Below are 57,671 nucleotides of genomic sequence, written 5' to 3' on the forward strand. Positions count from 1 at the left end.
TCAGAGGGTCGCGTGTTCGAATCATGTAGTCGGCATCTTAGTAAGAAATTACTTGCGAACGTAGTTCAGTGGTAGAATACAACCTTGCCATGGTTGGGGTCGCGGGTTCGAATCCCGTCGTTCGCTTCAGTTTTAGCCGGGGTGGCGGAACTGGCAGACGCACAGGACTTAAAATCCTGCGAAGGGAAATCTTCGTACCGGTTCGAAACCGGTCCTCGGCATAATATAATAAATTAGTCTCTGTAGATACAGAGCTTTTTGTTTTGTATCAGTGCTGCTTGTATAACTGAGTTACTTCGTGAAATTTTGAAGGTTGTTTTGTTGATATCTATGCTTTTGAAATTGGTATCGCTTACTTATTTTTAAAGGGTTCTAGGGATTTCTTTATGTGTTTTTTTTGATTTTTGACTAGCAAATTATTTCACAAAATGTTATAATTATAGTGTAGTAAATTTAATCGGAGGATAATGAAATGGGAATCGTTTCAGCAGAAAAATTCGTAAAAGCCGCTCGTGACAATGGTTACGCTATTGGTGGTTTTAACACAAACAACCTTGAATGGACACAAGCTATCTTGCGTGCCGCAGAAGCAAAGAAAACACCAGTTTTGATCCAAACTTCAATGGGTGCTGCTAAATATATGGGTGGATACAAACTTTGTAAAGTGATGATTGAAACTCTTGTTGAGTCAATGGGAATCACTGTTCCTGTTGCAATTCACCTTGACCATGGGAACTTTGATGCTGCTATGGAATGTATCGAAGTGGGTTACTCTTCTTTGATGTTTGATGGTTCAGCTCTTGATATTGAAGAAAATCTTGAAAAAGCTGCGATTGTGATTGAAAAAGCTCATGCCAAAGGTATTTCTGTAGAATGTGAAGTTGGTACTATTGGTGGAGAAGAAGATGGTATCATTGGTGATGGCGAACTTGCTCCTGTTGATGATGCTGTTCGTATGGCTGCTCTTGGAGTTGATTTCTTGGCTGCTGGTATTGGAAATATCCACGGTCCTTACCCAGCTAACTGGAAAGGTCTTCACCTTGATCACCTTGAAAAATTGACTGCTGCTTTGCCAGGTGTGCCACTTGTACTTCACGGTGGATCAGGTATTCCTGATGATCAAATCCGTGCTGCTATTAAATTGGGTGTAGCTAAAGTTAATGTTAACACGGAATGTCAACTTGCTTTCTGTGCTGCAATGCGCGAACATGTTGGTGTATTTAATGCTAACGAAGCTGAATACATGAAGAAAAAACTTTTCGATCCACGTAAATTCTTGAAACCTGGCTTTGATGCTATCACTGCTTCAGTTGAAGAACGTATCGATGTTTTCGGTTCAGCAAACAAAGCTTAATTAATAATCAAAATATGATTAAATCAACGTTTGTCAGTACTGACAGACGTTTTTTGCTGTTTTGTGTGGTGGTGTTTTGCGATTTATTTTATTTTTTTTATTTTGTCAGTACTGACAGAAATATTTTTTAAGAGCTGGAGCTACTTTTTTTAAAAAATCAGTCCAAAGTCTCATTTTGTGAGGGGAAAGTTATGAGATAATAATCTTGTGAAGGACGAAAGTTCTTACATAAAAATGAATTTAAAAAAGCGATATTCGATGGAGGAATAAAATGGCTGATAAAAAAGATAGAATCATGGACTTAATGCGTCGTGGGATCATTTCTGAGGATGAGGCAGTTGAACTTCTTGAAAGAAAAGGATTCGATGAAAATTCTCAAGAAAATGAAGAAGAAAAACACACGGACAAAGGAAGTTTTAAATTCAATTTTCAAAATGATAAGAAAGAAAATGATGCGAAAAAAGATGGTTATGAATATCATGATGTTGATTTTTCAGACGCGATGAAGTACACGTTTGGTACACTTTTTGAAAAAGGAAAAGAAGTTTTCAAAGGTGTTGCTAAAACGGTAGATGATAATATTGATTTTGGGAATGGTTTTCCAAAAGTAAAATCAATTTCTAAAACGGTTGAAAAAGATTTGGAAGGTGATTTTTCTGAAATTAATGTTGAAATCAAAGCTGGGAAAATAACGGTTCAACCGGGTGATAATGCGCATGTTAAGGCTGAATATAAGATTTATGGGGCGGTAGAAAACGCTGATTTGGATGCGTATTTGGCAGAAAAAACGAAGTTAGAAGTTGAAGATGGTGTGCTTTACGTGACTGCTTCTGGTCGAATTTCGGCAAACGTGGCGCTTTATCTTCCAAAAAAAGTGTATGAAAAAGTTGCTCTCAATATGCTGAACGGCGAGACGACAGTTGATCAATTGGATGCAACAACACTTGAGATTAATCAACTCAACGGTGCTATTGAACTCAATAAAGGAAACAGTGAAAAAATCGCGATTTCTACTAAAAATGGGGATGTGAAAGTGCTAGATGGCAAGACCAATGAGCTTAATGTTGACGGCATCAATGGAAATCTGCGTGTGACGGCGGCATTTGAACGTGCGGATTTGAATCTGGTGAATGGGAATGTCCTTGTCACAGAAACGTTTGATGGTGCACGTCAATTAAATGTGAAAAATGTGAATGGCGACATTAAAGTTTCTGTTCCAGAGCATTTGGGACTTGTTGGACATGTGAGAACGATTTTTGGCGGCTACAAAACACGCTTGAATCTGGATAATCCTTTTGAAGCTGGAAGAAATGGTGCGGCGATTGTCAGAACGGGTGAGAACAGTTTAACTTTTGAACTGGAAACAAAATCTGGTACAATTTGGTTAAAAGACATTGAAAAAAATGATGAAGATTAAGTGACTCAAGACGATGAATTTGAAGTGACGATGAAAAGACAGGATAAAATGACTTCAAGAAAATTAACAAAATCAAATCAGAACATTTGGGTAACAGGTGTCATTGCGGGATTAGGTGAATATTTCGGTTGGGGGACTGGACGGATCACTGCGCTGCGAATTGTCTTTATTCTCGCGATTTTAGCGGGATATGGATTGCCTGTATTTGCTTATATTATCGCAAGTTTATGGATTCCAAAGAAAGGTTAAAAACAGAATTTTGAAGAAAGGATCGAAAAAATGAATTCAAGACAATTGACGAAATCGAGTAAAAATCGGATGGTAAGTGGTGTCATCGCGGGAATCTGTGAATATTTTGGCTGGAGTAGTGATGTGGTCACCATCTTGCGCATTTTATTCATCATTCTTGCATTCAGTAGCATGGGAGGATTGATTCCGCTCTACTTTGTAGCGAGTTGGATTATTCCAAGCGGGTATCATCGCCGCGGTTATGATGACACTCGTGATGAACGTGATTATCAGAGCCGTTGGGATGAAAAAGCAGCGCGTTTTGAAGAAAAAATGAACCGTAAAAAAGAGCGCTATGAAGAAAAAGCAAGTCGTTACGACAATTCGTGGTCACAGCGCAATTCGTGGGATGAGGTCCGTAGTGACGGACGTAAAATCAAAGATGCTGAACCTGTAAAAAAAGAAACAGAAGATGACTGGTCAGATTTTTAATCTGTCAGTACTGACAAAAATTATAATTAAATCAACCCGTGCGGTACCACGTTAAACTGCCACTCCTATATAATAATAATAAATACAAAAAAGATGGACCTCATGAGGTCCATTTTTTTAATGAGATTTCGCCACTAGATAAAATGCGCGTTGAGCCGTCAGATAAGCGAACCACCAATTCACATTGCGGTGTCAAATCTGTCGCATATCCGTCATAAGTGATGTGATTTTGTGTGAATTCGACGTGTTTTCCCAAAATAAACGAGTGCGATTTATAACAATCAAAATAAGAATCTTCTCTTAATAAGCGATCAAATTGATTCCAAATCTCTGCGATGAGAGCATTACGTGTGAGCGTTGGTTCCGTATCAAAAAGTGATGTGGCTTTGTCTTTGAGTGCGTAAGGAAATGAGGTGATGGAGAAATTCAGTCCAACACCAATAATGATTTGTGTTCTGTCAGTACTGACAGAAGCTTCTGTCAAAATTCCAGCCATCTTCTTTCCGTCTAAATAAATGTCATTGACCCATTTAATCATCGGTTTTTTTGTGGTTAATTTTTCAATCGCTAAAACGAGCGCTGCGCCCATCAAAATTGTGTACTGAGGGGTTTTGTCAGTACTGACAAAAAAATTTTCATCTTGAGAATGCGGCAGATGAAGGCAAAGACTCATATAAATGCCACTGCCATTAACCGCATAATACTGGCGTCCAAATCGTCCGTAGGGGCTGAGTTGATGATCTGCCAAATAAAGACAGCGGTCCTGATCCAGTATCTTTGCATCCTTTTGTGTGGATTCTGATGATGCAAAAACTTTTACATCAGACAAAAAATCACACGCCTCTAAAATTTTATTTTTTTCTAATTGATCATTCATAAAAACATTATATCAGAAAAATGAAAAAACGACGCAATCAAAAATAGTGTATCAAATGTGATACTCAAATCATAATTAATGGCGTTAACATTTGACAAATTATTTTCAGAAGCGTATAACAAAACTATAGAAGTTTATTTTTTTAACTCAATAAGAAATTTTTAAAAAGGAGACATAATGGTTTTTGAAAAAACTGTTTTGAATAAAGCACTTGCTAGCGCTTTTGATGAAACCATCGAAGTCACTTACTGGAGTGGCGAAACTGAAAAATACGGGTCAGGAGAAACCAAAGCTCATATTACATTCAATAAAAAATTTAGTTTGAGTGATCTTGCAGGTGAACCAACATTGGTGCTTGGAGAAGCCTACATGAATGGAGACATTGAAATTGAAGGAAGTTTGCAAGCACTAATTTCATCTGCTTATCGTCAAAAAGAATCATTTGTGATGGATCAAAGTGGACTAAAAGGTGCGATTGCAAAGCGTCTGATGGGAAGTCATGATAAAAAAACGAGTCGTGCAGACATTCACAGTCACTATGACATCGGAAATGATTTTTATAAAAAATGGTTAGATCCAACCATGACATATTCTTGTGCGTATTTTGAAAATGAAACAATGACGCTTCAAGAAGCGCAAATGGCAAAAATCCGTCACATTTTAAATAAATTGCACAGTACTCCTGGTGGACGGCTCTTAGATATCGGATGTGGCTGGGGGACATTATTGATCACTGCAGCTCAAGAATATGGACTCAGTGGTGTCGGAATCACGCTTTCAGATGAACAATATGCGTTTGCTACGCAACACATTCAATCCCTAGGTTTAGAAGATAAAATAAAAATTTATCTCATGGATTATCGTGATTTAAAAGAACCAGAATTTGATTATATCACGTCTGTTGGGATGTTTGAGCATGTCGGAAAAGAAAATTTAGAAGCTTATTTCCAAAAAGTAGCAGATTATCTTAAACCTAATGGACGTGCATTGATTCATGGCATCACAGGACAACATCAAGGCATGGGAATTGATCCGTTCATTGATAAGTACATTTTCCCAGGGGGATATATTCCAAACGTAGCAGAACAAATCACACATATCATGAGCGCAGGACTTCAGTTGGATGATCTTGAACCACTTCGTAGGCATTATCAAAAAACACTGGAGATTTGGTCTGAAAATTACGAGAAAGTGTTTGACGAAACCGTTGAAAGTATGGGGAGACCATTTGCGAGAATGTGGGATTTATATCTCCAAGCATGTGCGGCTGGTTTTGAATCTGGAAACATTGATGTGATTCAATTTTTGATCACAAAAGGTGCATCAGGACAGACATTACCAATGACGCGCGATTATATTTATAAAAAATAATAACAAATTCATTAAAAAAATGTTAAAATAAAAGAGTTACAAGTCCCGAAAGGCTTTAGATGCGCTGTGCATCCTAGAGGTGGTTCACATTTGAAAAAAGAACCGAAAAATCCTTGTAACCGAATCTGGTGATGACACCAAAATAGAAGTAGGGGGACATTAAATTGTCAAAAGAAAAACACTTATTCACTTCAGAATCCGTCTCTGAAGGCCATCCAGATAAAGTCGCAGATCAAATTTCTGACGCCATTTTGGATGCTATTGTTGCACAAGATCCAAACGCTCACGTGGCTTGTGAAACCGTCGTGTACACAGGAACCGTCAGCGTTTTTGGAGAAATTTCAACGAATGCTTATGTGGACATTGCAGGTGTTGTCCGTGATACGATCAAAAAAATTGGTTACACGGATAGTGAAAATGGATTTGATTACAAATCTGTCGGCGTGCACGTTTCACTTGTTGAACAATCTTCTGATATCGCTCAAGGGGTGAATGATGCACTTGAAGAACGTGGAAATTCAGATAAAGATCCATTGGATGCGATTGGAGCAGGGGATCAAGGGTTAATGTTTGGGTATGCTACCACAGAAACTGCGGAATATATGCCACTTGCCATTTCTCTTGCTCATCAATTGGTCAAAAAATTAGCTGATTTGCGTAAGTCTGGGGAAATTTCATATTTGCGTCCGGATGCAAAATCTCAAGTCACTGTTGAGTACGATGATTTTGGAAAAGCAAAACGGATTGATACAGTTGTTATCTCAACGCAACATGCAGCAACTGCAACTAATGAAGAAATCCATGATGATGTGATTAACAAAGTCATTAAAGCAGTAATTCCTGCAGAACTTTTGGATGATGAAACAAATTATTTGATTAATCCAACAGGACGTTTTGTCATTGGAGGTCCTCAAGGAGATTCTGGACTTACAGGACGTAAGATTATTGTGGATACATACGGCGGCTATGCGCCTCATGGAGGCGGTGCATTCTCAGGAAAAGATGCGACGAAAGTCGATCGTTCTGCGTCTTATGCCGCACGCTATGTTGCTAAAAATATTGTTGCTGCAGGACTGGCTGAGAAAGCTCAAATTCAGTTGTCTTATGCTATTGGGGTTGCCAAACCAACGTCCATTGCTATTGATACTTTTGGAACAAGCCAATACAGTGACGATGCACTCCTTGAAGCAATTCGGAAAGTATTTGACCTTCGCCCAGCTGGCATCATTAAAATGCTAGATTTGCTCCGCCCAATCTACGCTCAAACCGCAGCTTACGGGCACTTCGGACGGACAGATGTAGATTTGCCGTGGGAACACATTGATAAAGTAGAAGCGTTAAAAGCGCTGCTTGAAAAATAAGCGTCCTCGCCAAGCGTTGCTTGGTCTTTGCAGGCTTTGCCTGCTACGCTGTCCATTCTCGCTATTTTGCTAAAGCAAAAAGTCGAATGGCACTTCGGACGGACAGATGTAGATTTGCCGTGGGAACACATTGATAAAGTAGAAGCGTTAAAAGCGCTGCTTGAAAAATAAGAAAATTGCCTTTGGGCAATTTTTTTGTGAAAAAAATCTGAAAGCGGTAAAAAAGTCTTCGTTGATAAATGTTCATAAAAATGGTACAATGGTAAAGTATGTTGCTTTGCAATTTACATTAATTTTATAATCAAACTGGGCGAGCAATGATTTCATTGTTCGAGCTTTAAAGGAGAAGCATGAACACAAGTACCATTATTACTATTGTTCTTGCCATCTTAGTGATTGTATTGGTTGTCGCCTTTATTTTTTATGCTCAAAAAATCAAAAATGGAAAGCAAGATGCTGAAAGTTTGATTTTAGGTGCTGAAAATAAGGCAAATGAGATTACGGCAAACGCAACGCGTGATGCTGAGAATTTGAAACGTGAAGCAGAACTTTACAAAAGAGATGCAGAAAATTTTAAAAAGGAAGCGCGCTATTCGCTCAAAGAAGAAGAAGAAAAGCAGCGTCGTGATATCGAGAATGAATTTAAGCAAGAACGTAAGGAGTTAAAAGAAACAGAACAACGCCTCACTCAACGTGAGGAGGTCCTTGACCGTAAGGACGATACTTTAACTAAAAAAGAACGAAACTTAGATTCAAAAGAAGAAAATCTCGCTAAAAAAACTGATACTCTCAATAAGCGTGAGCAAGAATTACTGCATATTGAAGAAAAGAAGCATCAAGAATTAGAGCGCATCTCAAACTTATCAATGGATGAGGCAAAGGACATTATCTTGACGGAAACTCGTGATGGGTTGACAAAAGAAATGGCGCAAATGATTCGTCAAAGCGAGGAAAAAGCTACTGCTGAAGCAGACAAGAAGGCAAAAAATATTATTTCACTTGCCATTCAACGTGTGTCAAGCGATTCTGTCGCTGAACAGACAGTGTCTGTCGTCACTTTACCAGATGATAGCATGAAAGGTCGAATTATCGGGCGTGAAGGTCGAAATATCCGAACTTTTGAAGCGTTGACTGGGATTGATGTCATCATCGATGATACGCCAGAAGCGGTCGTATTATCAGGGTTTGATCCGATTCGTCGGGAAGTCGCTCGGATGACTTTGGAACAATTGGTTCAAGATGGTCGGATTCATCCTGCTCGGATTGAAGAGTTGGTTGAAAAAAATCGCAAAGCGATTGATCATAAAATCCGTGAATACGGTGAACAAGCTGCGTTTGAAGTTGGGGCGCATAATTTACACCCTGATTTGATGAAAATCATGGGGCGCTTGCATTTCCGGACGTCATATGGACAAAATGTCTTGGATCATTCGGTTGAAGTGGCAAATATCGCTGGGAATTTGGCGGCTGAGATGGGGGAAAATATTCATTTGGCAAAACGTGCTGGATTCTTACATGATATCGGAAAAGCTCTGGATCATGAAGTGGAAGGCAGTCACGTAGAAATCGGAACAGAACTTGCACGCAAGTACAAGGAAAATCCAATTGTAGTGAATACGATTGCTTCACATCACAATGATACAGAACCAAATTCAGTGATTGCAGTCTTAGTTGCTGCAGCAGATGCATTATCTGCCGCAAGACCTGGTGCACGTCGTGAATCTGTAGAAAATTACATCAAACGATTGAAGGATTTAGAAAATATTTCGACAAGCTTTGATGGCGTGGATACAGCTTTTGCACTGCAAGCTGGTCGCGAGGTGCGTGTGATGGTTAAGCCTGATCGTTTATCAGATGATAAGATGGCTGTGCTTGCACGTGACATTAAAAATCGTATTGAGAATGAAATGGATTATCCTGGTAATATCAAGGTTACAGTCATTCGAGAAACACGTGCGATTGATTATGCAAAATGATGAAAAAATGGGTGGTTCACTCATTTTTTTGTTAAAAAAAGTAAAGTGAAATATTTCAATTTGGTAACAAAGTATAGCTTTTGCTTTTTTTTTTTGCTAAAATGGGAAAATAAACATCTGAGGCATCGTCAGGTGAGGTGATTTAATCTTTTTTAGAGAGATATCGGAGGGAAAAATGCAAGAGCGTGGTTTATTAATTGTCTTTTCTGGGCCTTCTGGCGTTGGGAAAGGGACAGTTCGTGCCAAAATTTTTGAACAAGAAAATAATTTTAAATATTCTGTGTCGATGACGACACGCAAGCAACGACCTGGTGAGGTGGATGGAAAGGATTATTATTTCCGGACGCGTGAGGAGTTTGAAGAATTGATCCGTAAAGGTGAAATGCTTGAGTATGCAGAGTATGTTGGAAATTATTATGGTACACCGCTGACTTATGTGAATCAAACGTTGGATGAGGGAAAAGATATTTTTCTTGAGATAGAAGTTCAGGGCGCTTTGCAAGTCAAACAAAAAAAACCAGATGCTGTTTTTGTTTTCTTGACACCTCCAGATTTGGAACAATTGCGTGAACGGTTGGTTGGGCGTGGAACGGATAGTTCTGAGGTGATTGCCCATCGTTTGGAAAAAGCAAAAGAAGAAATTCGTTTGATGAGTGAATATGATTATGCTGTGGTCAATGATCAGGTTGACTTATCTGCGCAACGGGTGAAGATGATTATTGATGCGGAACATTTCCGTGTTGACCGTGTGATTGGACGGTATCGTAAGATGATTGATTCGCGCGATTTGTAAGTTGTCAGTACTGACAGAAATGATTTTTTCGCTACTGCGACGATTAAAATGTGAAAGAGGTAAATGATTATGATGTTAGAACCATCGATTGATAAGTTGTTAGAAAAAGTGGATTCAAAATACTCGCTTGTGATTTTAGAAGCGAAGCGGGCGCATGAATTGCATGAAGGAGAACGTGCAACTCAAAAGGAATATAAATCTGTTAAGAATACATTGCGTGCTTTAGAAGAAATCGCAAATGGAACAGTTACGATTCACCCAGCTCCTGAAGCGAAACGGCATACGTTGGTTGAACGGCGTGAATTGGAACATTTAGAAGCGCTGATGGCTGAAAAGAAAATTAAAGATCAAATCGCTCAAGAAGAAAAAGAAGAAGAAGAAAAGCAAAAAGGAAATCGTGCGAAAAAAACTTCTGTCGAAGTTGAAGTTGAAATCGAAGTTGAATCTGAAGTCGAATCTGAAACTGAAGAGGAAGAATAATCAAAATTGGCGCGCTCTGGCGTGCTTTTTGATAGAATAAAGTGACAAAAGGTAAGTGAGTGAGAGCTGATGAAAATTGCAAAAATTATTGTGGATATCCCGCTGATGCAGACGGATAAACCTTTTACTTATCAGATTCCAAAGGAGCTGTCAGCACTGACAGAAGTTGGGATGCGCGTCCATGTCCCATTTGGGGCGGGAAATCGCTTGGTTCAAGGCATCATTGTCGAGATTCTTGAACACCTCATCTCGTCCAAAGCGACGTCTGGACTGAAAAAAATAGCGGAGTTACTTGATGTGACGCCTGTACTGACAAAAGAACAATTGTGGCTGGCTGATGAGATGCGCCACCACGTTTTTTCTTATAAAATTTCTTGTTTGAAAGCCATGTTACCATCACTTTTGAATTCGAATTACGATAAATTATTTCAAGATGAAAAAGGGAATCAATGGTATTCTTCTAAACTTTCGGATGAAGAAAAACTTGAGTTTACAAAGCGTGCTGCGCGTCATGAACTTTCAGTGACTTATTTGGCGAAATCAAAAGAAAATCGTAAAGTTGAAAAATTTATTTCTGTATTGGATCATGAAAAATTAGCCTTATTTGAAGTCAAAAAAGCTGCGAAAAAACGAGACGAGTTTAAACGGTTTTTATTGCGTCATTTTGGTGAGAAAATTCCTGTAAAAAATTTAGCTTTTTCTCATGCTCAAGTAAAATTTTTTATAGATCAGGGATTGATTGAGATCAAAGAAGTGGAAATTTCGCGGACGCGTGCCTTATTTGATGCTGTCAGCGCTGACAAAGCTAAAAAACTGAATGAAGAGCAAAAAAAAGCATTTGATCAGATCATCTCAAGTGTTGAGCGTCCTTATTTACTTGAAGGAATTACAGGATCAGGAAAAACAGAGGTTTATTTGCACGTCATCGCACATTTTCTTGCGCTTGGAAAAACTGCGCTCTTATTGGTACCAGAAATCAGTTTGACGCCGCAAATGTCAGAGCGATTTATTGCGCGTTTTGGAGATCAAGTGGCCATCATGCACTCAGGATTATCCGATGGAGAAAAGTATGATGAGTGGCGAAAAATCAAAATGCAAAAAGCACGTGTTGTTGTGGGGGCACGATCAGCCATTTTTGCACCTGTGGATCAAATTGGCGTGATCATCATTGATGAGGAGCACGAAACAAGCTATAAACAAGATTCAAGTCCACGTTATCATGCAAGAGACATCGCGCTTTTACGGGCAAAATGGCATCATGCTGCGCTGGTTTTAGGCTCTGCGACGCCGAGTTTAGAGAGTCGTGCACGTGCAATGAAGGGAAATTATCAGCTGTTGCGTTTAAATCAACGTGCAAATGAGGCTGCAGTTTTACCTGAGGTGAAGATTGTGGACATGCGTTCACAGATTAATGATCAAGCGGCTAATTTTTCACAGCTTTTATTAGAAAAAATAAGAGAAAAATTAGCGCGCAATGAACAAGTCATTCTCATGCTTAATAAAAGAGGATACAGTTCATTTGTGATGTGTCGAGAATGTGGCTTTGTTGTGCAATGTCCGAATTGTGACATTTCACTGACCTTGCACATGGACACGCGAACGCTCAATTGTCACTATTGCGGGCATGTTCAAGGGATTCCTCAGCGGTGTCCAAATTGTCAGGCAAAAAAAATTCGTTATTATGGGTCAGGGACACAAAAGGTTCAAGAAGAATTAGAGCAGCTCATGCCAGAAGTTAAAATTTTGCGGATGGATGTTGATACAACACGTACAAAGCATGCACATGAGAAAATTCTAAAGAAATTTGGTGATGGTGAAGCGGACATTTTACTTGGCACTCAGATGATTGCAAAAGGATTAGATTTTCCTAATGTTACACTGGTAGGTGTCATAAATGCGGATACGGGATTAAATTTACCAGATTTTCGTGCAAGTGAGCGCAGCTTTGAGCTTTTGATGCAGGTTTCAGGACGTGCAGGGCGTGCAGAAAAAAAAGGAGAGGTTTTGATTCAGACCTTTAATCCAGAACATTATGCGATTAAATTGGCGAAAGAACAGAACTATGAACGATTTTATGAGGCGGAAATGAAATTTAGAAAAAATCTCTCATATCCCCCTTATTATTTCACAGTTCAGGTCATGATTTCTCATAAAGATGAATCGATTGCGATTCAAAAAGCGTATGAAATTGCGGATTTGATCAAGCGACAGTTGAGCGAAAAAGCAAAGATTTTAGGACCAACACCGCGACCGATTGCACGAACACACAATCTTTTTCACTATCAAATTTTGGTCAAATATCGATTTGAAACACAGTTAGAAGCGGCACTCAATGAGGTGCTCGAACTTACTCAACTCAAGGAAAATAAGGAGCTGCGGGTTATTATTGACAGTGAACCGCAAAATTTTATCTGATGAACATACGGATTTTTAAACACTATATTCGCTCTTGGCTGACAAAAGATCTGGATTTATTTCTGTCAGTACTGACAGAAAATGTCCAGATTACTGAATGTTACGGTGCTCAATATTTTGGGAAAAAAGAGTGCAAGAAGTGGTTTTCTCACTGGTTTTCATCGCTTGAAAATCAGGTGATTGCATGGGAAATACACACACAAGAATCATCAGGGGAGTATGGGTTTTTTACGTGGACGTTTGAGTGTGTTTATAACAATGAACACACGATTTTTGATGGCATTTCACGGGTCAAATTTAAGGGAGATCTGATTTGTGAGATTTATGAATTTGAGATGACACACAAAAAACAGCGCCCATATTCCCTCAAAAAAAAGAAACAATAGCCATTCACATGCTTCACCTGATGTTGTGGTGTGAATGTACGATGCAGCGCTTGGATTAAAGAAGAAGTCAGAAAAGTGGTGATCCATCACAAATTTTTCTTTTTGAGGATTCTGTCAGTACTGACAGAAAATAAAAATCTTTGCAAGGAAAAACACGTTGAAATAGGATTTCTCTGGTGACTTTTGGATGCTGATTGATCAGCTGTCACTCGTTCTTCTTTTGGTTTAAAAGTCATCAAAAAGCAAAAGCAAGGATTCAAGTTTTTGAAAATCACGCGTTTTTAGCTTTGGAAAGTCTGGTAAGAAAAAATCAGCAGCACATCGTAAAATTTTAAAAAAGGAACAAAAATGAAAAAAACAAAATTATTATTTATGGGAACTCCAGAATTTGCTGCAACAGTGCTAAGGGGCATCATTGCGCATGACGAGTATGAAATTCTTGCCGTAGTCACTCAGCCCGATCGCAAAGTTGGACGCAAACATGAGCTAAAAATGCCCCCGGTTAAGACTGTTGCACTTGAGTTTGGACTGCCCGTTTTTCAGCCAGAAAAACTCTCTCAATCAAAAGAACTTGAAGCGCTGCTTGAACTTGGTGCGGATGGCATTGTGACGAGCGCTTTTGGTCAATTTTTGCCCTCTCGTTTGCTGGATGCGGTTCAATTTGCAGTGAACACGCATGGAAGTCTGCTGCCCAAATATCGTGGCGGTGCACCCATTCAGTATGCGCTCAGAAATGGAGATGAGGTTGCAGGAGTGACGCTTATTGAGATGGTTAAAAAAATGGATGCTGGAGGAATGATTGCAAAAACGTCCATTCCAATTTTGGATGAGGATAATGCAGGATCATTATTTGAGAAATTAGCAATTGTCGCGCGTGATTTATTGCTCGAAAGTCTCCCACAGTATCTTTTGGGAAATCTAAAACCAGTCGCACAAGATGAAACAAAAGTGACGTTTAGTCCAAACATTTCACCTGAAGAAGAAAAAATAGATTGGACAAAATCTGCGCGTGAAATTTTTAATCACATCAGAAGTCTAGCGCCGCATCCTGTTGCGCACACGTTTTTAAATGGCGCACGGTTCAAAATCGAAGCAGTCGAAATCGTGGAAAAAAATACTGTCAGTACTGACAACATTCCAAAACCAGGCGAAATTGTTGAAAAAACAAAGAAACGGCTTCTTGTGGCTACAAAAAACGGCTTTGTGTCACTTAAAGTCGTCCAACCCCAAGGAAAACCACAAATGTCAATCGAGAGTTATCTCAATGGACTAGGACAAAAAGTCAAAGTAGGCGATTGTTTTGATCCCAAATAAATGTAAAAAAAGACAAAAATGTTAAGAAAATTCGCATCGCACAGCACACTCCCATTTTTTTTACTCCGTTTAAAAATGAGCTTTTATGGTACAATAATTTTATGAAAACAAATGCAAGACAACTGGCACTTGATGTGCTCAATGATATTTTTTCAAACGACGCTTACGCCAATCTCTCGCTGGATCATCACTTGAAAAAAAGTGACTTAAGTGTGCGAGATAAGAGTTTTGTTACGGCCTTAGTCTATGGTGTTGTTGCAAAAAAAGAACTTTTGGAGTGGTACAGCGCACCATTTCTAAAAAAAGCACCACAACCTTGGCTGCAAATGCTGCTAAATCTCACGCTCTATCAGATTCAATGGATGGACAAAGTTCCAACCTCAGCTGCGGTTGATGAGGCGGTGAAGCTCGCAAAAAATCACGATAAACACAATGGAGAGACTGCAGGAAAATTCATAAATGCAGTGCTTCGCAATTTTATGCGCTCAGAACATCGTTTTGAGCTTCCAAAAACTTGGGAAATCAAATATTCAATGCCAAAGCTCTTGCTGGATAAAATGGTGAAGCAGTTTGGTGGCAAAAGAACAGGAGAAATTCTTGAAAGTTTGGAGGAAAAAAGTCACGTGAGCCTACGTGTGATTGATCCAACCGTTGAAATTGCTGGAACGATTCCGTCAGTACTGACAAAAACGGCTGTCATTGCTGACAGCGGAAATTTTGCAGAAAAAGCGGCTTTTCTCGAAGGAAAATACACGATTCAAGATGAATCCAGTCAACTTGTAGCCCCTCAAATGGAACTTTCAGGAACAGAAGAAATCCTTGATGCTTGTGCAGCGCCAGGAGGAAAAACGACGCACATGGCAACCTATCTCACGACAGGACACATTACTGCACTGGATTTGTATGATCACAAACTCAAACTCATCGAAGAAAATGCGAAACGCCAAGGTGTTTCAGACAAAATCACGACAAAAAAATTGGATGCCACAAAAGTCTATGAAACCTTTGGTCCTGAGCGTTTTGATCGGATTTTAGTGGATGCACCGTGTTCTGGTGTGGGCTTGATTCGCAGAAAACCCGACATTCGTTATCGAAAAGAAAGTTCGGATTTTACCCAACTTCATGACATACAATTGAAAATTTTAGACAACGCATCGAAATCTTTGAAAAAAAATGGTATAATGATTTACAGTACTTGTACAATCTTTGATGAAGAAAATTTCGATGTGATTCAAGCGTTTCTCGCCACTCACAAAGATTTTGAGCAAGTAACAATCTCCCATGAAAAGAACGATATCATCACAGCAGGCTGCATCTTTTTGACCCCTGAGATGTATCACACCGACGGATTTTTCGTTGCTAAATTTAGAAAAAATTAGAATCTCATTAAAATAACTTAAGTCCGTGAAGCAGGTATTTCGCTTGTTTTTAACGTCAAAAAATGGTTATAATAATGAAAAAGCTTCTTTTGTCTCACTTTTTAATTACTGATTCAAAAAAAGTGGTTCGTAATTTTAAATAAACTTATTCTTTAAGGAGAAAAAGTGGAATATAGTATTTTATCTGACATTGGCTCAAAACGTGTCACAAACCAAGACTATGCTGGAACATTTGTAAATCGAGCAGGGTATCGCCTCTTTTTACTTGCCGATGGCATGGGCGGACACAAAGCCGGAAATGTCGCAAGTAAATTAACAGTCGAAGATTTAGGAAAACTCTGGTCTGAATCCTTTTTTGATGATGGAACACCAGAAGAAACAATTGAAACATGGCTTCGCAATCAGATTCGTAATGAAAACGAAAATATTGCAAATCTTGGTCAACTTGATGAATATCGCGGGATGGGAACAACATTTGAAGCCTTACTCATCAAGGATGGACGTGCCATTTCAGCCCATGTCGGAGACAGTCGTAAATACCTCATCCGAGAAGGTCAGCTCAACAAAATCACTGTTGATCACTCCCTTGTTCAAGAACTTGTGGATGCTGGACAAATCACAGAAGAAGAAGCCGAAGTGCATCCAAATAAGAATATTATCACACGCTCATTAGGTCAACCTTCTGAGGTGAAAGCAGATATTCAAGCGTTTGATTTGCAAGTGGGCGATTATCTTTTGATTAACTCGGACGGACTCACCAATATGGTTTCCGGAAAAGAAATTTTAGATATTATTGAACGGGAAGATCTGAGCTTAGACAATAAATCTGAAGCTTTGATTCGTCTGGCCAATGAACACGGCGGCAGTGATAATATCACCGTCGTACTCGTCTATTGTCGCGCCGAAGACCTAGAAAATACGTCTCAGGAGGATCGTCAATGATTCAAATCGGGAAAATCTTTGCAGACCGTTATAAAATCATCCGAGAAATCGGTCGAGGAGGTATGGCAAACGTTTATCAAGGCGAAGATACATTTCTTGATAATCGCATGGTTGCAATCAAAGTCCTTCGATCTAATTTTGAAAATGATGATATTGCAATCGCTCGTTTTCAACGCGAGGCCTTTGCAATGGCAGAGCTTTCTCATCCCAATATTGTAGGCATCTCTGATGTTGGCGAATATGAAAACCAACAATATATCGTGATGGAATTCATTGATGGAATGACATTAAAGCAGTACATCAATGGACATGCACCTTTATCTAATGATGAAGCGATTTCGATTACGACGGAAATTTTAGCTGCGATGGAGATGGCACATAGTCATGGCATCATTCACCGCGATTTGAAGCCGCAAAATGTCATGGTTTCAAAAAGTGGAGCAGTTAAAGTCACAGATTTTGGGATTGCTAAAGCCCTCTCTGAAACATCTTTGACACAGACCAACACGATGTTTGGCTCCGTTCATTACCTCTCACCTGAGCAAGCGCGCGGAGCAAATGCGACCGTCCAATCTGATATTTATGCCATTGGGATCATTCTTTTTGAACTTTTGACTGGAAAAATTCCATTTGATGGAGATTCTGCCGTTGCCATTGCACTCAAGCATTTTCAAGAAAATATTCCAAGCATCATTAATTTAAATCACGATGTGCCTCAAGCGCTTGAAAATGTGGTCATTCATGCCACAGCCAAAGACACACGGGATCGGTATGCTAATGTTTCTGAAATGATGAGTGATCTTGCGACTTCGACAAGTCTTGATCGTAGAGGCGAAGCAAAACTGATCTTTAAAAAAGATAACAGTGCAACAAAAATGATGCCTTCAAATTTAATCAATCCTTATGACACAAAACCCTTGATTGATTCGAAAGCAGAGAAAATAGGGTTACGCCACACAGAACCATCAAAAGATGCACCAAAAGCACCAGTAGAAAATGCAGAACACACTGAAAATGAAATGAAAACGCCAAAGAAAAAATCACGCAAAGGATTAATCGCGCTCATTATTTTATTTTTACTTCTGATTTCAGGTGGTGCTTACGCTTGGTTTGCCATGACCCCTCAAAATACAACAGTGCCAAATGTCGCAAATTTATCGCAAAGTGCAGCGACAACACAGCTTGAACACGCTCAACTCAAAGTTGGAAAAATCATTAAGCAACCAAGTAGTGATGTCGATTCAGGTAAAGTCATAAAGACAAGTCCAACCAGCGGAACACAAGTCAGAAAAGACAGTACAGTAGATTTGTATGTTTCTAAAGGTGATGAAAATGTCATTACGATGAGTAATTATGTCGGAAAAGATATTGATACAGTCATGAGCGAGTTATTGACAAAATACGGCATCACAAGTGAAATGGTGACTCAAACCGCAGTTTCAAGCGATACTTATAAAGAAGGAACAATCATTAAACAAACGCCAGCTAAAGGAGATAAATTCGATCTTTCTGGCAGTGATAAAATTGTTTTTGAGGTATCAAAAGGACGAGAAGCAACCATTCCTCCATATTCTGGACTTGATGCTGTGAGTTACAAAGCAAAACTTGAAAATCTTGGATTTACAAATGTTACGCTTAATCCGGTAAACACTCCAGGAAGTTCAAGTGGCTGGGTCGCTGGATTGTCTGTCACCGTTGGAGATTCTTATTCATTAGACACACAAATCGTGATTAATGTCACTCAAGCAACTGAAAGTTCATCGACGACATCAAAATCGTCAGTCACATCAAGTTCAAGTTCATCGAGTACATCAAGCACATCAAGCTCTGAAAATCCAACTCCACCAACTCCGCCATCTGATTCAGGAGAGAAGCACTCAACAACAGAATCCTCATCAGCAACGCATTAAAAAATCTGTCAGTACTGACAGAAATAAAAACCATCCTTCTCATCGTTTGAAAGGGTGGTTTTTCATTTTTATCAAGGGTTAACGTTTAAGTAAAAAATACGAAAAAATGCGCGAATTAAAAAGGATGATCCAAAGCAAATCTGTCAGTACTGACAGATTTTTTTGAGATGAAATCAACAAAAAAAGAGGTTTCCCTCTTTTTATCGCCATCACAGAAATTAACGGCGAAGTCCAAGTGCTGCAATCAATTCGCGGTAACGTTGGATGTCTTTTGAACGAAGGTATCCAAGGAGGTTACGACGGTGACCAATTTTTTTCATCAAGCCACGATAAGTTGCGTGGTCTTTTTTGTGTGATTTAATGTGGTCGTTAAGGTGATTGATTTCCCAAGTCAATACAGCGATTTGTACTTCAGGTGAACCAGTATCGCCCTCTTTACGAGCGAATTTTGCGATGATTTCTTGTTTTACTTCTTTAGAAATTGCCATGAGTTTTTCTCCTTTAAAATTATTGCTTTTTCCAAGTATCGGCTTGGCTGGCACGAAACTGAGAAAAAGTTGTAAAAAACTACTTATCTATCATACACTATTTTTACTCTTTTGACAAGTCTTCTCCATCAACCCTGCTGCTGATTTTCGTGAATCTCTTATTTTAGATTTCAACAGCCTTCATCTCTTCATAAATAAAATCAACAAAAGAAAAAAGAGAGCCAACAAAAGTTTTGACACCAGACACAAGATAAAATGCAGAAATCCTCTCACAATCAAGTTCCTCAGCTGTTTGCGCGTACAGAAAGATTGGTATTTTTCTTCCCAATGCAATCCCAAATTCCACATGACTTGATTTTCCTGCTGGAGTCAATAAAATCAGACAATCGGCATCAAATACGGCTTTTTTTTCTGATTCTCCGATGATTTTAAGTGCGTCCAGATTTTTGGGACATTGGATTTTTGTCCAATCATAGCTCAAACGTCCCCCTCTTTTTTCAAGTAGAGCACTCACGGTGCTAACAGCAGCACCATTATTCAGACGCGAAGCAATATAAAATTTCATTTTTTCTCGATTTCTAAGTCTTCTCTTCGTTTACAAAAAAATCCTATTATTTTAAATGTTTTTCTTTTTCAATCGTTGCAGTAATCGCATCAATCACCGTTCCAACAAACCGATTTTTCTCAAGACTAACGACCCCAGAAACCGTAGTTCCACCAGGACTTGAAACTTGATCTACCAAAGTCCAAGGATTCTCCCCAGAAATTTTAACCATCTCACCACAAGCCGCAACCGTGTCCGCAACAATGGATAAGGCTAAAGCTTTAGGCATCCCGTGCAAAACACCAGCACGCGCCAATGCATCCATGAACATATAAATGTAAGCTGGACTAGATCCTGCAATCGCTGTGAACGTGGAAAAATCCTTTTCTTCAATTTCAAACACAGAACCAATCGTTTCAAAAATTCCTTTAGCAAAATCAAAACTGTCAGCACTGACAGAATCATTTTTAACAATCGCTGAAGTAGAGCGTCCAATTTGTGCATTAATATTTGGCATCACCCGAATGATTGGCATATTTTCGAGTGTCATCAAATGCGCCAAATCATCTAAACTAAATCCTGCTGCAATTGAGAGGATTGTTTTATCTTTTGTCAGTACTGACAAAATTTCATCTGCGACTTTTGGTAAAACTTGAGGTTTTATGGACAAAATAATCAACTCTGATTTGCTGACCAATGCTTTGTGACTACTGACAGCAACAACACCCAAAGCTTTTGCTTGCGCCTGCGTTTTTTCAAGGTCATGACCAGAGATAAAAATGTCAAATTTTTGCTTGTCTAATCCTGAAATAATGGCCGTAGCCATTTTACCAACACCGATAAATCCGATAGATTTCATATGATTCTCCCAACTTTTTATTAGATTTATTTTAACATAAAAAACGAGGAACCATCATAAATTAAAGAAAAATAATCCAAAACAACGATTTTTTGTAAAAAAAGGAGCTGCAAGCCATCTGCCCAAATCAAAATTAAGAAAAATGAACATCAAAAAACAAGTGTTTACCTCAAGAATCCCTGTTTTATGGTATAATAAATTAACTATAAAATAAAATACAAATGAATAAAGGAGCATTCATTATGAACAAATACGCCATTATTTTAGCAGCAGGCAAAGGCACACGCATGAAATCAAAACAGCCAAAAGTCCTTCATGAAGTTGCCGGGAAAACAATGTTGGCGCACGTCTTATCGAGTGTTTCAGCAATTGATACTGAAAAAAATATTGTCATTGTTGGTCATGAAGCAGACCGCGTGATTGCCACCTTACCCAAAGGAACGAATTTTGTTAAGCAAAATGAACAATTAGGGACAGGACACGCTGTAAAAATCGCTGCTGATCTGCTTTCTGACAAAGAAGGAACAACGCTAGTGATCGCAGGCGACACTCCCTTAATTACAGGCGAAACGCTCCAACAATTATTTGATTATCACACTTCAAATAAAGCAACAGCAACAATTTTGACAGCCATCGCAGAAAATCCAACAGGGTACGGACGGATCATTCGTGGAGCTGACAACTCTGTCGAAAAAATAGTAGAACAAAAAGACGCTTCAGAAAAAGAAAAAGCCATTCATGAAATCAATACTGGAACTTACGTTTTTGATAATCGTGCGCTTTTTAGTGCCCTCAACGAAATTACAACAGATAACGCTCAAGGTGAATATTATTTGACAGATGTCATTGAAATTTTTAAAGATTTAAATCGTACTGTTGCAGCTTACACACTAGAAAATTTCGATGAAAGTTTAGGTGTGAATGACCGCGTCGCATTGTCACAAGCAGAAAAAATCATGCGCCAACGCATTAACCACCAGCACATGATCAACGGTGTAACGTTCATTGATCCAGAACACACGTATATTGATTCAGACGTAACAATTGGAAGTGAAACCGTCATTGAAGGAAATGTGACCATCAAAGGAAAAACAACAATTTTCAATAATGTTCACATCACGAACGGCAGCCGAATTGTGGACTCTGAAATCCATTCTGACACAGAAATCAGAAATTCAACCATCGAAAAAAGTCGCATGAGCGTTGGTTCAAATATCGGACCATACGCTCACTTACGTCCAGGCACAGTTTTGAGCGAAGATGTTCATGTTGGGAATTTTGTAGAAGTTAAAGGCTCAACACTTGGAAAAGGTACGAAAGCAGGACACCTCACATACATCGGAGATGCTACTGTTGGGGAGAAAGTGAATTTTGGTGCTGGAACCATCACTGCCAATTTTGATGGCAAAAATAAATTTAATACTGAAATTGATGACTTTGCATTCATCGGATCAAACACGACCATCATTGCCCCTCTTCACATCGGAAAAAACGGATTGACCGCAGCCGGATCAGTCATCAACGAAGACATCCCAGCTGAAACAGTGGCCATCGCAAGAGGACGTCAAGTCAACAAGTTAGGCAGAGCAAAAAAAATGCCCCACTACCGCGGAAAATAAAAAGTGAAAAATATCTCGTGCGTTGAGAAGAAAGGAAAATGATGTTAGACGCTGAAAACAAAAAGTATGAAGAAAAAACACTCTCTCGTGACCTCATTTTTCATGGAAAAATTTTTCAAGTCATTAAAGATACCGTCACTCTCCCTGATGGAAATAAAGCCACGCGTGAATTAGTTTTCCACAATGGTGGTGTCGCAGTAGCACCTATTTTATCAGATCAAATGATTCTTGTGGGACAATATCGTAAAGCACTGGAGCAATTCATCTATGAAATTCCAGCAGGAAAATTAGAGCGTGGAGAAAATACAAATACGCAAGCTGCCGCGCTAAGAGAACTTGAAGAAGAGACTGGATATGGATTAAAAAAAGGCCATCACCTTGAAGAAATAACACCATTTTATGGAACTCCTGGTTTCTCGTCTGAAAAAACTTACCTTTACTTTACAGATCAGATTGAAAAAAAAGAGCATCCTCGTGCGATGGATGAAGATGAATTTTTAGAAACCAAAAAAGTGACCCTAAAAGAAGCAAAAGAGATGATCGCACAAGGGCAAATTTGTGATGCGAAGACCATTATCGCAATCCAGTATTGGGAATTAAAAAAATTACGTGGAGGATCAAATGCCTAGACCAATTTTAACAGATGAAATGATTGAAGAGGCAAAACACAACAAAAGACGCCTTGAGCAAAATCTGAAAATGGAAATGGAAAATGATGAAGCTCTAGCTAAAAAGTACGAAAAAATTGAAAAAGATCTCTCAAAACAAACCGTCTATAAAAGCAGACGCATTGAAAATGCAAAACAAGTCAAACGCAGTAAATCCATCAACAAATGGTTAATGATTGTCGTATTTATTGTAATCATTCTTTTGGGAATCTTTATTTGGTATTATTTTTTAAGTCCACCTGCTTAATCACAACCCAAAACGCACCGTTTAAACGAATAGAAAAGAGAACAAATGAAAATAGGAATTATTGCGGCAATGGATGAAGAAATCCGAACACTTGTTGCACATCTTGACCACTCAGGAAAACAAACACGTCACAATCTCGTTTTTTACACGGGTGTTATCGGTCGTCACGAAGTGGTTCTCGTTCAATCTGGGATTGGAAAAGTAATGTCTGCGCTTTCTGTCAGCTATTTGGTTGACATCTTTGAGGTGGATGCAATTATCAATACAGGCTCCGCAGGCGCAGTAAATCCTGCCCTCAACATTGGAGATGTCGTCGTTGCAGATCGATTGGCTTATCATGATGTTGACGTTACAGCTTTTGGTTATGCTTATGGACAAATGGCACAACAACCCCTTTACTTTGAATCAAGTAAATACTTCGTCTCTGAATTAAAAAAAGTTATTGCATCGGTTCATGTCGGGCTAATCACAAGTTCTGATAGTTTTATTTCAAGTCCAACGAAAGTCATTGAAATAAAAAATCATTTTCCTGAGGTTCTTGCTGTAGAAATGGAAGGTGCATCCATTGCACAAGCTGCAACAGCACTTGGAAAACCCTTTGTTGTGATTCGTGCGATGTCTGATACAGCAGATCACGATGCGAATGTCACGTTTGATGAGTTTATTATCGCAGCAGGAAAACAATCTGCTGAAACCCTGATCAAGTTATTAGAAAAAATGATGTAAAAGCTTACAAAAATCTACCTCAATGTAGATTTTTTTGGTATAATGAGTCTTAAGTCGAGCATTAAACTAAAAAACGGATGTGAAACTCAAAAGATGATAAATATTTTTTAAAAGAGAAATGAGAAAGATAGATTATGGATGAATTAAATGAAAAAGTACATCAGTTTTTAGGAGATGGTCCATTATTTGACCATTGCTTGGCCGTTGCAAAAACGGCTAAAATGCTAGCTGAAAAATATGGAGAAAATCCCTCTAAAGCTTATATTGCAGGACTTTTGCATGACGTTGGAGGATATTATCCAAATGATAAAAGAGTCGCCATTGCCAACGAAGCAGGAATCCCCCTTCTTGAAGAAGAAGAAGCTTATCCGCTGCTGATTCATCAAAAAATCTCCAAATTTTTAGCACGGTGGAAATTCGGAATTTTTAATGATGAAATTCTTTCTGCAATCGAGTGCCATACGACCTTGAAAGCAAACTTTACAAGACTTGATTTGATTGTTTTTCTTGCAGATAAAATTTCTCCAGATCATCCCACAGAACCCCAGTATAAAGCCGCGTTACTCAAAGCATTAGAGCGCTCGCCAGAAGCAGCAGCTTTATTTTACATTAATGAGATGCTAAAACGAGGAGTACCAGTCACCCATCCCTGGTTACTTGAGGCAAAAAAAGAACTTGAAGAAAAAATCAATTAAAAAAAACGGACTTATCCGTTTTTTTATTGATTTATGTTATCGTCACGATCAAAGGCGAGGAGCTTTCATGATTTCCATTTTTTCACGATCAATAACACGACGCTCCAAATTATCTCGCTCAATAACAATGATATTTTTATATTTTGTAGGATCCGCATTGACCACTTTCACTTTTTCACCTGTTGGAAGTGTAATGATATCATCTTTTTTCATCCTTATCATCTCCTTTTGTTGAATCACATTTTTTCCAATTACAAAAGTGCAATCGGGTTGAAAATACCAGAAAAAAGAGGGGGGAGAAAAGAATAAAAACAACTTTTCTCCTATCGACAAACGAGAGTTGGCCCTCCCTTTTAGCCCCACAAAGAGAATTTTATGATGATGCTTAAAAGACAATGAACTTCATGAGAGAAATGAAAGTAATTTTAATAGGATTAAAATAAAACCCTTTCATAGTTACTATTTTACACGTTTTAAAAATAAAAGCAACCATAAATAAGACAAAACGACTTGATTTGTCTTATTTATCTGCATTAATACTCAAAAAAATTCATTTTAAATAGAAGAAAATATAGAAAAAATAACCAGATATTAGACTTATCTGAGAATTTAGATTATAATAGAAAATCGAGAACAATAAAGGAGACATAATGACTTTAACAAAAGAATTTACACAAAAGTTATATGATAATTTTGCAGAAAATACAAAATATCGTGCAGTAGAAAATGCAGCAACAAAAAATGGGTTGCTTAACGCGCTTGAATCTCGAGAATCACACGCAGCAAATTTACCAGAATTTTCAATTGATTTAACAAAAGATCCCGTTTCTAATCAAAAACAATCTGGACGTTGCTGGATGTTTGCCGCGCTCAATACTTTCCGACACAAAACGATTGCTGATTTTAAGTTGGACAAATTTGAATTCTCGCAAGCCTATACTTTCTTTTGGGATAAATATGAAAAATCAAATTGGTTTTTTGAACAACTTTTAGCAAATCCAGAAATGGATAGTGAACGGTTGCGCTTCTTGCTCCAAACCCCTCAAGGGGATGGTGGACAATGGGATATGATTGTTGCGATTTTCCAAAAATACGGCGTTGTCCCTAAATCAATCTATCCAGAATCGGTTGCATCCTCAGCAAGTCATGAGTTAGATCAGTATCTGAATAAACTTTTGCGTCAAGACGCACAGTTGTTACTTGAAGCAGCTAAAGCGAATCAAGATACAACCGCGCTTCGTGAAACATTATTGAGTGAAATTTTCAATTACCTTGCAGCAACGTTAGGTCTTCCACCACAAAAATTTGATTTTGCCATTAGAGATAAAGACGGTCAAAACTTGACGAAATTCTCAGGAACTCCTCAAGAATTTTATGATCAATTTGTTGGTGTAGATCTTGATGAATACGTTTCAGTAATCAATGCGCCTACAAAAGATAAACCTTTCAATCAAAGTTACACCGTAGAATTTTTAGGAAATGTCGTTGGAAGCAAAGCTGTGAAACACTTGAATGTTGATATGGATCGATTTAAAAAATTAGCGATTGCACAAATGCAACAAGGTGAAACGGTTTGGTTTGGATGTGATGTTGGACAGGTTTCAAATCGTAAAGCAGGATTATTGACACTTGATGCTTATGATTTTGAAACAGCGCTTGATATCAAGTTTACACAAGATAAAGCTTCACGACTCGATTATGCAGAGAGCTTAATGACGCACGCGATGGTTCTGACGGGTGTTGATTTAGATGATGCTGGTCAATCTAAAAAGTGGAAAATTGAAAATTCTTGGGGAAAAGACGCAGGTGAATTTGATGGTTATTTTGTCGCATCAGATGAATGGATGGATGAATTTACTTATCAAATCGTTGTGCGTAAAGAATTTCTTACCTCACAAGAATTGCAAGCTTATGAAGCAAAACCTAAAGTCCTTCTTCCATGGGATCCGATGGGCGCTTTAGCAATCTAAAACAGTAAAATCAAGTAGCTGATACTTGGTTTTTTGTATTGCATCATCAATTACATAATTTAAATCGCTCATTACATAATTTTTTTGTTTTTTTCTTGCTTCATCTCCATCATTTTTGAAGAAAATTTGATATAATAAGCACATGGAAAATACGGATATTATCTACGGTGTGCATGCCGTTACAGAGGCATTACAATCAGCAAAAGTAAACAAACTTTACATAGAGGAAAATCTTCGAGGAAAAAATGTTGATCACATTAAAATTTTAGCACGTGAAAAAAAAGTGAGTCTCTCGTGGACACCAAAGGCAGAATTGAATAAAATGTCAGAAAATGGAGTACATCAGGGAGTTGTGGCACGGGTCGCTGCGTTTTCATATGCTGACTTGGATGAACAATTAAATCAGCTTAAAGAAAAAACAAATGCAACCCTCCTCATTTTAGATGAATTGACAGATCCTCATAATTTGGGATCCATTGCAAGAACTGCGGATGCAACAGGTGTTGATGCAATTATTATTCCAAAACATCGCTCTGTAGGAATTACACCAGTTGCAGTAAAGGCAAGTACTGGAGCGCTTCAACATGTCCCAGTGATTCGAGTGACGAACCTTTCTCAAGCATTGACCAAGCTAAAAGCAGCCAATTTTTGGATTTTTGGGACAGATATGGATGGAACGCCTTATGATCAATGGAATACCAACGGTAATGTCGCATTAATCATTGGAAATGAAGGAAAAGGAATTGCACTTAATCTTAAAAAGCAAGTGGATGAAATGATCACGATTCCGATGGTCGGACATGTTCAAAGTCTAAACGCTTCTGTCGCTGCAAGTGTTTTAATGTATGAAGTATTTAGAAATCGCTCAAAATAAGTCAAAAACTTGAAAAGGAATAAAAAATGACGTTTAAAATTTTAACAGATTCAACTTCCGATCTTGAATTAAGTTTTACAAAAGCGCATGAGATTCAAGTTCTTGATTTGACTGTCACTGTTGGAAATCAAGTTTATACAACATTTGGTGAGGGAAGTTTAAAACCAGATGAACTATTACAGATGATGCAAAGCGGGCAAAGTGTGCAGACATCACAAATTAATTCAGGAGTATTTGCTGATACGTTCAAAAAATATGCTGAAAAATCAGAAGATGTATTGTACATTGGCTTTTCATCAGGTTTATCTGGAACATTTCAATCGGCTGTTATTGGACGTGAGATGGTTCTTGAAACTTTTCCAGATGCAAAAATTATTTTAGTGGATAGTTTAGCAGCGGCTTCTGGCGAGGGTATTTTGGTAGAACAAGCAGTTCTTTTGAGAGATGAAGGGCTCCAGATTGATCAAGTTGCAATGCTGATTGAGACTTTGAAAATGAGAGTGAGCAGTCAGTTTATGGTTGAGGATTTAAATCATTTGGCAAGAGGTGGAAGAATCCCAAAAGCTGCTGCGTTAGTAGGTACAATGGCCAATATCAAGCCGCTTTTAGATGTTGATGCGAAGGGGAAATTAAGACAAGTCTCGAAAGTTCGTGGGAAGAAAAAGGCAATCAAACACTTGATTGATCAGACGATGAGTGCTCTTGATTTACAGTATCCTAAAATTGTAATTGGCTATTCTGGAGAAATCGGGACAGCGCTCGAGATAAAAACGCAAATTCTTGAAAATTCATCTGTTCAGGAAGTTGAGATTCGTCCAATTGGATCAACCATCGTGACGCACACAGGAAAAAATACACTGGCTATTTTCTCTATTTCACAAAAAGTTAGAAAATAATCTAAAAAAATTACAAAAAATCACAGTTCTACTATTGTTTTACTGTGATTTTGTGTTAAAATAGATAATGGGCGTGATTAGGTAAAACTTATCATACGCCCACTTAAATAACGATAAAAATGAATTGTGATGGACGAGGAAAGGAGTCACTTTTATGGCCAAAAGTGGACTTTACACAGGCGTTGATATTGGTACAAATACGATTAAAGTATTGGTTGCTGAATACGTCTCAGATGAAATGAATATAATCGGTGTTGGAAACGCCAAAAGTGATGGGTTGAAAAACGGCATCATTGTTGATATAGAAAAAGTTTCTCAAGCGTTGGTGAAAGCTGTTCACGCAGCAGAAGAACGAGCTGGAATTACGATTGATCACATCAATGTCAGTATTCCTGCGAATCAACTTGAAATGGAACCTTGTCAAGGCATGGTTCCAATCATTGGAGAAACGAAGGAAATTACGGACAACGATGTATTGCAAGTTGTTCAAAACGCATTGATGCGTGGAATTGTTCCTGAACGTGAAATTATTAGTGTTGAAACAACAGAGTTTACAGTGGATGGTTTCCAAGGTATTTCAGATCCACGTGGCATGTTTGGTGTGCGTTTAGAGATGCGTGGATTGATTTATACTGGTCCAAAAACATTAATTCACAATATCAGAAAAGTAGTTGAGCGTTCTGGACTCACTGTTGATAATATCGTGATTGCACCTCTTGCGATGTCGCGCTATGTACTCTCAGAAGGTGAACGTGAATTTGGCACAATTGTGATTGATCTTGGGGCAGGACAAACTACTGTCAGTGGGGTTAAAGAACAAAAATTAGTGTTTACACATACCAGCCCTGAAGGCGGAGAGTATGTAACGAAAGATATTTCGACAGTATTGAATACCTCATTGTCAGCTGCAGAAGATTTGAAAGTGAATTATGGGGAAGCAAGTACTGAGCGTGCTAGTCAAGAAGAATATTTCTTGGTGGATGTTGTCGGTAAAACAGAACCAGAGCAAATCACCGAATTTTATCTTTCTCAAATCATTGAAGCACGGTTGAGTCAGATTTTTGATGGGGTCAGAAAAGACATTGAACGGCATCAAAATTTTGATGCACCTGGTGGTGTTGTCCTTCTTGGTGGTGCGGCTGCGATGCCGGGTGTTGTAGATCTTGCAACTCGGATGCTTAACTTAAATGCTCGACTTTTTGTTCCTGCTGAGATGGGGCTTAGAAATCCTGCATTTGCACAAGTGATTAGTGTGATTGATTTTGTAGGAAATCGAAGCGATATTGATGTTTTAGTTTCACATGCAATTAGCGGGGATTACAGCTATGTTGTTTCTGAACCTACAGAATCTTTTGTAACCCCAGTTATTCAAATGCCTGCGTCTCAAAATGGAGGAGCGCCAACAGAACAACAGCCTGCTGAAACGAATTTTTATCAAGCCCCTGTTGTTACTAAAACGCCAGAACCTGAAGAGGAAAAAGAAGGTGTTGTTGATCGTATCAAAAATATGTTTGGCAACTTATTTGACTAATCACACAGAAAACGGAGAATTAAATAATGGAATTTTCATTTGATACAGACTTGACACAAGGTGCTGTCATTAAAGTTATCGGTGTCGGCGGTGGAGGAGGAAACGCCATCAATCGGATGATTGAAGAAGGTGTTTCAGGTGTTGAATTTATCGCGGCAAATACAGATGTTCAAGCATTGCGTAGCTCAAAAGCAGATACAGTGATTCAACTTGGACCAAAATTAACTCGTGGGCTTGGAGCTGGTGCACAGCCAGAAGTAGGACAACGTGCTGCTGAAGAATCTGCAGAAACGATTTCACAAGCGCTCGAAGGTTCGGATATGATTTTCATTACTGCTGGAATGGGCGGTGGAACAGGAACTGGTGCGGCACCAATCATTGCACAAATTGCTAAAGAATTGGGAGCATTAACGGTTGCTGTTGTGACGCGTCCATTTGGTTTTGAAGGATCAAAACGGTCTTATTTTGCTACTGAGGGAATTGAAGAATTACGTGCGAATGTTGATACTTTGTTGATCATTTCAAATAATAACTTGCTTGAAATCGTAGATAAGAAAACACCTTTGACAGAAGCTTTACGTGAAGCTGATAATGTTTTAAGACAAGGCGTTCAAGGAGTTACAGATTTAATTACGAATCCTGGAATGATTAATCTTGATTTTGCGGATGTGAAAACAGTGATGGCAAATAAAGGGGATGCATTGATGGGAATCGGTGTTGCGACTGGTGAAGACCGTGTCATGGAAGCAACACGTAAAGCAATCTACAGTCCCTTGCTTGAAACAACAATTGAAGGTGCTGAAAATGTGCTTTTGAATGTGACTGGTGGTATGGACATGAGCTTGACAGAAGCTCAAGATGCTTCTGAAATTGTAATTTCAGCAGCTGGAAATGATGTTAATATTTTACTTGGAACATCTCTTGATCCAAACATGAAGGATGAAATTCGTGTGACTGTTGTTGCAACAGGTGTTTCTAAAGAAGAAGTTGAAGCGGTATTTAATCCATCTTCCCGTAAAGAAGATACAAACCGTCGTCAAAACTTTGTTCATAACACAAATTTGACACATACTCCAGTGAGTCGTTCTTCTCAAGCAGCGACATCAAATCATGCTCAAAATCAAAATAATAATGCTGCAAACTCTGCTTTTGGGGATTGGGATTTGCGTCGTGAAGTTTCTCCACGCCAATCGGTTAATAACACTAATAATCATGAGGCTTCTAACGTTACAAGTTTTAATGGCGTTCCAAACTCTGAGGATGATTTAGATACACCGCCTTTCTTTCGTAAACGTTAAATGACAATTGAAGAAAATACTAAACATATCATGATGAAGGTAGATGCGGCTAAAGCTGTGTCTCCTTATCCTAATCAAGAGGTTACGGTTCTTGCGGTCACAAAATATGTGGATGCTAATTTGGCACGCGAAGTTGTGGAAAGCGGAATTTCAAATATTGCTGAAAATCGAGTAGAATTATTTTTAGATAAATATCGTAAACTAAAGGATTTTGACATTACTTGGCATTTGATTGGTAATTTACAGCGTCGAAAAGTGAAAGAAGTAATCAACTTGGTTGATTACTTTCATGCTTTAGACTCGTTGAAGCTTGCTCAAGAAATTGAAAAGCGGGCGGAACATAAAATCAAATGTTTCTTAGAAGTGAATATTTCTGGCGAAGAAAGTAAACATGGTTTTTCTATTCGTGCGCTGGATCAAATTCTTTTAGAGTTTGCTCAATTTTCTAAAATTGAGATTGTTGGTTTAATGACCATGGCTCCTTTTGAAGCTGATGAAAAAGAATGTGCTCAGATTTTTCATGATTTGAAAGCATTGCAAATGAAGATTTCTGAAATGAAAATCCCAAATGTGTCCTGTACAGAATTAAGTATGGGAATGAGTAGAGATTATCAAGTGGCGATTCAAGAAGGGGCTACATTTGTTCGAATTGGTCATGAATTCTTTCGTGGCATCGCATGAAACGCGCATTGAACGGTTGCTTTTTAGTGAAAACGTTCAAGATTGAAATGAAAAAACACGATTCACTTCTATATTTTAAAATTTGTTCTTAAAATGAATCATTATTGATGGTAAGTTTTGGAAATTAATGTTAAAGTGATGATATTAAACTAAGTTAGGAACTGGAGGAAATAATGGCCTTTAAAGATTGGGTAAATAATCTACGTGATTATTTTGTAGAGGAAGATGAAACATTTGATGAAACGCCTCGTCCTGTGCAAAAACCAAAACCAGTAGTTGTCCCTACGCCATCAAATTCAGCAGTTGAAGAAAAAGTGAGACCTGCGGTGACGACACAAACTCGTGATCCTCAACGTCAAACTTCAAGACCTCAAGTGCAACAAAGAGTACAAACATCAAATCGTCCTTTTGTGGCACCAAAAGAAAAAACGTTAGAAAAGAACTCAATGAATCAGACAACAACAGTGCAACAACAAGTTTCAGCAGCAATTTCTACAATTGCAATTAAAGAACCGCGTGCGTATGCCGATATCATGGAAGCCGCTCGCATTATAAAAAATGGAGAGTCGGTTCTTGTGAATTTTAAATATATGGGAGATAATCAAGCGCGCCGTTCGATTGATTTTATGACGGGCGTTGCTTTCACGATTGATGGGGATATTCAAAATGTTGGGGGTCAAATTTTCTTGATGACGCCAGCACATATCACTGTTGACGCTGCTAAAGAAATGTCTGTTTTAGCAGGGAAAAATTTTGAAAGCTATGATTTATATTGATGATGACCATTTCAACGTTAGGTTTTATTGCAAATTTCATTAACATTTTATTTATTCTGATGAATATTTATAGTTGGATTTTGGTGGCTTATGCTTTAATGAGCTGGGTGCCTCAAATTCAAACAAGTAGTATTGGACGCATTTTGACACGGGTGGCACGCCCTTATTTGAGTTTGTTTGATCGCTTGCCATTGCGGATTGCGGGACTTGATTTATCTGTTCTTGTGGCATTGATTTCGCTTCAGGTGATTGAACAATTTATTCGGATTGTGTTTAATATGCTGGTGCGTTCGATGTGATGAGTCATGAAGATATTTATCAGCATTTTAAAGCTGATGAGCGCCAGTTTATTGAGCGGTGTTTGGATTGGCTGATGCAAGTTGATGATCAGTACAGTGTGATCAGTACGTATTTTTTGAATCCTAGAGAAGCTTTAATTTTAAAGCAGCTGATTGGAAATCGAGACATTCAGTGCTTTTCGACGGGTGAGCTTGCTCTGTCAGAGCTGACAAAAATTATTTTGGCTCCGTCATTTTATATTTTGGATGTTGCGGATTTTGATTTGGCGTTGCTTGAAATTCAGTTTGCGCATCACTATAATCAACTGAGCCATGCGCAAGTCTTGGGGGCGTTGCTTCATCAAACGGGCGTAAAACGTCAGGAGATTGGAGATATTGTCATTACTGACAAAACGGTCCAAGTGTTTGTCAGTCGTCACTTGATTGATGTTTTTGAAAGCATTGACAAAATTGCTCGTGTTGCGGTAAAAATCAAAGCTATTGAGCTGTCAGCGCTGACAAAAAGTAATCAAGAGGCCACAAAAGAAGTGATTCTTGTGGAAACTGCGCGCATTGATAAAATAATTGCAGCTTCTTTTAAAGTTTCTCGCAATCTTGCTGCGAATATGGTAGAATCAAAGAAGGTAAAAGTAAATTACCTCGAAATTGAAAAAAGAAATGGTGTTGTTAGAAGTGGGGATTTGATCAGTGTCCGTGGATATGGTCGGATTCGGATTTCGGATTTTTTAGGTGAAACTAAAAAAGGAAAGCAACGCGTTTCTGTGGAAATTCTAAAAAATAGAAAATAATTTAGAAATAAATGAGAATGGCTTGAGGTTGATTTTCGATTGTAAAATGAACGCTTGAGCTAAAGGAGGAGTGATGACATTAAATAGTCTTGACGTCCAAAACAAAACATTTAATCCACAATGGCGTGGATTTAATAAGCACGAAGTGGATGAATTTTTGGATATCGTTGTACGTGATTACGACGATTTTGCACAAACATTGAAAGATCAAGAGCGTGAGTTGAAATCTTTGCGTGAACGCGTGAAATATTTTGATGAGATGAAAGATTCGTTAAATAAATCCATTGTTGTTGCTCAAGATGCGGCGGATAATTTGCGTGCGCAAGCGCAAAAAGAAGCAGATGGAATGATTGGTGAGGCAGCAACGCGAAGTCAGATGACTGTTGCTGAAGCATCAACAAAAAGTCAAGCCATCATTGATGCTGCAAAAAAAGAAGCCAGCTATATTTTGAATTCAGCGGCTGATGATGCGCGTGAATTAGTACGAAATACGGATGATTTGAAGCGCCAAATGCGGATTTATCATCAACGGATGTCTTCAATGATTGAAACACAAATGGCTTCTATTTCGTCAGATGAATGGGAAGAAGTCATCAAACCAACGTCAAATGATTATTTGATTAATCCTGAAGAAAAACTTCAAGAAATCATTGAAGCAACGAATCAAGAGACAGTGGAAATTAAAACACCGCTGGAAACTGAACCAAAAGCGGCGATAGGTGATGATGAAGCTGAAATCACTTCTGAAATTCAAGCAACGTCAAATGAGATGGAAAATCCAGTTGATGGTGAAGAACAAAAGCTTGAAAATGAAGCACCATCAGTAGATACGCCAGAAGATGTGGAAAATGAAACGCTCGAAGCAGACGTTGCGCCAGCAATTGAAACACCTGAAGTCATTTATCCCGAACTTGAAGAAAATCCAGGTTCTGTTGAAAATACGGTGAATGAAGCGCTTGAAAAAAGTCAAGATCATGAAACACAAAACTAAATGAAAATCAAACCAACAGCGATAATTTATATTTCAAGCAAGCAGATGAGGATGGAAGATCTGTAATCCCTATTTTGTCGCTTATCAGTTGATTTTGATCCAGAATGGATTTGTTTTTGGACTGAAATGAAGTAAGTCCAAACGTGTCACAGACGTTACCTGTTTTGAGTTTTCTGTCAGTACTGACAGAAAAAATAAAGGTGGTACCACGGCTTTTCGTCCTTTTTCGAAAGTCGTTTTTTTGTATGAAAAATAAGTTTTCCACTGTGAATAAATTTTGTCAGCGCTGACAGAACTTATTCACAGTGGAAAAAGTGAGAATACTCCGTGGAGGAAAAAAATGAAAATTAAAGATACGTTGAATCTTGGAAAAACAGCATTTCCAATGCGCGCAGGTCTGCCCAATAAAGAACCAGTGTGGCAAAAAAATTGGGACGATGCAGATTTGTATGGAAAACGCCAAGCATTGAATGAAGGAAAACCTTCGTACATGCTTCATGATGGACCGCCCTATGCGAATGGAAATATTCACATTGGACATTCATTGAATAAAGTGTCAAAAGATATTATTGTGCGTTATAAATCCATGTCTGGCTTTCGTGCGCCATATGTTCCAGGCTGGGATACGCATGGTTTACCAATCGAGCAACAACTGGCTAAAGCTGGATTAAAGCGCAAAGAGATGGATCGTGGTGCGTATTTGGAAGCCTGCCGAGAATATGCACTTTCCCAAGTGGATAAACAGCGTGCAGACTTTAAAACGCTTGGTGTTTTGGGCGATTGGGAACATCCTTATTTGACACTTTTGCCTGAATTTGAAGCACAAGAAATTCGTGTTTTTGGTAAAATGGCTGAAAAAGGCTATATCTATAAGGGAGCAAAGCCAATCTATTGGTCTCCTTCTTCAGAAAGTTCACTTGCTGAAGCTGAAATCGAATATCATGATGTGAAGTCTCCTTCTTTATATGTGGCGTTTAAGGCTGCAGATACAAAAGGTAAATTGCCAGAAGATACAGAGTTTGTCATCTGGACTACGACAGTGTGGACGTTCCCATCTAATCGCGGAATTTTTGTCCATCCTGATTTTACTTATGTTTTAGTTGCTGTTGGAAAACGCAAGTTCTTAGTGGCACAAGATTTGGTTTCAGATGTGGCAGAAAAATTGGGTTGGGAAGATTTTGAAATCGTACAATCGATCAAAGGAAGTGAGATGGATCGGATGACGGCACATCATCCTTTTTATGATCGTGAATCATTAGTGATGGTAGGGGACTATGTTTCAACTGATTCTGGGACAGGATTGGTTCATAGCTCACCAAATCATGGGGAAGATGATTATTTCTATTCTCGTGCGTATCAATTGCCTGTGATTGAGGATTTAGATGAACAAGGGCGATTCAATGAAAACGCTCCAGGACTTGAAGGAATGTTTTATGAAGCCGCGATTCCAACGATCCAAGGGTGGTTAGAAGAAAATGATCGTTTGCTTTCGATCACTTATTTCACACACGCGTATCCACACGATTGGAGAACAAAAAAACCTGTGGTTTATCGTGCAACACCACAATGGTTTGCGTCTATTGATAAATTCCGCCATGCGATTATGGATGAAGTAGAGCGTGTGGATTGGATTGTCACTTGGGGAAAAACCCGACTTTACAATATGGTGCGCGATCGCGGTGATTGGGTTATTTCGCGTCAACGGGCGTGGGGCGTGCCGTTACCGATCTTTTATGGAGAAGATGGAAGCCCAATCATTACTCCTGAAACAACAGAACATGTTGCACAACTTTTTGAAAAATATGGTTCAGGCTATTGGTTTACACATGAAGCAAGTGAGTTACTTCCTGAAGGATTTACACATCCGAGTGCGCCAAACGGTATTTTTACAAAAGAACAAGACATCATGGACGTGTGGTTTGATTCAGGATCTTCATGGAATGGTGTTTTGAATACGCGCTCAGAGTTGACTTATCCAGCCGATCTCTATTTGGAAGGTTCTGATCAATACCGTGGATGGTTTAATTCATCCATCACTACATCTGTCGCCGTTAATGGGATTGCTCCTTATAAAGCGGTTCTTTCACAAGGATTTGTGTTGGACGGCAAAGGGATGAAAATGTCTAAATCATTGGGCAATACAATTCTTCCAGCGGATGTTACGAAAAAATTTGGTGCAGACATTCTTCGCCTGTGGGTCGCTTCTGTGGATTATGAAAATGACGTTCGAGTGTCCATGGATATTTTAGGTCAAGTTGCAGATACTTATCGTAAAATCAGAAATACCCTGCGTTTTTTGATTGCGAACACAGCAGATTTTTCTGTCAGTACTGACAGCATTGATTTTGCAGAACTTGTGGGCTCTGACAAGTACATGTTAGTCAAATTTAATGAACTGATTGCCTCGGTGAAAAAAAGCTACGACGCGTACAGTTTCATGACTGTTTATAAAGAAATTGTGAATTTCTTAACGAATGATTTGTCTGCATTTTACCTTGATTTTGCAAAAGATGTGGTTTATATTGAGGCTAAAAATTCGGCATCACGTCGCGGGATGCAAACAGTGATGTATCGAATGTTAGTTGATTTGGTCAAAATGCTTGTGCCAATCTTACCGCACACCGCAGAAGAAGTGTGGACCTATCTTGAATCAGAAAAAGAACCTTTTGCCTATCTGTCAGAAATGCCAGACGCGATTGATTACGCAGGATCAAGCGAACTTTTGGAGAATTGGACAGCGTTCTTTGATTTTAGAACGAAAGTCCTCAAAGCGCTCGAAGAAGCACGTGAAGCAAAATTAATCGGAAAATCATTTGAAGCAAAAGTGACCATTTATCCAAACGAAGTAACGCGCGCTTTACTTCATTCGTTGGACGAAAATTTAGCGAAGTTATTGATTGTGTCAGAGCTTAGTATCTCAGAAGATCCAGCGCCAGAAACAGCGAGCGTCTTTAATGACTGCGCAATCCTTGTAGAACACGCCCAAGGTGAAGTATGTGAGCGATGCCGCAGAACAGATGCTACTGTTGGAACACACGAAAATGAATTCCTCAAGATGCTTTGTAATCACTGTGCACAGATCGTTGAATCAGAATTTCCATCTGTTTTGACAGACGGATTTGATGCATAATACAATCAAAATGCTGTCAGTACTGACAGCATTTTTTGGAATAAAAAAACCTGCTAAAAGCAGGAATTATAGTGCTGGAAGTACCATTGCAATAACGGTGAAGAGTGTCAAAATGAGCATGACGATCACGACAACGAATACAATTTTTTGAAAAGTACTTTTGGGTTGTTTTTTATAAGCCATAATTTCCTCAATCATTTTTTCTTTCAATTGTAACAAGAAAAAATATAAAATTCAAATGTTAAATGATTTGGATTGAGATTCTTATTTTTGTTCGTTTTCTTGAGCAATTCCTTTTTGATCAGCATCTGCAGCTAAAAATTTGGCAAATGGATCTTCGATTTTATCGCTCGTTTTCGTCGTTTTATCGACTGTATTAAGCACGTCAACATTGGATACGCCAAGTGTATCCATCATTTTATCAAAATCATCTCTTTTTCTAAACGTTAATCCCATGATTTTACCTCATTCTTTCTTGAACATCAGTCATGAAATAATCATATCATTTTTAGGAAATGACTACAAGAAAAGAGTAATGCGCTTGCATAACTATTCATTTATGAGGAGGATAAAAAAAGAAAGTAAAAGAAAAATGAGATTTTCCCAAAAAAAAGAGATGAAAAGGGCTGATAAAACTTGCTTTTTTCACAGTTTTTCGTTATAATTGTCAAGAACGGTAGATTGTGGGGACACAGCCTGCCTATTAAAAACTATTTTTTCTAAAAGGAGACATTTTTAAAAATGGCTAAAGCTGTATACGATCGTAGTAAACCACACGTTAACATTGGTACTATTGGACACGTTGACCACGGTAAAACTACTTTGACTGCTGCAATTACTAAAGTTCTTGCTGAAAAATATCCTTCTGCAACGAACGTTGTTAAAGACTATGCATCTATCGATGCTGCTCCAGAAGAACGCGAACGTGGAATCACCATCAACACTGCTCACGTTGAATACGAAACTCCAGCACGTCACTACGCTCACATTGATGCGCCAGGTCACGCGGACTACGTTAAAAACATGATCACTGGTGCTGCCCAAATGGACGGAGCAATCCTCGTTGTTGCTGCTACTGATGGACCAATGCCACAAACACGTGAACACATCTTGCTTTCACGTCAAGTTGGTGTTAAATACCTCATCGTTTTCCTTAACAAGGCTGACCTCGTTGATGATGATGAATTGATGGAACTCGTTGAAATGGAAGTTCGTGATCTTTTGAGCGAATACGACTTTGACGGCGACAATATTCCATTTGTACAAGGTTCAGCACTTGGTGCATTGAACGGCGAACAAAAATATGTTGATGCGATTCTTGAACTCATGAATATCGTTGATACTTACATCCCAACTCCAGAACGTGACCTTGACAAACCATTGCTTCTTCCAGTCGAAGACGTATTCTCAATCACTGGTCGTGGTACTGTTGCTTCAGGACGTATCGAACGTGGTGTTGTTGAAGTGGGTAACGAAATCGAAATCGTCGGAATCAAAGAAGAAACTAAAAAAGCAGTTGTTACTGGTGTTGAAATGTTCCGTAAAACATTGACACGTGGTGAAGCCGGCGATAACGTTGGTGTGCTTTTACGTGGTGTCCTTCGTGACGAAATCGAACGTGGTCAAGTTATTGCTAAACCAGGTTCAATCACTCCACACACACAATTCGAAGGTGAAGTTTACGTATTGAGCAAAGAAGAAGGCGGACGTCACACTCCATTCTTCGACAACTATCGTCCTCAATTCTACTTCCACACAACTGACGTTACTGGTTCAATCAAACTTCCAGAAGGAACTGAAATGGTAATGCCTGGTGATAATGTCCACATCGAAGTTGACCTTATCCACCCAGTTGCGATCGAAGAAGGAACAACATTCTCTATCCGTGAAGGTGGACGTACTGTTGGTTCAGGTATGGTTGCATCAATCGATAAATAAGTCGAATAAATGAAAAGCTGTCAGCACTGACAGCTTTTTTTTACGAAAATAGCATCATTGTCAGTACTGACAACGATGCAAATTAAAAACAAAGGACTTCTTTTTAATTAAAAAAAGCAAGTCCTTTTTAGTTTTCAAGCAAAATGACCTCTGTCAGCACTGACAGAAATTATTTTGTGATAAAAATACCACGATCGACCAAAACATTCATTTGGAAATAAAATTTTTCCTGAATAACGGCAGTCGCATTTTTAAAAATATTAACATTTCTCAATCCTGATTTGTCAGTGATGGACATCTTAAATCCCGTCAGATCTGGATTGATAATGATTTTTAATAAAAAACCAGCACCAGAATTGGGCACTTCTTCAAGCATCCGCTTGAATTCAAAATTTCCCACTTTTGTTTGAGCAAAAGTATTGTCTTTTAAAGTAAATTTTTTGATCGTAGGCGCAAGTGCGTAGGTTTGCTTGCAATCCTCCAATGTTTTTTCTGTAACGAAAGCCATAATTCCTCCAACAATTAATTTTATTTTAAACTATTTTTTAATGCTAAAACAAACGCATCCACTTCCTCAAAAGTATTGAATTCTGAAAAAGAAATCCGAATGTTTTCCTTTAATTGAGGAGCATGCTCCCCGTAAACACTGCTCAAAACGTGTGAGGGTTCAATTGTTCCTGCCGTGCAAGCTGATCCTGTAGAGATCGCAATTCCTGCCAAATCAAGTTTTGTCAATAGTAAATCATGATTGATTCCAGGAAATGCCAGATTGACGACGTATGGCATTGATGTTCCAAACTCATTTTTATAATAGTTGAGACCTGTGAGTTGCTCAATGAGATGGGATTTAAGCGCTAGAACATGATCATAATGTTGGTTGAGCTGATCCAAAGCGAATTCCAAAGCTTTTGCCATTCCAACCAAGCCATGAATATTTTCAGTCCCAGCACGCCGTTTTTCTTCTTGCTCCCCTCCATGAATGAGCGGATCAAACTTCAAATCACCATGATAAAGAAATCCTACACCTTTAGGACCATGAAATTTGTGCGCAGAAGCACTCAAAAAATCTGCCCCAATTTCAAGTGGATGGACTGGAATCTTTCCCATCACTTGTGTTGCATCCACATGAAAGACCGCAGAATGATGCCTCAAATAATCACCCACCTCAGCTACTGGAAGCATTTGACCGGTTTCATTATTTGACCACATCACACTTACCAAAATTGTCTCAGGACGAATCGCTTTAATGATGCTGTCAGCACTGATGGAACCATCCTTTTTGGGCTTGACCAAAGTAATCTCAAAACCATGACGGTCATGAAGATAGCTCAGTGCATTTAAAACAGAAGGGTGTTCAATTTCAGTACTGACAAGATGATTTCCAAGTGCACGATGTGCAAGTGCATAGCCAATGAGCGCTGTTGCGTTTGCCTCACTTGCACCAGAAGTAAAAGTCACGTGATGTGGCGTCACCTCAAGGGCATTTGCAATGACTTCACGACTTTTTCTGACCTTCTGAGCAGCAATTCGCCCATAAGAATGAATGCTTGAAGGATTTCCAAAAGTTGAAAGAAGGACATCAGACATCACTTTCACTACCTCAGGCAATACAGGCGTTGTCGCCGCGTTATCTAAATATATAATAATGATTACTTCCTTTCACTGAATCATAAGTAAGACGACCTCAAAACAAAGTCCTCACCAGAAGAAAAATCCATTGATTCTTTTTCTATTTTAACACGTTTAGAATTTTTTGTCTCTAAAATAAAAAACAACGAAAGAATCGAAGTTTTTAAGCATCCCAAAATGCTTCAGTTAATCTTGTGGTTTTTCATGCTCAAATAAAGGAGAAACAGGGCGTCCCTCATGAATCCGTAAAATCGCACTGGCTAAATATTCAGCCGCAGAGAGATATTTCACATTTTCAGGTTTGCGATGATCCGTCACGACAGAATCTGTCACCACAATCTCTTTAATTCCCGCATGATTTAAAATATCCGCCGCATTAGTAGTGAATAACCCATGACTTGCAACAGCATAAATCTCACTTGCACCCGCCGCTTTCACAACGGCTGCCGCATTTCCAAAAGTCACACCAGAATTCAAAATATCATCAATTAAAATGACTTTTTTACCGGTCACATTTCCGATAACATAGCCATTTTCACGGTGTTTATCATCATCTTCGTAATCCACAATCGCGATAGGAGATTCAAGATATTCAGCTAAACTACGCGCACGCTTAATCCCCGAATTCTTTGGTGCAACAACCACAACATCATCACCAAACAACCCATTTTTACGATAATAGTCTGCAAAAAGCGGCACCGTAAACAAATTATCAACTGGAATATCAAAGAATCCTTGCACTTGAACAGCGTGTAAATCCAATGTTAAAACGCGACTTGCTCCAGCTTTAACAATCATATCCGCCACTAATTTAGCAGTGATTGGCTCACGAGAAGTGGCTGTACGATCTTGACGCGCATAACCAAAGTAAGGCATGACAATATTGACAGAATGAGCAGAAGCACGTTTGCAAGCATCAATCATGATTAAAAGTTCCCAAAGATGATCATTGACAGGACAGCTCGTTGATTGGACGATGAAGACATCCCGACTCCGAACCGTTTCTTCCATATTGATCATAATTTCGCCATCAGAAAATTGTTTCGTAGAAACTTTTCCTAAAGGAACACCTGTAAATTGACTGATGTGTTCAGCAAGTCCAGGATTTGAAGTCAAAGCAAATAGTTTTAAGTGCGAGTCAGAGTAAACCACGAATTCTCTCCATTTTCATATTATAGGAAGAGTCATCCAAAGATGAACACTCCCAACATTTTATTTGATATATCTCTATTTTACCAAAAAACTTATAAAAAGAATAGTCTTTTTTAACACAGATCAGAATGAAAGGGCTTTTAATTTTTTGCAATTGAAAGATAAATCTAACATTGTGTTGACAGTTGTGATCAATTTGTGAAAACATGATCAAGCGCTTGCGTAATAAATAAAATAGTGCTATACTAGTACTGTCAACTTGTCAAATGATCTGTTTGGCAAATCGAAATTTTATCATCTTCATGAGGAGAAAAAAAATGAAAAAAACAAAAATCGTCTCACTTTTTGCAGTTTCTGCACTCTCAGTAGCCATGCTTGCTGCTTGTGGAAACAACAACTCAACTAAAACATCAAGTTCTGATGCGAAAACAACTCAATCAGCAAAAACAATGGATGTCTTTGCTGGAGCAACAAAAGGGACCGATAGCTTTGCAGATCTTCAAAAAGGATTTGCTAAAAATGGCGCATGGTTAAATGCGACAAAAGGAGATATGGACGCTTCTGGAAAAACACTGACCGTGGAAGGGCTCTTTCTTGGCGACAATGCCGTTGCGCGTAAATTAGCAATCTACAATCAAGATAGCAACTTCAAAATCACAGCACGTTACACACTAACAGTTGGTAAAATCGAAGTGAAATCTCCAGGATTCTATATCTCAAACGGTACAGTCAAAGGAAATGTAGATGTTTTTGCAGCAGGATTCCACGGACAAACAGGTCAAGGGGTTGCTGGACAAGCCACTATTGATGGGAATTTGACTTTTGCGAGCCAAGCCTTACTTGATGCTTACAATAAATTGCCAGACGCACAAAAAGTTAAAGTTACTGGAACAACATCTGTTGTTAAAGGTGACGTTGTTTCATACGGTGCAGGTGCGATTAAAGCAGCTGAACACGGAAATGTGACTTACCTCTTCAAAGGAAATGGATCAGATACTCAAACCGGAGCAACCACAGGAACTGCAGATGCAGCAACATTTACTTCAGGACTTGGAAAAAATGGCGCATGGTTAGTCGCAGCAAATAAAGACATCGATGCTTCAGGAAAAGACATCACAGTTGATGGCATCTTCTTGAATGAAGCAGGTATGGTCCAACGGACACTTGCCCTTGCAACAACAAATCAAACACACCAAATCACAGGCACATTTACTTTGACAGTCGGACGTTTGATCGTCAACTCACCTGCCACAGACTTTGAAGGTGGAAATGTAAAAGGTGATGTTTATGTTGGAAAAGATGGCTCACTCCAATCACGTGGTATGAAGACACCTGCAGGCACTGTTTCAGAATCCATGATCACAGGAAATCTCTACTTTGCAACTCAAAAACAATTGGATGCTTATAAAGCACTTCCAGCTGCAAATCAATTTAAAGTATCAGGAACAGTAGGCGTAAAAACAGCAGATTAATTTTCAAATGAATCAATAAAGAAAGCCTTTTGAAAAGGCTTTTTTTTAATCTCAAAAAGTTGTATAATAGGGTAATCTATTGTTTTTTAATTGAGCATCGAAACATAAAAAATAGTCATGACATGCTCTAAAAAATATTAATATCTTGCTATTATCATTTAAAATCATAAAAATATTGGAGAAAAAGATGTCAAAAGAAACATTCTCAATGGAATTTGCAGGGCGTACGTTGACGGTAGAAACAGGTCAAGTCGCAAAACAAGCAAATGGTGCAGTAGTGGTTCGTTATGGGGACACTACGGTCTTAACAGCAGCAACAATGGGCGGATTAGCTAAGGGAGATTTTTTCCCTCTCACAGTCAATTATACTGAAAAAATGTATGCTGCAGGAAAATTCCCTGGTGGATTTATGAAACGTGAAAGTCGTCCGTCAACGGATGAAACCTTAACGGCACGATTGATTGACCGTCCAATTCGTCCAATGTTTCAAGAAGGATTTCGCAATGAAGTCCAAGTAATCAATACAGTGCTATCTTATGATGAAGATGCCACACCTCGAATGGCAGCAATGTTAGGATCATCTTTGAGTCTTGCGATTTCAGATATTCCATTTGATGACCCGATTGCTGGGGTCGAAGTGGCTTATATTGACGGTCATTATATCATCAATCCTTCAAAAACTCAAAAAGAAAATTCAGCGCTTGAGCTTTCAGTAGCAGGGACACAAACCGCAATCAATATGGTGGAATCTGGAGCAAAAGAACTCTCAGAAGACATCATGTTAGGTGCTCTTTTAGCAGGACACGAAGCCATCAAAGTATTGATTGAGTTTCAAAAAAGAATTGTCCTTGCTGTTGGACGAACTAAAGCAGAGGTAGAAATATTGCAAGTTGATCCTTCCCTTGCAGTTGTGGTGCATGCCAAATATCATTCTGATTTGAAAAATGCAATAAAAAATGCAGATAAAGTAACCCGTGAAGCACAAACAAAAGCTGTAAAAGAAAAAGCACTTGCTGAATTTGAAGCAGAATATGCACAAGCAGAAAATTTAGAACTTGTATTACGAGACGTATCAGAAATCTTAGAGCAAATGGAACACGCAGAAGTTCGCCGATTGATCATCGAAGAAAAAATTCGCCCAGATGGACGACAGATTGATGAAATTCGTCAGTTAGAAGCACAAGTGGACTTCACACCAAACACGATAACACATGGTTCTGGTCTGTTTACACGCGGACAAACGCAAGCACTCTCGACATTGACTTTAGCACCTATGGGAGATGCTCAGATCATCGATGGATTAGATTTTGAACATAAAAAACGGTTCATGCACCACTATAACTTCCCTCAATATTCTGTCGGAGAGACGGGGAGATATGGTGCACCGGGACGACGTGAAATCGGACATGGTGCATTAGGAGAACGTGCGTTAGCACAAGTTTTACCTAGCTTAGAAGAATTTCCTTATGCGATTCGATTAGTTGCTGAGGTTTTGGAATCCAATGGTTCAAGCTCGCAAGCGTCAATTTGTGCGGGCACATTAGCACTGATGGCAGGAGGTGTTCCTATCAAAGCTCCTGTTGCTGGAATCGCGATGGGATTGATTTCAGACGGCTCTGATTATACTATTTTGACAGATATTCAAGGATTGGAAGATCACTTTGGAGACATGGATTTTAAAGTTGCAGGAACGCGTGACGGAATTACCGCACTTCAAATGGACATCAAAATTCAAGGCATTACACAAGAAATTTTAGCTGAAGCTTTAGCTCAAGCTAAAGTTGCTCGAATGGAAATTTTGGATGTGATAGAAGCAACTATTCCAGAAGTGAGACCTCAATTAGCTCCATCTGCTCCGAAGATTGAAGCCATGAAAATTGATGTAGATAAAATCAAAGTCGTGATTGGTAAAGGTGGCGAAAATATCAATGGAATCATTGATGAAACACACGTCCAAATTGATATTGATGAAGTGGGAAATGTTGCGATTTTCTCAAATGATTTAGATGCGATTAATCGTGCAAAATCAATGATTTTAGAGCTGATTCGTGAAGCAAAAGTAGGCGATATTTATGAGGCTAAAGTGGTTCGGATTGAAAACTTTGGTGCATTTGTAAATTTATTTGGCAAACAAGATGCAATGGTTCATATTTCAGAGCTGTCTTGGAAGAGAACAAACAAAGTTGAAGATGCAGTTAAAATAGGGGATACTGTCAAAGTTAAAGTCATAAAGATTGATGACAAAGGACGTGTGGACGCTTCTATGCGGGCTTTGATTGAAAAGCCAGAGGATTATGTTGAACCTGAGCGTAAACCACGTGAGCGCCGCGAAAATGGGAAACGAAACGGAAATCGCAAATTTAATGATCAAAAAGATCGGTCAACCGCACAAAATCAAAAATTCACAGTGCATCATCATAAATCCTCTCAAGGAGAAAATAATAGTGATGCTAAAAGTACGATCTTTGATGAAGATTTTCCAGAACTTTCAACAACAAAACCAGAATAAAATCCGTCCATCAGTCATTTTCTAACGCACGTTAGAGTAGAAATAGGAAAATCATGAGTTCATACGATATTAGCCCAGAATTAGACGATAAATTAAAAAATTCATTGAAAAATCAAGGTCAATTTTTAGAAGATATTTCACTAGTTTACGCCATGCAAACTTTTCCAATCTTGGTTCCTTCTCAAATTTTTTACTTTGAGAATAATGGAGCAAAAACATTACCTGTGTTTACCACACCAGAAGATTTAGAAATTTTTCAAAAAGATTTAGCCAACATCGAAACGAAATGGGAATTACGCCCAATTCGTGAGATTTTAGTGGCTTTAATGCAAATGGAGATTGAAGCAGTAGCATTTAATCCAAAATTAGAAAAAGATGAGGATCATGGTAATACAGCTTATTTCGATAAAAAAGATTTACTTGGATTTATCGGATATTACACTGAAATTTTAAATGTCATGCTTGATTCAAAAAATATGAGCATTGACAAAAAAGAAAGAACTTACCTTGTGCCCTTATTCATTTGGAAAGACGAAAAAGAGGAGGTAAATCGTGGTTTTGCTAATTTAGTTGCTAAAGATGGACGTGAATTTGTTCCTGTCTTTGATAATTTGAATAGCTTAGCTTTGTGGTATAACGAACCATATTTTTCGGAAGCATTCAAAGAAAATCAAGGCCAAATTTTACCCATCACATTAAAAGAATTACGTCATCCAGAAAATGGAGTGAATCATTTTGGAAACACACATGGAATTACAATTGATCCGCTCGACACATCAGGGGATGATTATGAAAAAACAGTGATGATGTGGGATGAAATCGAATAAGACCACGTAAAACATTAAGCGCTCAAAAAAGAAAAAAATCAGTATTTTTTCAAGATTATATTTGAGTAACTCTTACTCTTTAATACTTATGGTATAATTACGATAAGTATTTTTATATTTTTCTCTATTTTCGAGAAATTAAAATGAAATGTGGTAAAAATGAAAAAAGTGAAGAAGGGATTCTGGAGTGAGGGCATTCGAGTGACGCGTGAAAATGATCCCGCTGCGCGTTCAGCTTTAGAAATTATTTTGACCTATCCAGGGTTGAAGGCACTTGCTGCGCACCGATTTTCACATTGGTTATGGCAACATGATCTCAAACTTTTAGCTCGGATGCATTCTCAGTTTTGGCGGTTTTTAACGCAAATCGAGATTCATCCAGGCGCTGAACTTGCGTTTGGAATATTTATTGATCATGGCTCTGGTCTTGTGATTGGCGAAACAGCAGTTGTCGAAACTGAGGTGAAATTGTATCATGGTGTTACACTTGGTGGAACAGGAAAAGATGTAGGAAAAAGGCATCCCACGGTCCGAAAAGGGGCACTTATTTCTGCTCATGCGCAACTTTTAGGTCCGATTGAGATTGGTGAAAATGCAAAAGTAGGAGCAAGTGCAGTTGTTGTGACAGATGTTCCAGCTTATGTCACGGTCGTTGGGATTCCAGCAAAAGTCGTCCGTATCAATGGAAAAAAGGATGAAAAAGAAATCTTAACCTTAGAAGAAAAAAGGGAAGCAAGTTATCACTCTTCTCATTTATAAGGAAAATCAAATGAAAAAAAGAAAAATCGCATGTTATGAAAAGCACATGATTGAGACTTTAAAAACCTTTACGGATGCAATCATGTCGATTATTGCGACGCTTATGGTTCTTGAAATTCCAGTACCTCATCTTTTGAATGGACAACACTACGCTTTACAAGAAACGTTTAATGCGTTAGTCATCTTTTTTGTGAGTTTTTTGGTTGTTTTATCTTATTATTTCGATATGACAAAATTTTTTCATCGCATTCACAAAATCAGCGGGCTGCACGTATTTTTATATGTGATTTTTTTGATGCTTTTGTCACTATTTCCTTTCATGACGCAAGTCAATATCGGAACACACCCTACACTATTTACCATCGTCTATGTGATCTATATTGTTGTGGTTTCGCGGTTTATTAGTATGCTTTGTCAAAAGGTTTATCAATTCAATGGGATCACCCTAAAAAGAAACCGACACAGTGCGTGGGATCTGCTTTTAATGGCAACCCTTGCAATTGTTTTGTCTTTCTTTGTGGGAAGTAATGGCTCAAGCTTTGTCTTGCTTTATCTTCCAATCAGAAGCTTGATTAGCTCAGTGGTTTTTGATGATGAAAATGAATAAAAAAAGGAGTTAAAATGAAAATTTATAATACAATGAGTCGTCAATTGGAAGTTTTTCAGCCCATTGAGGCAGGTAAAGTAAGAATGTACGTCTGCGGACCAACCGTTTATAATTATATTCATATCGGCAATGCGCGTGCGGTAGTTTCTTTTGATGTAATTAGAAGATATTTGGAATATCGTGGTTTTGAAGTGAATTTTGTCTCGAATTTTACTGATGTGGATGATAAAATTATCAAAGGAGCAAATGCTGAAAAAATGACCACCACAGCATTTTCACAGCGCTATATTGAGGCGTTTTTTGAAGATACTGATGCGCTTGGAGTAAAGCGCGCAAGTGCAAACCCTAAAGCAAGTGAATACATTGCACCTATGATAAGTTTTATTGACGATTTGATCCAAAAAGAATTTGCTTACGTCTCACAAGGGGATGTTTATTTTCGTGTCGCAAAATCAAAAGACTATGGAAAACTTGCAAATAAAAATCTATCAGAGCTTATAGCTGGTGCTTCAGGTAGGACAGATGAAGAAACGCTCCGTAAAGAGTCATCGGCAGATTTCGCACTTTGGAAAGCTGCAAAGCCTGGTGAGGTGTCATGGAAATCCCCTTGGGGCATGGGACGTCCTGGCTGGCACATTGAATGTTCAGTGATGGTTGAGAATTTATTAGGAGAGACAATTGATATTCATGGCGGGGGAGTAGATCTTGAATTTCCTCATCACACAAATGAAATTGCACAGTCTCAAGCAAAAACGGGTCATTCATTTGTCAATTATTGGATGCATAATGGGTTTATCAATGTCGATGGAGAAAAAATGTCCAAATCACTTGGTAACTTTACCACGGTTCATGAATTACTTAAGGTGATTCCTGCAAAGCATCTGCGCTTTTTCTTAGCAGCCACGCATTATCGCAGACCAGTTAATTTCACTGATGATGCGCTCATTGAAGCAGAAAATAATGTTAAGAAAATCGAAAATACGTATCGTAATCTTGTCAGTACTGACAGCACGATGCTGTCAGCACTGACAGAAAAAACGACAGCGGATGATACAAAAAAAATGCTGGCAGCTTTCAAAAATAAATTTGAAGAAGCGATGGATGATGATTTTAATATTGCTAATGCATTAACCGTTTTTTATGACATGATTAGTTGGATTAATAAAGGACATTATAGTGCTGAGATAAAGTCATTTTTTGAGGCTGTGTTAGAAATTTTAGGGCTTCATTTTGAAGAGGCGACACCGCTTGAAAGTGAAATTGAAGCGTTGATTGAAGAACGCCAACAAGCACGCCAAAATCGTGATTTTGCAAAATCAGATCACATCCGTGATGCGCTCAAAGCGCGTGGAATTATCTTAGAAGATACGAAAGATGGGGTCCGGTGGCATCATGAATGAAGCACAAGCTAGACGACTAAATGGTATTGCACTGGCCTATATAGGAGATGCCGTTTACGAAGTTTTCGTGCGCGATTATCTTTTAGCACAGGGAGTGACAAAACCAGCTCAGCTCCAAAAAAATGCAACCAAATTTGTTTCAGCAAAAGCACAAGCTGCTGTGATTGCTCACATGCAAGAGCAGCAGTTTCTGTCAGAAGAAGAATTGGTTTATTTCAAGCGTGGTAGAAATGCCCATAGTAAAACGACTGCGAAAAATACAGATGTGATTACTTACAGAATTTCAACAGGATTTGAAGCCGTATTTGGGATGCTTCATTTGACACATCAAGAAGAACGCTTGGAAGAATTATGGCAATTTTGTTTGACCACAATTGATTTATAAACAGATTATTTTAAAAATGCTGAAAATTTCGCTAAAATGTAAAGAACAATAAGAACAGCGAAAAGAGAGACATGTATAGAGTAATCTTAATGTATGGCACAGAAGAGCCGTGGTGGTTTTTAGAAAATTGGAAGAAAGATATTGTTTGCGTAGAAGAATTTGAGAATTTTACAAAAGCTTTAAAATATTATAAATCACAGTGGTTGTCTATGTCGCAAGTCTATGAAAAGTATAAAAGTCAAGATGACTTACTCTCTGCATTTTGGGAAACGAAGGATCAAGTGTGGTGTGAAGAATGCTCTGATTATCAACAAAGGTATCACAGTCTCGCACTCTTAGAAGACTGGCATGAACTTCCTGATGAAAAACGGCGCTGGGCTTATTGTAAATCCACAGCAGAACAACCAGAAAAAAGATGTCAAAAAAAATCAGATGCATCGGCGATGTCAAAGGATTTGACGGCTTGAAGGATCGACTCTCCCTTTGGAAATGGAAAAATAAGGATTTGTGCTTGATAAATCATAAAAAAAGAGTTAAAATAGCACTATCATAAAGACTCGATGGTCAAAGCTCGGGAAAATAGGTGTTTTTTGTCGTACCAGCTACGATTGAAAAGATGTATTTTTCACTAGCTTTGGCTTTTTTGTTTGCCAAAATTAGGCCAACTTGAATTTTTAAAGAAATAAGGAAAAAATCATGCCAACTCAATTTCAAGAAGAATATGATGTGATCGTCATTGGAGCAGGACACGCGGGTGTTGAGGCCGCACTTGCAGCCGCTCGAATGGGAACATCAACACTCCTTCTAACCATCAATTTGAACATGGTCGCATTCATGCCTTGCAATCCTTCTGTTGGAGGATCAGCAAAAGGCATTGTCGTCAGAGAAATCGATGCTCTAGGCGGTGAAATGGGACGAAATATTGATAAAACTTACATTCAAATGAAAATGCTAAATACAGGAAAAGGACCGGCTGTGAGAGCATTACGTGCCCAAGCTGATAAACAACTGTATTCAGATGAAATGAAACATACGATTGAGCGGCAAGAAAATTTGACGCTCAGGCAAGGAATGGTCGAATCGCTATTAACAGACGATGAACAAAAAAAAGTCATTGGCGTAAGAACTCAGACAGGGACATGTTATAAAGCTAAAGCGGTGATTATTACTACAGGAACAGCATTACGTGGTGAAATTATTATTGGCGATTTGAAATACAGTTCGGGTCCAAATAATTCACTTCCTTCTATTGGCTTAGCAAATCATCTGCGTGAATTAGGATTTGAAATTGGTCGATTTAAAACAGGAACTCCCCCACGTGTCCTAAAAAGCTCGATTGATTATTCTAAAACAGAAATTCAACCAGGAGATGAAAAACCGAATCATTTCAGTTATTTATCCAAAGATGAACAGTATTTGAAAGATCAAATTCCTTGTTATTTGACTTATACCTCTGAGAACACCCATAATATTCTTCGAAACAATTTACACCGGGCTCCTTTATTTTCAGGAATTGTAAAGGGGGTTGGCCCGCGGTATTGTCCTTCGATTGAAGATAAAATCACACGTTTTGCAGATAAGCCACGTCATCAACTTTTTCTTGAACCAGAAGGACGAAACACAGATGAAATTTATGTAGGAGGCTTTTCAACTTCTATGCCAGAAGATGTGCAATTTGCTGCACTTAAGACCATTCCAGGGCTTGAAAATGTTGAGATGATGCGAACTGGATATGCCATTGAATACGATATGATTTTCCCACATCAACTTCGTCCAACACTTGAAACGAAACTTATTTCAGGATTATTCACAGCAGGCCAAACCAATGGAACATCTGGCTATGAAGAAGCTGCTGGCCAAGGGTTAGTGGCTGGAATGAATGCCGCGCTTCAAGTTTTAGGAAAACCAGAAATGATTTTGAAACGAAGTGAGGCCTACATCGGTGTGATGATTGATGACTTAGTCACGAAAGGAACAGTTGAACCTTATCGTCTTTTAACCTCGCGTGCAGAATATCGTTTGATTTTACGCCATGATAATGCTGACATGCGTCTCACTGCGATTGGACGTGAAAAAGGACTGGTTGATGATGAGCGCTGGGAGGTTTTTCAAGCTAAGATGGCGCAATTTAATCAAGAAATGCAGCGGTTGAACACAGAAAAAATCAAACCTAGTGTAGAAGTACAAGAAAAACTTGGAATGATGGGATTTGGTCCAATTAAAGATGCAATGACAGCAGTAGATTTCTTGAAACGGCCCGAAGTTCATTATCAAGATTTAGCTTCTTTTATTGGCACAGCACCGAAAAAAATCGATCGCACAGTGATTGATCTGATTGAGACTGAAGTAACTTATGAGGGCTATATAAAAAAAGCCATGGCTCAGGTGGAAAAAATGCATCGTTTGGAAGAAAAGAAAATTCCAAAAAGTATGGATTGGGATGCTTTAGATTCGATTGCGACAGAAGCACGTCAAAAATTTAAAAAAATTAATCCTGAAACTTTAGGACAAGCCAGTCGAATTTCTGGAGTAAATCCAGCAGATATCAGTATCTTGATGGTTTATCTTGAAGCACATTAATTAAAAATGGACTTAGAATAATAAAATAGGAAGGTGAAAAAGGAGGCTGATGTTTAAAAATATTATTTTTGATTGGGATAATACCTTGTTTCCTTTAAAAAAATATTGGAATTTGGCCCACCGTCGCATTTTTTTAGAATTATTGCCATTAGATACAGTCACGATTGATGAATTTATGGCGCAGTATCTGATTTTTGATCAAAAGATTTGGGAGCAAATTCATCAGGGGGAAATCTCAGTGGCGTTCGGGCGTGAAGAGCGCGTGCGACTGGTTTTAGATTATTTTGATATTCCTTATAAACCGTTATTTATCAAAAATTTTTTTGATATTTATTTGACGGCATTGATTGATGAAATTAAACGAGACGACGTGCTAGTTGATCGACTCTTAACGCTTTCAAAAACGTATGCAATTTCGATTTTAAGTAATGGTGGAAGTTGGGAACAGCGTGAAAAAATACGTCAATTTGGATTTGAAGGAATGTTTCCAGTTTATATTTCAGAAGAAGTGGGCCTTCAAAAACCAGATGAGGCGATTTTTAAGTGCGTTCTTAAAAATGAACATTATGCGGTCAGTGAGACTCTGATGGTTGGAGACACGCTCGTTCACGACATCATTCCTGCTCAAAAATTGGGAATGACAGGAGTATATATTGGTCAAGAAAAAGAAACTGGTGCTACTTTTGAATTTCAAACCATTGCCGATTTTTTAGATGCAATCGAAAAAAATGAACTAAAAAAATGAGAGGCAAACTCTCATTTTTAATGTTTTAAGGCAAGATTTGGAATGTAGAGGGAGGAATTTTGTAAAAAGTCAAAATCAAAAATCCCTTTTTGTTCAAATTTGAATCGATGGAGATATAATTTATTTTTTTCTTGACTAAAAAATGAAAATTCACCGACTAAGTTCCCTGTCACGACAAGCACAATATTTTTTTCAGGTGTATTCAAACGCTCAAGCCAGCAGTTTTCGTGGAGTACATAGAAAATTCCTGATTGTGTTTTATTTTTTACGCGCGCTTTTTTTGGTAACTTTTTTCGATCTGTCATGGTTTTTGTGACAAGTAAAGAATGCTTGATCATGAGATGTTCCATCTGCACGAGCTCTTCGACCACTTTTGAGACGATTGGCATAAATCGTAAACGAGAACTTTTGTGTTCGGCTTTTGGAAGATGGAGCGTTGAAAGCACATGATGTCCGTACATCACTTTCTTGTGCGGACACCAATTTTCAGTTTTACTGATTTCAGAGGCAAGGTGTTCTAATTCATAAAAATTCATGGTATTTCCTTTCATTTTTTGATTTTTTATAGGTTTATTTCTAATTATTTTATCATTTTTTTCTTATTTATTAAAATGATATCGATGACTGAATCGTGGGGAAAGGTCATTAAACAAGACGAACTTTGAAGATAAATAGTTTTTGATTGACAATCAACTTGGAATTATGATATACTAGTAGAGTTGAAAAGCAGAAGCACCCGCTTCTCGCCTTAGTGGTTACAGCCCTGGGCAAACGAATGGAATTATTCACAAAAAACGAATGTTTTCATGAGCGGGGCGAGATTGTCGTTCCGCTTTTGTTTTTCTTAAATAAATTTTTATAGAAGGAGAACGAAGATAGCTAAACAAGACAACAGAAAACCTATGATGAACGGTGCAATCCGTGCTCGTGAGGTTCGTCTCATTGGTGCTGAAGGTGAGCAACTTGGTGTTACACCAACTGCTGAAGCCCTCACACAAGCTGAAAATCTTAATATGGACTTGGTTTTGATTTCTAATCAAGAACCCCCAGTTGCGAAAATCATGGATTATACTAAATTCATGTTCCAACAAAAAAAGAAGTTGAAAGAGCAAAAGGCTAAGCAAGCCGTTATTGAAGTCAAAGAAGTGCGTTTGTCACCTGTGATTGACCAAAATGACTTTGATACAAAACTTCGCCAAGCCATTAAGTTTCTTGAAAAAGGAAATAAAGTTAAGGTTTCAATCCGATTTAAAGGTCGGATGATTACTCACCAAGATGTGGGTCGTCAAGTTATGGACAAGTTTGCTGATGCAACAAAAGAAGTTGCGATGGTTGAACAACGTGCCAAAATGGATGGTCGCCAAATGTTCTTACAACTCGCCCCTCTTAAAAAATAATGGGCATTGCTCAAAGGCAATGAGCGTTGCATGTGGCACCAATCAACAGGGTTAACATTTAACTCTAATCACAAAGGAGAAAATAAAATGCCAAAACAAAAAACTCACCGTGCATCTGCAAAACGTTTCAAACGTACAGGTTCAGGCGGTCTTAAACGCTTTCACGCTTATACATCTCACCGTTTCCACGGTAAGACAGTGAAACAACGTCGTCAATTGCGTAAAGGAACAATGGTTTCTAAATCCGACTTTAAACGCATCAAACGGATGCTTGTAGGGATGAAATAATTTTTTTCATGCCTGACGAATTCTGTCAGTACTGACAGAAGACATATAAAATCTGAAAAATGCTGTCAGTACTGACAGAAATAAAAATTTCTAAGAAATAAAGGAGAAACACAAATGGCTCGTGTTAAAGGTAGCGTTGCAACTCGTGCGCGTCGTAAACGCGTTTTAAAACTCGCTAAAGGATATTATGGAGCAAAGCATAAGCTCTTCAAGACAGCTCATGAACAAGTCATGAACTCATACTACTACGCATTCCGCGATCGTCGTCAAAAGAAACGCGACTTCCGTAAATTGTGGATTGCACGGATCAATGCAGCTGCTCGCATGAACGGACTTTCATACAGCAAAATGATGCACGGTTTGAAATTGGCTGAAATTGAAATCAACCGTAAAATGCTTTCTGATTTGGCGATTACAGATGCTGCTGCATTTACTGTACTTGCTGATGCTGCAAAAGCTGCGCTTGCAAAATAAAAATTAAAAAGCCGCAGGGCTTTTTTTTCATTGTTTCAGACAAAAGTTGATAAAATATTAACTTTTGTGATATGATTTAAAATGAGAATAAGAAAATAAGAGTTAGGAAAATAAATGCAACGAGTGAAGTCCGTCTTGCAAAATAGTGCAATGACGTTAATGTTATTAATCAGTTTAAGTAATGTCGTTGGACTGTACATCTGGAGGATTCATCCGTTTGGGTATCACAGAACGATGAATTATTATCGCTTTGTCGCTCCTTTTGGACTAAACACGCATTTTATTTTGGCTTTTGTCTTAGGCTTTATCGGACTTTTAGTCAGTTTTAACTTGTTTAGATATGTTCGATCAGCTTGGATTATTGCAATGGTGACACAATCTGTCCTGTTAGGACTTCATTTGGTCATGGCACGACCGCTTTTTTCAATCAATGCCGCGATTTCCTTATTTATTTTGATTGTTTTGGGGGCGACGTACAAAGATTTCAGTCGTTCTTCTGAGCGACTCAACATGAGGCGTGGGCTGATTATTGCAGTCGTCCCATTTGCGATGGCACTATTTAATACGCTATTATCCCTGAGCCTTTTGAGTAATAATTATCAAGGGTCTCACAATGCAGTGCTAAGTTTTAATGACTCCATTCGTTTTTTGTTTTTGATGGATTTCAATCTTTCAAATTATAACGACAATGTACGCTTTTTTGCTTTTTCATTGATTATTGTGAGTTGGGCTTGTATCGTTATTGCTGCATTTTTGGTGCTAAAACCTTTGGTTTACAATCCCTTTGTCAGTTCATTAGAACGCAAAAAAACGTTTGATCTTGTCCAACGTTTTGGAAAAAATCCGATGGATTATATGACGATGATGTCTGATAAGCATTACTTTTTTGGGGAAATGGTTGAAGGAGTGATTGCATATGTCATGGTAAATAATATCATGGTGATTTGTGGGGATATGATTTGTGCAAAAGAAAATGCTGTGATTTTTCTCTCAGAAATTCGTCGATTTGCTTATAAAAATAATTGGAAAATGTTATTTATGGACATTACAGATGACTATCAATCTGTTTATGAAGGACAAGATTTTGGATTGATAAAAATTGGGGAGGATGCCTGTATTGATCTATCTAGCGGGTTTAGTCTAGCTGGAAAAGCACGTGCGAAAACGCGTGCAAATATTAATCATGCGAAAAAAAATGGGTTGATTGTTAAAGAATATGAGCCTACAAAACAGCGCAATGTGACCATTGAACGAGAAATTTCAGAGATTTCTAAAGAATGGATGAAAGGAAAGGGAGCAGAGATGGGATTCATGCTCGGTGGACTTTCTCTTGAAAATCCTTTGGGAAGACGTTATTTTTATTCAGAAAATTCGCAAGGAAAGATGCAGGCCTTCATTATATTTGTTCCTTATGCCCAAAATAATGGCTATATGGCTGATGTGACGCGGCGCAGAAACGATGCACCCAATGGTTCAATGGAAATTATTTTTGCACAAGCATTTGAAAAAATGGCACAAGAAGGGGTCAAATGGGGCAACATCGGACTCTGCCCTTTGGCAAATATGGATAAAGATGATAGATCCATCACCACACAACTCTTTCAGTTCGTTTATGAGAATCTCAATGGTGTGTACGGTTTTAAAGGACTTTATCAGGCGAAGAAAAAATGGGCACCGACCGATTGGCAACCACGTTACATTGCGATTTCGCCTAAAGTTTTTGGTCCAAATTTC

58 protein-coding genes, 2 tRNA genes and 1 other annotated feature (1 of these 61 running past the window's edge) are annotated in these 57,671 nt (G+C 38.5%); of the genes, 49 read left to right on the top strand and 11 right to left on the bottom strand.

Features of this window, described 5'->3' with window-relative positions:
• The first annotated feature begins 54 nt into the window (after window positions 1–54).
• From GHI93_RS08950 to GHI93_RS08975, 6 genes are all read left to right on the top strand, one after another.
• Window positions 55–126, top strand: a tRNA-Gly gene (locus GHI93_RS08950).
• A 9-nt stretch (window positions 127–135) separates the two neighbouring features.
• A tRNA-Leu gene (locus tag GHI93_RS08955) sits at window positions 136–221 on the top strand.
• Between the two features lie 251 nt (window positions 222–472).
• Complete coding sequence (locus tag GHI93_RS08960) at window positions 473–1,354, top strand: class II fructose-bisphosphate aldolase (protein WP_153496719.1); 882 nt, start codon at window positions 473–475, stop codon at window positions 1,352–1,354.
• 271 nt (window positions 1,355–1,625) lie between these two features.
• On the top strand, window positions 1,626–2,771 hold the full coding sequence (locus tag GHI93_RS08965) for a DUF4097 family beta strand repeat-containing protein (protein ID WP_153496720.1): 1,146 nt from the start codon (window positions 1,626–1,628) through the stop codon (window positions 2,769–2,771).
• Window positions 2,772–3,020, top strand: a complete 249-nt coding sequence (locus GHI93_RS08970) for a PspC domain-containing protein (RefSeq protein WP_153496721.1) — start codon at window positions 2,772–2,774, stop codon at window positions 3,018–3,020.
• 30 nt (window positions 3,021–3,050) lie between these two features.
• Window positions 3,051–3,491: a PspC domain-containing protein gene (locus GHI93_RS08975; RefSeq protein ID WP_153496722.1), complete on the top strand. Its 441-nt coding sequence runs from the start codon at window positions 3,051–3,053 to the stop codon at window positions 3,489–3,491.
• A gap of 100 nt (window positions 3,492–3,591) precedes the next feature.
• Here GHI93_RS08975 and GHI93_RS08980 read toward each other — a convergent pair whose 3' ends face one another.
• Window positions 3,592–4,368 carry a biotin--[acetyl-CoA-carboxylase] ligase gene (locus GHI93_RS08980; protein WP_153496723.1) on the bottom strand — a complete coding sequence of 259 codons (777 nt, stop codon included), beginning with the start codon at window positions 4,366–4,368 and terminating at the stop codon, window positions 3,592–3,594.
• 177 nt (window positions 4,369–4,545) lie between these two features.
• Here GHI93_RS08980 and GHI93_RS08985 point away from each other — a divergent pair, with 177 nt between their 5' ends.
• The 12 genes from GHI93_RS08985 (at window position 4,546) to pknB (ending at window position 18,695) form a co-directional block, all read left to right on the top strand.
• Window positions 4,546–5,739: an SAM-dependent methyltransferase gene (locus GHI93_RS08985; protein ID WP_153496724.1), complete on the top strand. Its 1,194-nt coding sequence runs from the start codon at window positions 4,546–4,548 to the stop codon at window positions 5,737–5,739.
• A 164-nt stretch (window positions 5,740–5,903) separates the two neighbouring features.
• Entirely contained in the window at window positions 5,904–7,100 is a 1,197-nt protein-coding gene (gene metK / locus GHI93_RS08990) for a methionine adenosyltransferase (RefSeq protein WP_153496725.1), read from the top strand.
• A gap of 36 nt (window positions 7,101–7,136) precedes the next feature.
• Entirely contained in the window at window positions 7,137–7,271 is a 135-nt protein-coding gene (locus GHI93_RS13190; protein ID WP_281347491.1) for a hypothetical protein, read from the top strand.
• Between the two features lie 179 nt (window positions 7,272–7,450).
• The gene (rny, locus tag GHI93_RS08995; protein ID WP_153496726.1) at window positions 7,451–9,076 is read left to right on the top strand and encodes a ribonuclease Y; all 1,626 of its coding nucleotides are present in this window, start codon (window positions 7,451–7,453) and stop codon (window positions 9,074–9,076) included.
• A gap of 175 nt (window positions 9,077–9,251) precedes the next feature.
• Entirely contained in the window at window positions 9,252–9,869 is a 618-nt protein-coding gene (gene gmk / locus GHI93_RS09000; RefSeq protein ID WP_153496727.1) for a guanylate kinase, read from the top strand.
• Window positions 9,870–9,938: 69 nt separating this feature from the next.
• A complete protein-coding gene (gene rpoZ, locus GHI93_RS09005; RefSeq protein ID WP_170272427.1) occupies window positions 9,939–10,349 on the top strand; it encodes a DNA-directed RNA polymerase subunit omega in 411 nt (136 codons plus the stop codon).
• Between the two features lie 69 nt (window positions 10,350–10,418).
• Window positions 10,419–12,764, top strand: coding sequence for a primosomal protein N' (locus GHI93_RS09010; protein WP_153496728.1), 2,346 nt, complete (start codon window positions 10,419–10,421; stop codon window positions 12,762–12,764).
• Window positions 12,764–13,150 carry a nuclear transport factor 2 family protein gene (locus GHI93_RS09015; RefSeq protein WP_153496729.1) on the top strand — a complete coding sequence of 129 codons (387 nt, stop codon included), beginning with the start codon at window positions 12,764–12,766 and terminating at the stop codon, window positions 13,148–13,150. Before GHI93_RS09010 ends, GHI93_RS09015 begins: the two co-directional genes overlap by 1 nt.
• Window positions 13,151–13,498: 348 nt before the next feature.
• On the top strand, window positions 13,499–14,464 hold the full coding sequence (gene fmt, locus GHI93_RS09020) for a methionyl-tRNA formyltransferase (protein WP_153496730.1): 966 nt from the start codon (window positions 13,499–13,501) through the stop codon (window positions 14,462–14,464).
• Window positions 14,465–14,565: 101 nt separating this feature from the next.
• On the top strand, window positions 14,566–15,843 hold the full coding sequence (gene rsmB, locus GHI93_RS09025; RefSeq protein WP_153496731.1) for a 16S rRNA (cytosine(967)-C(5))-methyltransferase RsmB: 1,278 nt from the start codon (window positions 14,566–14,568) through the stop codon (window positions 15,841–15,843).
• Window positions 15,844–16,008: 165 nt separating this feature from the next.
• Entirely contained in the window at window positions 16,009–16,785 is a 777-nt protein-coding gene (locus tag GHI93_RS09030) for a Stp1/IreP family PP2C-type Ser/Thr phosphatase (RefSeq protein ID WP_343030352.1), read from the top strand.
• A complete protein-coding gene (gene pknB / locus GHI93_RS09035; RefSeq protein WP_153496732.1) occupies window positions 16,782–18,695 on the top strand; it encodes a Stk1 family PASTA domain-containing Ser/Thr kinase in 1,914 nt (637 codons plus the stop codon). Before GHI93_RS09030 ends, pknB begins: the two co-directional genes overlap by 4 nt.
• Before the next feature lie 218 nt (window positions 18,696–18,913).
• Here the strand turns inward: pknB and rpsO are convergent, their stop codons facing one another.
• From rpsO to proC, 3 genes are all read right to left on the bottom strand, one after another.
• Window positions 18,914–19,183: a 30S ribosomal protein S15 gene (gene rpsO, locus GHI93_RS09040; protein ID WP_153496733.1), complete on the bottom strand. Its 270-nt coding sequence runs from the start codon at window positions 19,181–19,183 to the stop codon at window positions 18,914–18,916.
• A gap of 163 nt (window positions 19,184–19,346) precedes the next feature.
• Window positions 19,347–19,748, bottom strand: coding sequence for a group-specific protein (locus tag GHI93_RS09045; protein WP_153496734.1), 402 nt, complete (start codon window positions 19,746–19,748; stop codon window positions 19,347–19,349).
• 46 nt (window positions 19,749–19,794) lie between these two features.
• Window positions 19,795–20,586 carry a pyrroline-5-carboxylate reductase gene (proC, locus tag GHI93_RS09050; RefSeq protein WP_153496735.1) on the bottom strand — a complete coding sequence of 264 codons (792 nt, stop codon included), beginning with the start codon at window positions 20,584–20,586 and terminating at the stop codon, window positions 19,795–19,797.
• Between the two features lie 242 nt (window positions 20,587–20,828).
• Between proC and glmU the strand changes: the two genes are divergently transcribed.
• The 5 genes from glmU to yqeK all read left to right on the top strand — a co-directional run bounded on the left by glmU (window position 20,829) and on the right by yqeK (window position 24,541).
• Complete coding sequence (gene glmU / locus GHI93_RS09055; protein WP_153496736.1) at window positions 20,829–22,205, top strand: bifunctional UDP-N-acetylglucosamine diphosphorylase/glucosamine-1-phosphate N-acetyltransferase GlmU; 1,377 nt, start codon at window positions 20,829–20,831, stop codon at window positions 22,203–22,205.
• A gap of 41 nt (window positions 22,206–22,246) precedes the next feature.
• The gene (locus GHI93_RS09060) at window positions 22,247–22,834 is read left to right on the top strand and encodes an NUDIX hydrolase (protein ID WP_153496820.1); all 588 of its coding nucleotides are present in this window, start codon (window positions 22,247–22,249) and stop codon (window positions 22,832–22,834) included.
• Complete coding sequence (gene macP / locus GHI93_RS09065) at window positions 22,827–23,120, top strand: cell wall synthase accessory phosphoprotein MacP (RefSeq protein WP_153496737.1); 294 nt, start codon at window positions 22,827–22,829, stop codon at window positions 23,118–23,120. Before GHI93_RS09060 ends, macP begins: the two co-directional genes overlap by 8 nt.
• A 45-nt stretch (window positions 23,121–23,165) precedes the next feature.
• Complete coding sequence (locus tag GHI93_RS09070; protein WP_153496738.1) at window positions 23,166–23,846, top strand: 5'-methylthioadenosine/adenosylhomocysteine nucleosidase; 681 nt, start codon at window positions 23,166–23,168, stop codon at window positions 23,844–23,846.
• Window positions 23,847–23,980: 134 nt separating this feature from the next.
• Window positions 23,981–24,541 (top strand): bis(5'-nucleosyl)-tetraphosphatase (symmetrical) YqeK, encoded by a 561-nt coding sequence (gene yqeK / locus GHI93_RS09075; protein ID WP_153496739.1) that lies wholly within the window; start codon window positions 23,981–23,983, stop codon window positions 24,539–24,541.
• Window positions 24,542–24,589: 48 nt separating this feature from the next.
• Here the strand turns inward: yqeK and GHI93_RS09080 are convergent, their stop codons facing one another.
• Window positions 24,590–24,754, bottom strand: coding sequence for a bacteriocin (locus tag GHI93_RS09080; protein WP_153496740.1), 165 nt, complete (start codon window positions 24,752–24,754; stop codon window positions 24,590–24,592).
• Window positions 24,755–25,191: 437 nt separating this feature from the next.
• Between GHI93_RS09080 and pepC the strand changes: the two genes are divergently transcribed.
• From pepC to ileS, 11 genes are all read left to right on the top strand, one after another.
• Window positions 25,192–26,511 carry an aminopeptidase C gene (pepC, locus tag GHI93_RS09085; protein WP_153496741.1) on the top strand — a complete coding sequence of 440 codons (1,320 nt, stop codon included), beginning with the start codon at window positions 25,192–25,194 and terminating at the stop codon, window positions 26,509–26,511.
• Window positions 26,512–26,653: 142 nt separating this feature from the next.
• On the top strand, window positions 26,654–27,385 hold the full coding sequence (gene rlmB, locus GHI93_RS09090; RefSeq protein ID WP_153496742.1) for a 23S rRNA (guanosine(2251)-2'-O)-methyltransferase RlmB: 732 nt from the start codon (window positions 26,654–26,656) through the stop codon (window positions 27,383–27,385).
• Between the two features lie 26 nt (window positions 27,386–27,411).
• Window positions 27,412–28,281 carry a DegV family protein gene (locus GHI93_RS09095; RefSeq protein WP_153496743.1) on the top strand — a complete coding sequence of 290 codons (870 nt, stop codon included), beginning with the start codon at window positions 27,412–27,414 and terminating at the stop codon, window positions 28,279–28,281.
• A gap of 154 nt (window positions 28,282–28,435) precedes the next feature.
• The gene (ftsA, locus tag GHI93_RS09100; protein WP_153496744.1) at window positions 28,436–29,812 is read left to right on the top strand and encodes a cell division protein FtsA; all 1,377 of its coding nucleotides are present in this window, start codon (window positions 28,436–28,438) and stop codon (window positions 29,810–29,812) included.
• Between the two features lie 26 nt (window positions 29,813–29,838).
• On the top strand, window positions 29,839–31,110 hold the full coding sequence (ftsZ, locus tag GHI93_RS09105) for a cell division protein FtsZ (protein WP_153496745.1): 1,272 nt from the start codon (window positions 29,839–29,841) through the stop codon (window positions 31,108–31,110).
• Window positions 31,111–31,791, top strand: a complete 681-nt coding sequence (locus tag GHI93_RS09110) for a YggS family pyridoxal phosphate-dependent enzyme (protein WP_153496746.1) — start codon at window positions 31,111–31,113, stop codon at window positions 31,789–31,791.
• Window positions 31,792–31,964: 173 nt separating this feature from the next.
• A complete protein-coding gene (locus GHI93_RS09115; RefSeq protein WP_153496747.1) occupies window positions 31,965–32,567 on the top strand; it encodes a cell division protein SepF in 603 nt (200 codons plus the stop codon).
• Entirely contained in the window at window positions 32,567–32,866 is a 300-nt protein-coding gene (locus tag GHI93_RS09120; RefSeq protein ID WP_246177071.1) for a YggT family protein, read from the top strand. The genes GHI93_RS09115 and GHI93_RS09120 overlap by 1 nt, the downstream gene beginning before the upstream one ends.
• The gene (locus tag GHI93_RS09125) at window positions 32,866–33,654 is read left to right on the top strand and encodes a YlmH family RNA-binding protein (RefSeq protein ID WP_153496748.1); all 789 of its coding nucleotides are present in this window, start codon (window positions 32,866–32,868) and stop codon (window positions 33,652–33,654) included. Before GHI93_RS09120 ends, GHI93_RS09125 begins: the two co-directional genes overlap by 1 nt.
• A 73-nt stretch (window positions 33,655–33,727) precedes the next feature.
• Entirely contained in the window at window positions 33,728–34,645 is a 918-nt protein-coding gene (locus GHI93_RS09130) for a DivIVA domain-containing protein (protein WP_153496749.1), read from the top strand.
• Window positions 34,646–34,985: 340 nt separating this feature from the next.
• Window positions 34,986–37,775: an isoleucine--tRNA ligase gene (ileS, locus tag GHI93_RS09135; protein WP_153496750.1), complete on the top strand. Its 2,790-nt coding sequence runs from the start codon at window positions 34,986–34,988 to the stop codon at window positions 37,773–37,775.
• Between the two features lie 66 nt (window positions 37,776–37,841).
• Here ileS and GHI93_RS09140 read toward each other — a convergent pair whose 3' ends face one another.
• Both GHI93_RS09140 and GHI93_RS09145 read right to left on the bottom strand, forming a co-directional pair.
• Complete coding sequence (locus GHI93_RS09140) at window positions 37,842–37,958, bottom strand: DUF4044 domain-containing protein (RefSeq protein WP_153496822.1); 117 nt, start codon at window positions 37,956–37,958, stop codon at window positions 37,842–37,844.
• 81 nt (window positions 37,959–38,039) lie between these two features.
• Entirely contained in the window at window positions 38,040–38,231 is a 192-nt protein-coding gene (locus tag GHI93_RS09145; protein WP_153496751.1) for an SPJ_0845 family protein, read from the bottom strand.
• Between the two features lie 285 nt (window positions 38,232–38,516).
• Here GHI93_RS09145 and tuf point away from each other — a divergent pair, with 285 nt between their 5' ends.
• Entirely contained in the window at window positions 38,517–39,713 is a 1,197-nt protein-coding gene (gene tuf / locus GHI93_RS09150; protein ID WP_153496752.1) for an elongation factor Tu, read from the top strand.
• A 169-nt stretch (window positions 39,714–39,882) separates the two neighbouring features.
• Here the strand turns inward: tuf and GHI93_RS09155 are convergent, their stop codons facing one another.
• The 3 genes from GHI93_RS09155 to GHI93_RS09165 form a co-directional block, all read right to left on the bottom strand.
• Window positions 39,883–40,221, bottom strand: a complete 339-nt coding sequence (locus GHI93_RS09155) for a DUF1831 domain-containing protein (RefSeq protein ID WP_153496753.1) — start codon at window positions 40,219–40,221, stop codon at window positions 39,883–39,885.
• A gap of 20 nt (window positions 40,222–40,241) precedes the next feature.
• Window positions 40,242–41,357: a cysteine desulfurase family protein gene (locus tag GHI93_RS09160; RefSeq protein ID WP_343030355.1), complete on the bottom strand. Its 1,116-nt coding sequence runs from the start codon at window positions 41,355–41,357 to the stop codon at window positions 40,242–40,244.
• 171 nt (window positions 41,358–41,528) lie between these two features.
• Window positions 41,529–42,494 carry a ribose-phosphate diphosphokinase gene (locus GHI93_RS09165; RefSeq protein WP_343030353.1) on the bottom strand — a complete coding sequence of 322 codons (966 nt, stop codon included), beginning with the start codon at window positions 42,492–42,494 and terminating at the stop codon, window positions 41,529–41,531.
• Between the two features lie 317 nt (window positions 42,495–42,811).
• Between GHI93_RS09165 and GHI93_RS09170 the strand changes: the two genes are divergently transcribed.
• From GHI93_RS09170 to GHI93_RS09215, 10 genes are all read left to right on the top strand, one after another.
• The gene (locus GHI93_RS09170) at window positions 42,812–43,966 is read left to right on the top strand and encodes a hypothetical protein (protein WP_153496755.1); all 1,155 of its coding nucleotides are present in this window, start codon (window positions 42,812–42,814) and stop codon (window positions 43,964–43,966) included.
• A gap of 187 nt (window positions 43,967–44,153) precedes the next feature.
• Window positions 44,154–46,475 carry a polyribonucleotide nucleotidyltransferase gene (gene pnp, locus GHI93_RS09175; RefSeq protein ID WP_153496756.1) on the top strand — a complete coding sequence of 774 codons (2,322 nt, stop codon included), beginning with the start codon at window positions 44,154–44,156 and terminating at the stop codon, window positions 46,473–46,475.
• Between the two features lie 53 nt (window positions 46,476–46,528).
• Window positions 46,529–47,302: a hypothetical protein gene (locus GHI93_RS09180; RefSeq protein WP_153496757.1), complete on the top strand. Its 774-nt coding sequence runs from the start codon at window positions 46,529–46,531 to the stop codon at window positions 47,300–47,302.
• Between the two features lie 159 nt (window positions 47,303–47,461).
• The gene (gene cysE, locus GHI93_RS09185; RefSeq protein WP_153496758.1) at window positions 47,462–48,061 is read left to right on the top strand and encodes a serine O-acetyltransferase; all 600 of its coding nucleotides are present in this window, start codon (window positions 47,462–47,464) and stop codon (window positions 48,059–48,061) included.
• 10 nt (window positions 48,062–48,071) lie between these two features.
• Window positions 48,072–48,668 (top strand): TMEM175 family protein, encoded by a 597-nt coding sequence (locus GHI93_RS09190; RefSeq protein ID WP_153496759.1) that lies wholly within the window; start codon window positions 48,072–48,074, stop codon window positions 48,666–48,668.
• A 14-nt stretch (window positions 48,669–48,682) separates the two neighbouring features.
• A complete protein-coding gene (gene cysS / locus GHI93_RS09195; protein ID WP_153496760.1) occupies window positions 48,683–50,068 on the top strand; it encodes a cysteine--tRNA ligase in 1,386 nt (461 codons plus the stop codon).
• Window positions 50,061–50,453, top strand: coding sequence for a Mini-ribonuclease 3 (locus GHI93_RS09200; RefSeq protein ID WP_153496761.1), 393 nt, complete (start codon window positions 50,061–50,063; stop codon window positions 50,451–50,453). Before cysS ends, GHI93_RS09200 begins: the two co-directional genes overlap by 8 nt.
• Before the next feature lie 71 nt (window positions 50,454–50,524).
• Complete coding sequence (locus tag GHI93_RS09205; protein ID WP_153496762.1) at window positions 50,525–50,920, top strand: DUF1033 family protein; 396 nt, start codon at window positions 50,525–50,527, stop codon at window positions 50,918–50,920.
• 229 nt (window positions 50,921–51,149) lie between these two features.
• Window positions 51,150–53,033 carry a tRNA uridine-5-carboxymethylaminomethyl(34) synthesis enzyme MnmG gene (gene mnmG, locus GHI93_RS09210; protein WP_153496763.1) on the top strand — a complete coding sequence of 628 codons (1,884 nt, stop codon included), beginning with the start codon at window positions 51,150–51,152 and terminating at the stop codon, window positions 53,031–53,033.
• 49 nt (window positions 53,034–53,082) lie between these two features.
• Entirely contained in the window at window positions 53,083–53,778 is a 696-nt protein-coding gene (locus GHI93_RS09215; RefSeq protein ID WP_153496764.1) for an HAD family hydrolase, read from the top strand.
• Between the two features lie 17 nt (window positions 53,779–53,795).
• Here GHI93_RS09215 and GHI93_RS09220 read toward each other — a convergent pair whose 3' ends face one another.
• Window positions 53,796–54,314: a hypothetical protein gene (locus GHI93_RS09220; protein ID WP_153496765.1), complete on the bottom strand. Its 519-nt coding sequence runs from the start codon at window positions 54,312–54,314 to the stop codon at window positions 53,796–53,798.
• A gap of 182 nt (window positions 54,315–54,496) precedes the next feature.
• Window positions 54,497–54,625 (top strand) — a sequence feature (ribosomal protein L20 leader region).
• Window positions 54,626–54,680: 55 nt separating this feature from the next.
• Here GHI93_RS09220 and infC point away from each other — a divergent pair.
• From infC to GHI93_RS09240, 4 genes are all read left to right on the top strand, one after another.
• Complete coding sequence (infC, locus tag GHI93_RS09225) at window positions 54,681–55,175, top strand: translation initiation factor IF-3 (RefSeq protein ID WP_153496766.1); 495 nt, start codon at window positions 54,681–54,683, stop codon at window positions 55,173–55,175.
• An 87-nt stretch (window positions 55,176–55,262) separates the two neighbouring features.
• Window positions 55,263–55,463, top strand: coding sequence for a 50S ribosomal protein L35 (gene rpmI, locus GHI93_RS09230; protein WP_096817730.1), 201 nt, complete (start codon window positions 55,263–55,265; stop codon window positions 55,461–55,463).
• 114 nt (window positions 55,464–55,577) lie between these two features.
• Entirely contained in the window at window positions 55,578–55,937 is a 360-nt protein-coding gene (rplT, locus tag GHI93_RS09235; RefSeq protein ID WP_153496767.1) for a 50S ribosomal protein L20, read from the top strand.
• Between the two features lie 114 nt (window positions 55,938–56,051).
• Window positions 56,052–57,671 carry the 5' portion of a bifunctional lysylphosphatidylglycerol flippase/synthetase MprF gene (locus tag GHI93_RS09240; RefSeq protein WP_153496768.1) on the top strand. It continues 84 nt past the right edge of the window, so 1,620 of the gene's 1,704 nt are visible here — the first part of the coding sequence; the start codon lies at window positions 56,052–56,054; its stop codon lies off the right edge, out of view.

Origin of the sequence: Lactococcus hircilactis (assembly GCF_009601015.1) — a bacterium.
In the GTDB taxonomy this organism is placed as follows: domain Bacteria; phylum Bacillota; class Bacilli; order Lactobacillales; family Streptococcaceae; genus Lactococcus; species Lactococcus hircilactis.

Coding starts and splice junctions, on each gene's coding strand:
- rny (WP_153496726.1), top strand. CDS start 7,451: ATGAACACAAGTACCATTATTACTATTGTTCTTGCCATCTTAGTGATT.
- cysE (WP_153496758.1), top strand. CDS start 47,462: ATGAAAAAAGTGAAGAAGGGATTCTGGAGTGAGGGCATTCGAGTGACG.
- ftsZ (WP_153496745.1), top strand. CDS start 29,839: ATGGAATTTTCATTTGATACAGACTTGACACAAGGTGCTGTCATTAAA.
- GHI93_RS09060 (WP_153496820.1), top strand. CDS start 22,247: ATGTTAGACGCTGAAAACAAAAAGTATGAAGAAAAAACACTCTCTCGT.
- cysS (WP_153496760.1), top strand. CDS start 48,683: ATGAAAATTTATAATACAATGAGTCGTCAATTGGAAGTTTTTCAGCCC.
- GHI93_RS09200 (WP_153496761.1), top strand. CDS start 50,061: ATGAATGAAGCACAAGCTAGACGACTAAATGGTATTGCACTGGCCTAT.
- gmk (WP_153496727.1), top strand. CDS start 9,252: ATGCAAGAGCGTGGTTTATTAATTGTCTTTTCTGGGCCTTCTGGCGTT.
- GHI93_RS09070 (WP_153496738.1), top strand. CDS start 23,166: ATGAAAATAGGAATTATTGCGGCAATGGATGAAGAAATCCGAACACTT.
- GHI93_RS09080 (WP_153496740.1), bottom strand. CDS start 24,754: ATGAAAAAAGATGATATCATTACACTTCCAACAGGTGAAAAAGTGAAA.
- fmt (WP_153496730.1), top strand. CDS start 13,499: ATGAAAAAAACAAAATTATTATTTATGGGAACTCCAGAATTTGCTGCA.
- pnp (WP_153496756.1), top strand. CDS start 44,154: ATGTCAAAAGAAACATTCTCAATGGAATTTGCAGGGCGTACGTTGACG.
- pepC (WP_153496741.1), top strand. CDS start 25,192: ATGACTTTAACAAAAGAATTTACACAAAAGTTATATGATAATTTTGCA.
- GHI93_RS09220 (WP_153496765.1), bottom strand. CDS start 54,314: ATGAATTTTTATGAATTAGAACACCTTGCCTCTGAAATCAGTAAAACT.
- GHI93_RS09015 (WP_153496729.1), top strand. CDS start 12,764: ATGAACATACGGATTTTTAAACACTATATTCGCTCTTGGCTGACAAAA.
- tuf (WP_153496752.1), top strand. CDS start 38,517: ATGGCTAAAGCTGTATACGATCGTAGTAAACCACACGTTAACATTGGT.
- infC (WP_153496766.1), top strand. CDS start 54,681: ATGATGAACGGTGCAATCCGTGCTCGTGAGGTTCGTCTCATTGGTGCT.
- rlmB (WP_153496742.1), top strand. CDS start 26,654: ATGGAAAATACGGATATTATCTACGGTGTGCATGCCGTTACAGAGGCA.
- GHI93_RS09215 (WP_153496764.1), top strand. CDS start 53,083: ATGTTTAAAAATATTATTTTTGATTGGGATAATACCTTGTTTCCTTTA.
- GHI93_RS09155 (WP_153496753.1), bottom strand. CDS start 40,221: ATGGCTTTCGTTACAGAAAAAACATTGGAGGATTGCAAGCAAACCTAC.
- GHI93_RS09190 (WP_153496759.1), top strand. CDS start 48,072: ATGAAAAAAAGAAAAATCGCATGTTATGAAAAGCACATGATTGAGACT.
- GHI93_RS09140 (WP_153496822.1), bottom strand. CDS start 37,958: ATGGCTTATAAAAAACAACCCAAAAGTACTTTTCAAAAAATTGTATTC.
- ftsA (WP_153496744.1), top strand. CDS start 28,436: ATGGCCAAAAGTGGACTTTACACAGGCGTTGATATTGGTACAAATACG.
- GHI93_RS09205 (WP_153496762.1), top strand. CDS start 50,525: ATGTATAGAGTAATCTTAATGTATGGCACAGAAGAGCCGTGGTGGTTT.
- GHI93_RS09180 (WP_153496757.1), top strand. CDS start 46,529: ATGAGTTCATACGATATTAGCCCAGAATTAGACGATAAATTAAAAAAT.
- GHI93_RS09125 (WP_153496748.1), top strand. CDS start 32,866: ATGAGTCATGAAGATATTTATCAGCATTTTAAAGCTGATGAGCGCCAG.
- GHI93_RS08965 (WP_153496720.1), top strand. CDS start 1,626: ATGGCTGATAAAAAAGATAGAATCATGGACTTAATGCGTCGTGGGATC.
- yqeK (WP_153496739.1), top strand. CDS start 23,981: ATGGATGAATTAAATGAAAAAGTACATCAGTTTTTAGGAGATGGTCCA.
- ileS (WP_153496750.1), top strand. CDS start 34,986: ATGAAAATTAAAGATACGTTGAATCTTGGAAAAACAGCATTTCCAATG.
- GHI93_RS09110 (WP_153496746.1), top strand. CDS start 31,111: ATGACAATTGAAGAAAATACTAAACATATCATGATGAAGGTAGATGCG.
- GHI93_RS08960 (WP_153496719.1), top strand. CDS start 473: ATGGGAATCGTTTCAGCAGAAAAATTCGTAAAAGCCGCTCGTGACAAT.
- GHI93_RS09120 (WP_246177071.1), top strand. CDS start 32,567: ATGATGACCATTTCAACGTTAGGTTTTATTGCAAATTTCATTAACATT.
- rpsO (WP_153496733.1), bottom strand. CDS start 19,183: ATGGCAATTTCTAAAGAAGTAAAACAAGAAATCATCGCAAAATTCGCT.
- GHI93_RS09145 (WP_153496751.1), bottom strand. CDS start 38,231: ATGGGATTAACGTTTAGAAAAAGAGATGATTTTGATAAAATGATGGAT.
- GHI93_RS09045 (WP_153496734.1), bottom strand. CDS start 19,748: ATGAAATTTTATATTGCTTCGCGTCTGAATAATGGTGCTGCTGTTAGC.
- proC (WP_153496735.1), bottom strand. CDS start 20,586: ATGAAATCTATCGGATTTATCGGTGTTGGTAAAATGGCTACGGCCATT.
- GHI93_RS08980 (WP_153496723.1), bottom strand. CDS start 4,368: ATGAATGATCAATTAGAAAAAAATAAAATTTTAGAGGCGTGTGATTTT.
- GHI93_RS09095 (WP_153496743.1), top strand. CDS start 27,412: ATGACGTTTAAAATTTTAACAGATTCAACTTCCGATCTTGAATTAAGT.
- GHI93_RS09010 (WP_153496728.1), top strand. CDS start 10,419: ATGAAAATTGCAAAAATTATTGTGGATATCCCGCTGATGCAGACGGAT.
- mnmG (WP_153496763.1), top strand. CDS start 51,150: ATGCCAACTCAATTTCAAGAAGAATATGATGTGATCGTCATTGGAGCA.
- macP (WP_153496737.1), top strand. CDS start 22,827: ATGCCTAGACCAATTTTAACAGATGAAATGATTGAAGAGGCAAAACAC.
- glmU (WP_153496736.1), top strand. CDS start 20,829: ATGAACAAATACGCCATTATTTTAGCAGCAGGCAAAGGCACACGCATG.
- pknB (WP_153496732.1), top strand. CDS start 16,782: ATGATTCAAATCGGGAAAATCTTTGCAGACCGTTATAAAATCATCCGA.
- rplT (WP_153496767.1), top strand. CDS start 55,578: ATGGCTCGTGTTAAAGGTAGCGTTGCAACTCGTGCGCGTCGTAAACGC.
- rpoZ (WP_170272427.1), top strand. CDS start 9,939: ATGATGTTAGAACCATCGATTGATAAGTTGTTAGAAAAAGTGGATTCA.
- GHI93_RS08985 (WP_153496724.1), top strand. CDS start 4,546: ATGGTTTTTGAAAAAACTGTTTTGAATAAAGCACTTGCTAGCGCTTTT.
- GHI93_RS09130 (WP_153496749.1), top strand. CDS start 33,728: ATGACATTAAATAGTCTTGACGTCCAAAACAAAACATTTAATCCACAA.
- GHI93_RS08975 (WP_153496722.1), top strand. CDS start 3,051: ATGAATTCAAGACAATTGACGAAATCGAGTAAAAATCGGATGGTAAGT.
- rsmB (WP_153496731.1), top strand. CDS start 14,566: ATGAAAACAAATGCAAGACAACTGGCACTTGATGTGCTCAATGATATT.
- GHI93_RS09115 (WP_153496747.1), top strand. CDS start 31,965: ATGGCCTTTAAAGATTGGGTAAATAATCTACGTGATTATTTTGTAGAG.
- GHI93_RS09170 (WP_153496755.1), top strand. CDS start 42,812: ATGAAAAAAACAAAAATCGTCTCACTTTTTGCAGTTTCTGCACTCTCA.
- rpmI (WP_096817730.1), top strand. CDS start 55,263: ATGCCAAAACAAAAAACTCACCGTGCATCTGCAAAACGTTTCAAACGT.